67 protein-coding genes and 4 tRNA genes (2 of these 71 only partly in view) are annotated in these 52,661 nt (G+C 61.5%); 10 read left to right on the top strand and 61 right to left on the bottom strand.

All coding sequences use genetic code 11. The annotated features are described in order from the left end of the window. Positions 1-211, bottom strand: partial view of a DoxX family protein gene (locus ACO06J_RS06215; RefSeq protein ID WP_421759837.1) — the beginning only. The gene continues 212 nt to the left of window position 1, outside the view; the window shows 211 of its 423 coding nt (coding positions 1-211); it begins with the start codon at positions 209-211; its stop codon lies beyond the left edge, outside the window. Positions 212-399: 188 nt separating this feature from the next. On the opposite strand from ACO06J_RS06215, the gene rimO reads away from it, so the two are divergent. Next, complete coding sequence (gene rimO, locus ACO06J_RS06210) at positions 400-1,740, top strand: 30S ribosomal protein S12 methylthiotransferase RimO (RefSeq protein WP_421759836.1); 1,341 nt, start codon at positions 400-402, stop codon at positions 1,738-1,740. Positions 1,741-1,786: 46 nt separating this feature from the next. Here the strand turns inward: rimO and ACO06J_RS06205 are convergent, their stop codons facing one another. From ACO06J_RS06205 to ACO06J_RS06175, 7 genes are all read right to left on the bottom strand, one after another. Further along, positions 1,787-2,569 carry an ATP12 family chaperone protein gene (locus ACO06J_RS06205; RefSeq protein WP_421759835.1) on the bottom strand — a complete coding sequence of 261 codons (783 nt, stop codon included), beginning with the start codon at positions 2,567-2,569 and terminating at the stop codon, positions 1,787-1,789. Between the two features lie 3 nt (positions 2,570-2,572). Next, positions 2,573-3,235 (bottom strand): HAD-IA family hydrolase, encoded by a 663-nt coding sequence (locus tag ACO06J_RS06200; RefSeq protein WP_421759834.1) that lies wholly within the window; start codon positions 3,233-3,235, stop codon positions 2,573-2,575. 99 nt (positions 3,236-3,334) lie between these two features. Further along, positions 3,335-3,964, bottom strand: a complete 630-nt coding sequence (locus ACO06J_RS06195) for a hypothetical protein (protein WP_421759833.1) — start codon at positions 3,962-3,964, stop codon at positions 3,335-3,337. A gap of 84 nt (positions 3,965-4,048) precedes the next feature. Beyond that, positions 4,049-5,035 carry an RluA family pseudouridine synthase gene (locus ACO06J_RS06190; RefSeq protein WP_421759832.1) on the bottom strand — a complete coding sequence of 329 codons (987 nt, stop codon included), beginning with the start codon at positions 5,033-5,035 and terminating at the stop codon, positions 4,049-4,051. Beyond that, positions 5,032-5,409 (bottom strand): fluoride efflux transporter CrcB, encoded by a 378-nt coding sequence (gene crcB, locus ACO06J_RS06185; RefSeq protein WP_421759831.1) that lies wholly within the window; start codon positions 5,407-5,409, stop codon positions 5,032-5,034. Before crcB ends, ACO06J_RS06190 begins: the two co-directional genes overlap by 4 nt. 54 nt (positions 5,410-5,463) lie before the next feature. After that, entirely contained in the window at positions 5,464-6,792 is a 1,329-nt protein-coding gene (locus ACO06J_RS06180; protein ID WP_421759830.1) for a replication-associated recombination protein A, read from the bottom strand. Continuing rightward, the gene (locus ACO06J_RS06175) at positions 6,792-8,294 is read right to left on the bottom strand and encodes a DegQ family serine endoprotease (protein ID WP_421759829.1); all 1,503 of its coding nucleotides are present in this window, start codon (positions 8,292-8,294) and stop codon (positions 6,792-6,794) included. The genes ACO06J_RS06180 and ACO06J_RS06175 overlap by 1 nt, the downstream gene beginning before the upstream one ends. Positions 8,295-8,509: 215 nt before the next feature. Between ACO06J_RS06175 and ACO06J_RS06170 the strand changes: the two genes are divergently transcribed. Further along, positions 8,510-9,688, top strand: a complete 1,179-nt coding sequence (locus tag ACO06J_RS06170) for a hypothetical protein (RefSeq protein ID WP_421759828.1) — start codon at positions 8,510-8,512, stop codon at positions 9,686-9,688. Between the two features lie 66 nt (positions 9,689-9,754). Next, a complete protein-coding gene (locus ACO06J_RS06165; protein WP_421759827.1) occupies positions 9,755-10,297 on the top strand; it encodes an AAA family ATPase in 543 nt (180 codons plus the stop codon). 13 nt (positions 10,298-10,310) lie between these two features. Here ACO06J_RS06165 and ACO06J_RS06160 read toward each other — a convergent pair whose 3' ends face one another. From ACO06J_RS06160 to rpsL, 35 genes are all read right to left on the bottom strand, one after another. Beyond that, positions 10,311-10,727: a GFA family protein gene (locus ACO06J_RS06160; RefSeq protein WP_421759826.1), complete on the bottom strand. Its 417-nt coding sequence runs from the start codon at positions 10,725-10,727 to the stop codon at positions 10,311-10,313. A gap of 43 nt (positions 10,728-10,770) precedes the next feature. After that, on the bottom strand, positions 10,771-11,235 hold the full coding sequence (locus ACO06J_RS06155) for an SRPBCC family protein (protein WP_421759825.1): 465 nt from the start codon (positions 11,233-11,235) through the stop codon (positions 10,771-10,773). Positions 11,236-11,237: 2 nt separating this feature from the next. Beyond that, positions 11,238-11,552: an ArsR/SmtB family transcription factor gene (locus tag ACO06J_RS06150; RefSeq protein WP_421759824.1), complete on the bottom strand. Its 315-nt coding sequence runs from the start codon at positions 11,550-11,552 to the stop codon at positions 11,238-11,240. Positions 11,553-11,677: 125 nt separating this feature from the next. Next, positions 11,678-12,718, bottom strand: coding sequence for an NAD-dependent epimerase/dehydratase family protein (locus tag ACO06J_RS06145; protein ID WP_421759823.1), 1,041 nt, complete (start codon positions 12,716-12,718; stop codon positions 11,678-11,680). A 116-nt stretch (positions 12,719-12,834) separates the two neighbouring features. Beyond that, positions 12,835-13,260: a 50S ribosomal protein L17 gene (gene rplQ, locus ACO06J_RS06140; protein WP_421759822.1), complete on the bottom strand. Its 426-nt coding sequence runs from the start codon at positions 13,258-13,260 to the stop codon at positions 12,835-12,837. A gap of 64 nt (positions 13,261-13,324) precedes the next feature. Further along, positions 13,325-14,350, bottom strand: a complete 1,026-nt coding sequence (locus tag ACO06J_RS06135) for a DNA-directed RNA polymerase subunit alpha (protein WP_421759821.1) — start codon at positions 14,348-14,350, stop codon at positions 13,325-13,327. Positions 14,351-14,441: 91 nt separating this feature from the next. Continuing rightward, positions 14,442-14,834 carry a 30S ribosomal protein S11 gene (rpsK, locus tag ACO06J_RS06130; protein ID WP_299637316.1) on the bottom strand — a complete coding sequence of 131 codons (393 nt, stop codon included), beginning with the start codon at positions 14,832-14,834 and terminating at the stop codon, positions 14,442-14,444. A 79-nt stretch (positions 14,835-14,913) separates the two neighbouring features. Further along, positions 14,914-15,282 carry a 30S ribosomal protein S13 gene (rpsM, locus tag ACO06J_RS06125; protein ID WP_421759820.1) on the bottom strand — a complete coding sequence of 123 codons (369 nt, stop codon included), beginning with the start codon at positions 15,280-15,282 and terminating at the stop codon, positions 14,914-14,916. Positions 15,283-15,463: 181 nt separating this feature from the next. After that, positions 15,464-16,033 (bottom strand): adenylate kinase, encoded by a 570-nt coding sequence (locus ACO06J_RS06120; RefSeq protein ID WP_421759819.1) that lies wholly within the window; start codon positions 16,031-16,033, stop codon positions 15,464-15,466. Beyond that, positions 16,030-17,364, bottom strand: coding sequence for a preprotein translocase subunit SecY (secY, locus tag ACO06J_RS06115; protein ID WP_421759818.1), 1,335 nt, complete (start codon positions 17,362-17,364; stop codon positions 16,030-16,032). The genes ACO06J_RS06120 and secY overlap by 4 nt, the downstream gene beginning before the upstream one ends. 32 nt (positions 17,365-17,396) lie before the next feature. Continuing rightward, positions 17,397-17,882 carry a 50S ribosomal protein L15 gene (rplO, locus tag ACO06J_RS06110; protein WP_421759817.1) on the bottom strand — a complete coding sequence of 162 codons (486 nt, stop codon included), beginning with the start codon at positions 17,880-17,882 and terminating at the stop codon, positions 17,397-17,399. A 14-nt stretch (positions 17,883-17,896) separates the two neighbouring features. Beyond that, a complete protein-coding gene (gene rpmD, locus ACO06J_RS06105; protein ID WP_421759816.1) occupies positions 17,897-18,085 on the bottom strand; it encodes a 50S ribosomal protein L30 in 189 nt (62 codons plus the stop codon). Between the two features lie 23 nt (positions 18,086-18,108). After that, positions 18,109-18,639: a 30S ribosomal protein S5 gene (gene rpsE, locus ACO06J_RS06100; protein WP_421759815.1), complete on the bottom strand. Its 531-nt coding sequence runs from the start codon at positions 18,637-18,639 to the stop codon at positions 18,109-18,111. Positions 18,640-18,658: 19 nt separating this feature from the next. Beyond that, on the bottom strand, positions 18,659-19,021 hold the full coding sequence (gene rplR / locus ACO06J_RS06095; RefSeq protein ID WP_421759814.1) for a 50S ribosomal protein L18: 363 nt from the start codon (positions 19,019-19,021) through the stop codon (positions 18,659-18,661). A 12-nt stretch (positions 19,022-19,033) separates the two neighbouring features. After that, complete coding sequence (rplF, locus tag ACO06J_RS06090; RefSeq protein ID WP_421759813.1) at positions 19,034-19,567, bottom strand: 50S ribosomal protein L6; 534 nt, start codon at positions 19,565-19,567, stop codon at positions 19,034-19,036. Between the two features lie 57 nt (positions 19,568-19,624). Further along, complete coding sequence (gene rpsH, locus ACO06J_RS06085; protein WP_421759812.1) at positions 19,625-20,023, bottom strand: 30S ribosomal protein S8; 399 nt, start codon at positions 20,021-20,023, stop codon at positions 19,625-19,627. A gap of 12 nt (positions 20,024-20,035) precedes the next feature. Then, positions 20,036-20,341 carry a 30S ribosomal protein S14 gene (gene rpsN, locus ACO06J_RS06080; RefSeq protein ID WP_421759811.1) on the bottom strand — a complete coding sequence of 102 codons (306 nt, stop codon included), beginning with the start codon at positions 20,339-20,341 and terminating at the stop codon, positions 20,036-20,038. A 21-nt stretch (positions 20,342-20,362) separates the two neighbouring features. Next, entirely contained in the window at positions 20,363-20,920 is a 558-nt protein-coding gene (gene rplE / locus ACO06J_RS06075; protein ID WP_421759810.1) for a 50S ribosomal protein L5, read from the bottom strand. Then, a complete protein-coding gene (gene rplX / locus ACO06J_RS06070; protein ID WP_421759809.1) occupies positions 20,913-21,224 on the bottom strand; it encodes a 50S ribosomal protein L24 in 312 nt (103 codons plus the stop codon). Before rplX ends, rplE begins: the two co-directional genes overlap by 8 nt. Beyond that, entirely contained in the window at positions 21,224-21,592 is a 369-nt protein-coding gene (gene rplN / locus ACO06J_RS06065) for a 50S ribosomal protein L14 (RefSeq protein WP_421759808.1), read from the bottom strand. Before rplN ends, rplX begins: the two co-directional genes overlap by 1 nt. 60 nt (positions 21,593-21,652) lie before the next feature. After that, positions 21,653-21,886: a 30S ribosomal protein S17 gene (gene rpsQ, locus ACO06J_RS06060; protein WP_421759807.1), complete on the bottom strand. Its 234-nt coding sequence runs from the start codon at positions 21,884-21,886 to the stop codon at positions 21,653-21,655. A 10-nt stretch (positions 21,887-21,896) separates the two neighbouring features. Continuing rightward, positions 21,897-22,142 carry a 50S ribosomal protein L29 gene (gene rpmC, locus ACO06J_RS06055; RefSeq protein ID WP_421759806.1) on the bottom strand — a complete coding sequence of 82 codons (246 nt, stop codon included), beginning with the start codon at positions 22,140-22,142 and terminating at the stop codon, positions 21,897-21,899. Between the two features lie 5 nt (positions 22,143-22,147). Further along, complete coding sequence (gene rplP, locus ACO06J_RS06050) at positions 22,148-22,561, bottom strand: 50S ribosomal protein L16 (RefSeq protein ID WP_421759805.1); 414 nt, start codon at positions 22,559-22,561, stop codon at positions 22,148-22,150. A gap of 15 nt (positions 22,562-22,576) precedes the next feature. Continuing rightward, a complete protein-coding gene (rpsC, locus tag ACO06J_RS06045; protein WP_421759804.1) occupies positions 22,577-23,326 on the bottom strand; it encodes a 30S ribosomal protein S3 in 750 nt (249 codons plus the stop codon). Beyond that, a complete protein-coding gene (gene rplV / locus ACO06J_RS06040) occupies positions 23,326-23,706 on the bottom strand; it encodes a 50S ribosomal protein L22 (protein ID WP_421759803.1) in 381 nt (126 codons plus the stop codon). Before rplV ends, rpsC begins: the two co-directional genes overlap by 1 nt. 1 nt (position 23,707) lies before the next feature. Then, positions 23,708-23,986 carry a 30S ribosomal protein S19 gene (gene rpsS, locus ACO06J_RS06035; protein ID WP_421759802.1) on the bottom strand — a complete coding sequence of 93 codons (279 nt, stop codon included), beginning with the start codon at positions 23,984-23,986 and terminating at the stop codon, positions 23,708-23,710. Between the two features lie 3 nt (positions 23,987-23,989). Beyond that, the gene (gene rplB, locus ACO06J_RS06030; protein WP_421759801.1) at positions 23,990-24,829 is read right to left on the bottom strand and encodes a 50S ribosomal protein L2; all 840 of its coding nucleotides are present in this window, start codon (positions 24,827-24,829) and stop codon (positions 23,990-23,992) included. Between the two features lie 14 nt (positions 24,830-24,843). After that, positions 24,844-25,137 carry a 50S ribosomal protein L23 gene (locus tag ACO06J_RS06025; protein ID WP_421759800.1) on the bottom strand — a complete coding sequence of 98 codons (294 nt, stop codon included), beginning with the start codon at positions 25,135-25,137 and terminating at the stop codon, positions 24,844-24,846. Further along, positions 25,134-25,754: a 50S ribosomal protein L4 gene (rplD, locus tag ACO06J_RS06020; RefSeq protein ID WP_421759799.1), complete on the bottom strand. Its 621-nt coding sequence runs from the start codon at positions 25,752-25,754 to the stop codon at positions 25,134-25,136. Before rplD ends, ACO06J_RS06025 begins: the two co-directional genes overlap by 4 nt. Then, on the bottom strand, positions 25,754-26,455 hold the full coding sequence (gene rplC, locus ACO06J_RS06015) for a 50S ribosomal protein L3 (protein ID WP_421759798.1): 702 nt from the start codon (positions 26,453-26,455) through the stop codon (positions 25,754-25,756). The genes rplD and rplC overlap by 1 nt, the downstream gene beginning before the upstream one ends. Before the next feature lie 84 nt (positions 26,456-26,539). Further along, positions 26,540-26,848 carry a 30S ribosomal protein S10 gene (rpsJ, locus tag ACO06J_RS06010; protein WP_055049780.1) on the bottom strand — a complete coding sequence of 103 codons (309 nt, stop codon included), beginning with the start codon at positions 26,846-26,848 and terminating at the stop codon, positions 26,540-26,542. Positions 26,849-26,918: 70 nt separating this feature from the next. Continuing rightward, entirely contained in the window at positions 26,919-28,109 is a 1,191-nt protein-coding gene (gene tuf / locus ACO06J_RS06005; RefSeq protein WP_421759797.1) for an elongation factor Tu, read from the bottom strand. A gap of 54 nt (positions 28,110-28,163) precedes the next feature. Continuing rightward, on the bottom strand, positions 28,164-30,254 hold the full coding sequence (gene fusA / locus ACO06J_RS06000; protein ID WP_421759796.1) for an elongation factor G: 2,091 nt from the start codon (positions 30,252-30,254) through the stop codon (positions 28,164-28,166). A gap of 12 nt (positions 30,255-30,266) precedes the next feature. Next, entirely contained in the window at positions 30,267-30,737 is a 471-nt protein-coding gene (rpsG, locus tag ACO06J_RS05995) for a 30S ribosomal protein S7 (protein WP_421759795.1), read from the bottom strand. 12 nt (positions 30,738-30,749) lie between these two features. Then, the gene (rpsL, locus tag ACO06J_RS05990; protein WP_421759794.1) at positions 30,750-31,121 is read right to left on the bottom strand and encodes a 30S ribosomal protein S12; all 372 of its coding nucleotides are present in this window, start codon (positions 31,119-31,121) and stop codon (positions 30,750-30,752) included. 510 nt (positions 31,122-31,631) lie between these two features. On the opposite strand from rpsL, the gene ACO06J_RS05985 reads away from it, so the two are divergent. Next, a complete protein-coding gene (locus tag ACO06J_RS05985) occupies positions 31,632-32,105 on the top strand; it encodes a YbjN domain-containing protein (protein WP_421759793.1) in 474 nt (157 codons plus the stop codon). An 11-nt stretch (positions 32,106-32,116) separates the two neighbouring features. Here the strand turns inward: ACO06J_RS05985 and ACO06J_RS05980 are convergent, their stop codons facing one another. The 10 genes from ACO06J_RS05980 to ACO06J_RS05935 form a co-directional block, all read right to left on the bottom strand. Next, positions 32,117-32,779, bottom strand: coding sequence for an O-methyltransferase (locus ACO06J_RS05980; protein WP_421759792.1), 663 nt, complete (start codon positions 32,777-32,779; stop codon positions 32,117-32,119). Between the two features lie 124 nt (positions 32,780-32,903). Beyond that, positions 32,904-37,106: a DNA-directed RNA polymerase subunit beta' gene (rpoC, locus tag ACO06J_RS05975; protein ID WP_421759791.1), complete on the bottom strand. Its 4,203-nt coding sequence runs from the start codon at positions 37,104-37,106 to the stop codon at positions 32,904-32,906. Between the two features lie 82 nt (positions 37,107-37,188). After that, positions 37,189-41,337: a DNA-directed RNA polymerase subunit beta gene (gene rpoB / locus ACO06J_RS05970; RefSeq protein WP_421759790.1), complete on the bottom strand. Its 4,149-nt coding sequence runs from the start codon at positions 41,335-41,337 to the stop codon at positions 37,189-37,191. A 244-nt stretch (positions 41,338-41,581) separates the two neighbouring features. Continuing rightward, positions 41,582-41,953 (bottom strand): 50S ribosomal protein L7/L12, encoded by a 372-nt coding sequence (gene rplL, locus ACO06J_RS05965; RefSeq protein ID WP_421759789.1) that lies wholly within the window; start codon positions 41,951-41,953, stop codon positions 41,582-41,584. A 74-nt stretch (positions 41,954-42,027) separates the two neighbouring features. Then, complete coding sequence (gene rplJ, locus ACO06J_RS05960; RefSeq protein WP_421759788.1) at positions 42,028-42,546, bottom strand: 50S ribosomal protein L10; 519 nt, start codon at positions 42,544-42,546, stop codon at positions 42,028-42,030. Positions 42,547-42,860: 314 nt separating this feature from the next. Beyond that, complete coding sequence (gene rplA / locus ACO06J_RS05955) at positions 42,861-43,562, bottom strand: 50S ribosomal protein L1 (protein WP_421759787.1); 702 nt, start codon at positions 43,560-43,562, stop codon at positions 42,861-42,863. A 2-nt stretch (positions 43,563-43,564) separates the two neighbouring features. After that, positions 43,565-43,993, bottom strand: coding sequence for a 50S ribosomal protein L11 (rplK, locus tag ACO06J_RS05950; protein ID WP_421759786.1), 429 nt, complete (start codon positions 43,991-43,993; stop codon positions 43,565-43,567). A gap of 167 nt (positions 43,994-44,160) precedes the next feature. Then, the gene (nusG, locus tag ACO06J_RS05945) at positions 44,161-44,691 is read right to left on the bottom strand and encodes a transcription termination/antitermination protein NusG (RefSeq protein ID WP_421759785.1); all 531 of its coding nucleotides are present in this window, start codon (positions 44,689-44,691) and stop codon (positions 44,161-44,163) included. A 36-nt stretch (positions 44,692-44,727) separates the two neighbouring features. Beyond that, the gene (secE, locus tag ACO06J_RS05940) at positions 44,728-44,922 is read right to left on the bottom strand and encodes a preprotein translocase subunit SecE (protein WP_421759783.1); all 195 of its coding nucleotides are present in this window, start codon (positions 44,920-44,922) and stop codon (positions 44,728-44,730) included. A 183-nt stretch (positions 44,923-45,105) separates the two neighbouring features. After that, positions 45,106-45,181: transfer RNA gene (locus ACO06J_RS05935), tRNA-Trp, on the bottom strand. A 203-nt stretch (positions 45,182-45,384) separates the two neighbouring features. Here ACO06J_RS05935 and ACO06J_RS05930 point away from each other — a divergent pair. Next, entirely contained in the window at positions 45,385-45,657 is a 273-nt protein-coding gene (locus ACO06J_RS05930) for a hypothetical protein (RefSeq protein WP_421759782.1), read from the top strand. A 53-nt stretch (positions 45,658-45,710) separates the two neighbouring features. On the opposite strand, the gene ACO06J_RS05925 is transcribed toward ACO06J_RS05930, so the two are convergent. The 4 genes from ACO06J_RS05925 to ACO06J_RS05910 form a co-directional block, all read right to left on the bottom strand. Then, positions 45,711-45,784: transfer RNA gene (locus ACO06J_RS05925), tRNA-Gly, on the bottom strand. 77 nt (positions 45,785-45,861) lie between these two features. Then, positions 45,862-46,497, bottom strand: a complete 636-nt coding sequence (locus ACO06J_RS05920; RefSeq protein ID WP_421759780.1) for a DUF4389 domain-containing protein — start codon at positions 46,495-46,497, stop codon at positions 45,862-45,864. Between the two features lie 152 nt (positions 46,498-46,649). Beyond that, positions 46,650-46,734, bottom strand: a tRNA-Tyr gene (locus ACO06J_RS05915). A 226-nt stretch (positions 46,735-46,960) separates the two neighbouring features. Then, positions 46,961-47,359 (bottom strand): hypothetical protein, encoded by a 399-nt coding sequence (locus ACO06J_RS05910; RefSeq protein WP_421759779.1) that lies wholly within the window; start codon positions 47,357-47,359, stop codon positions 46,961-46,963. Between the two features lie 116 nt (positions 47,360-47,475). Between ACO06J_RS05910 and ACO06J_RS05905 the strand changes: the two genes are divergently transcribed. From ACO06J_RS05905 to rlmB, 4 genes are read left to right on the top strand one after another with little or no spacing between them, the layout of a single operon-like run. After that, positions 47,476-47,943 carry a PepSY domain-containing protein gene (locus ACO06J_RS05905; RefSeq protein ID WP_421759778.1) on the top strand — a complete coding sequence of 156 codons (468 nt, stop codon included), beginning with the start codon at positions 47,476-47,478 and terminating at the stop codon, positions 47,941-47,943. A gap of 4 nt (positions 47,944-47,947) precedes the next feature. Further along, positions 47,948-48,613: a response regulator transcription factor gene (locus tag ACO06J_RS05900; protein ID WP_421759777.1), complete on the top strand. Its 666-nt coding sequence runs from the start codon at positions 47,948-47,950 to the stop codon at positions 48,611-48,613. Next, a complete protein-coding gene (locus ACO06J_RS05895) occupies positions 48,610-49,995 on the top strand; it encodes a sensor histidine kinase (protein ID WP_421759776.1) in 1,386 nt (461 codons plus the stop codon). Before ACO06J_RS05900 ends, ACO06J_RS05895 begins: the two co-directional genes overlap by 4 nt. A 23-nt stretch (positions 49,996-50,018) precedes the next feature. Next, complete coding sequence (gene rlmB, locus ACO06J_RS05890) at positions 50,019-50,777, top strand: 23S rRNA (guanosine(2251)-2'-O)-methyltransferase RlmB (protein ID WP_421759775.1); 759 nt, start codon at positions 50,019-50,021, stop codon at positions 50,775-50,777. On the opposite strand, the gene ACO06J_RS05885 is transcribed toward rlmB, so the two are convergent. Beyond that, entirely contained in the window at positions 50,770-51,453 is a 684-nt protein-coding gene (locus ACO06J_RS05885) for a DUF1345 domain-containing protein (protein ID WP_421759774.1), read from the bottom strand. The two genes, rlmB and ACO06J_RS05885, sit on opposite strands and share 8 nt — an antisense overlap. A 64-nt stretch (positions 51,454-51,517) precedes the next feature. Further along, on the bottom strand, positions 51,518-51,865 hold the full coding sequence (locus ACO06J_RS05880; RefSeq protein ID WP_421759773.1) for a hypothetical protein: 348 nt from the start codon (positions 51,863-51,865) through the stop codon (positions 51,518-51,520). A gap of 83 nt (positions 51,866-51,948) precedes the next feature. On the opposite strand from ACO06J_RS05880, the gene ACO06J_RS05875 reads away from it, so the two are divergent. Further along, a tRNA-Thr gene (locus ACO06J_RS05875) sits at positions 51,949-52,024 on the top strand. Positions 52,025-52,041: 17 nt separating this feature from the next. Here the strand turns inward: ACO06J_RS05875 and ACO06J_RS05870 are convergent. Next, positions 52,042-52,527, bottom strand: coding sequence for a peptide deformylase (locus tag ACO06J_RS05870; RefSeq protein ID WP_421759772.1), 486 nt, complete (start codon positions 52,525-52,527; stop codon positions 52,042-52,044). An 8-nt stretch (positions 52,528-52,535) separates the two neighbouring features. Further along, positions 52,536-52,661, bottom strand: partial view of a penicillin-binding protein 1A gene (locus tag ACO06J_RS05865; protein ID WP_421759771.1) — the 3' portion only. 2,298 nt of this gene lie beyond the right edge of the window; the window shows 126 of its 2,424 coding nt (coding positions 2,299-2,424); its start codon lies off the right edge, out of view; its stop codon occupies positions 52,536-52,538.

The raw sequence follows: 52,661 nt of genomic DNA, 5'->3' as shown, positions 1-52,661 counted from the left end.
TGAACAGGCCAAGCAGAATTGCGAGCCCGCCAAACACTTCGAGAATGCCGGCGAGGCCAAACAGCGAAAGCAACTCGACGCCGCCAGGCATCTGCGATGCGGGGAAGCCGAACAGCTTCTGCGTACCGTGCGCCATGAAGGTGAGAGCCGTTGCGATGCGGAGTACGGCCAGCGCCTGGGGCGCATACTTGTTCAAAGTGTCTGAATTCATTGGAGGTTCCTTGCTACTGCGCCTGGGAGGCGGCGCCAGGAACAGCCAATAGAGGAGCATCGGGCTGCGTCAAATGAAGGAACGGTAAGCTAACGCGCTGTTGATCGGCCGTGATCAGGGCAGGCCTGCTTCAATCGCAGGGTGACGATGATTGCTTTTTCCGCCGATTGGCGTAAAGGCATGCGCCCATGAGCCAAGCACCAAAAATCGGCCTTGTCAGCCTCGGCTGCCCCAAGGCACTTGTTGATTCCGAACGCATCATGACGACGCTCCGCGCCCAGGGCTATGCCTTCTCGCGCGACTATGCCGGCGCCGATATCGTTCTGGTCAATACCTGCGGCTTCCTCGACAGTGCCAAGCGCGAGAGCCTCGAAGCCATCGGCGAAGCGCTGAGCGAGAATGGCCGCGTCATCGTCACCGGCTGCCTCGGCGTCGAAGAGGACATGATCCGCGCCACCCATCCGAGCGTGCTCGCCGTTTCTGGCCCGCACCAGTATGAGCAGGTGGTCAACGCGGTGAACCAGCACCTGCCGCCGGTGCCGAACAAGTTCGTCGACCTGGTGCCAGAGGCGGGCCTCAAGCTTACGCCCAAGCACTACGCGTATCTGAAGATTTCCGAGGGCTGCAACAACCGCTGCTCGTTCTGCATCATCCCGCAGATCCGCGGTGACCTCGTGTCGCGCCCGATCGCGAGCGTCCTCTATGAAGCCGAGCGCCTGGTGGCGTCCGGCGTCAAGGAACTGCTCGTGATCAGCCAGGACACCTCGGCCTACGGCGTCGATATCAAGTACTCCAATTCCAAGTATCGCGGCCAGGACGTCTCGGCGAAGTTCCAGACGCTGGCTGAGGAACTGGGCAAGATGGACGTTTGGACCCGGCTCCACTACGTCTACCCTTACCCCCATGTCGACAGCGTCATTCCGCTGATGGCCGAGGGCAAGATCCTCCCTTACCTCGATATCCCCTTCCAGCACGCCTCACCGAGCGTCCTGAAGGCGATGCGGCGCCCGGCCAACCAGGTCAAGACGCTCGACCGCATCCAGTCATGGCGCGCCATGGCGCCCGACCTTGCCATCCGCTCAAACTTCATCGTCGGCTTCCCCGGCGAAACGGATGAGGATTTCGAATTCCTGCTCGATTGGCTGGACGAGGCACAGATCGACCGCATCGGCTGCTTTGAATATGAGCCGGTAACCGGCGCGCCCGCAAACGAACTCGAGGGCATCGTCCCCGACGAAGTGCGCCGCGAGCGCTATGAGCGCCTGATGGAAGCCGCGCAGGACATTTCCGCCGATGTGCTGGGCCGCAAGGTCGGGCGGACCATCGACGTACTGGTCGACGACGTGGAGCCCGACACGGGCCGCGCCATCGGCCGCAGCCAGTGGGACGCACCGGAAATCGACGGCCAGGTCATCATCCACGAAGCCGACGGCATCAAGCCGGGCGACATGGTGTCGGTGACGATCACCGAATCCGACGAGTACGACCTGTTCGGCGTGCCAGCAGCACTTGCGGCCAAGGCGAACTAACCAAGATGCTACCTTCTCCCCTCGGGGAGAAGGTGAGGTGCACCGCTCAAGCGCTCTTCTGTAACATCTCCAGCACCCTGACCGCAGCGTCAAAGTCGCGCCTGCGCTTCGTGCGGCGATCGGTGGCTTCCTCCACCGCGCCCCAGAGGCGGATGTTGTGGTCCTCGTCCACGTGGGCGGCCAGCCATACCGCCTCAGCATCCAGCAGCGCTTCACGGAGCGCGATGGCGAGGAGGCCAGAGCCGGCGATGCCGGTGATCGAATTCAGCACCACCAGCTCGATGAGGCTCGCGTCGGCAAGCGAGGCGGCGAGCTTTTCGAGCGTCGGCGCCGGTTGTGGCTGGTGGATGATGCCGACGGTCGGCTGAAAAGCGATCTCGAAGCGGCGGGCGAGCTTGATGAGCGCATCATCCCAAACACGCTCCTGCTCCATCACCAGCTCGCGCGGGGAATCGGCGCGATAGAGCAGCAGGTCGTTGCCCGCAAACTTGATGATCTCGTCGCGCAGGGCCGGCAGGCGGGCCTCGCCGGCGTCGATGGCAGAATTGACCAGCCGGACGACGGGCATGCCAGCGGGGTCGATGTACGTTCCCTGCGCCGCCCATTCGGTCGCCATGGCGTCGGCCAGCGGCTCTATCGGCACCGCGACCGGCTTGAGGCCCGGTGTGCGCGGCGATTTGCCATCGAGCGTCACGGCATAGCCACCCGGCACGGCCGCGACGCCGACTTCCTTGTAAAACCGCTTCGGCAGTTCCACCTTGTTGAGGTGCTGCGCGCGCCCGTAGCCATCGGTGCGATGCTGGTCGGCTTCTTCGAGAAATTCGCGCATGACTTACCCCAAGATCGTGGTGACGGCGTCGTCGAGCTCGTCATAGTTGTTGATGAGAATCCTGGCACCCGCCTGGCGCAGCGTCTCGGCCTCGTGATAGCCCCAGGTGACCCCGATCGCGGCCACGCCGGCGGCAACCGCCAGCTCCATGTCGAACGTCGTGTCGCCGATCATCACTGTCTCGGAGGGCGTCGCGCCGGTTTCGGCCATGGCGCGGAGCAGCATGCCCGGATGCGGCTTGGACGGATTGTGGTCGGGGGTCTGGAGCGTGACGAAATGGTCGGCAATGCCGTGCTTGCCGAGAATACGGACGACGCCGTTCAGGCCCTTGCCGGTTGCTACGCCGAGCTGCGTGTCAGGCATCATGCCAAGCCGCTCCAGTGCCTCGCGCGCACCGGGATAAAGCGGCTCGCGGTCGAAATTCTCGGTAAGCGACGCGGCGTATAGGCTGCGGTATTGACCAACGAGCCCCTCGATCAGGTCAACATCGTCGGTCCTTGCCAGCTGCCCGATGGCGATTGGCAATGAGAGGCCGATGATGGTGCGGGATTCCGCAGGTGTAGGCGGCACCAGTCCCAGGGAGTTGAACGCCGACGCCATGTGTTCGGCAATCAGCGCCTGCGTATCGATCAGGGTGCCGTCCATGTCGAACATGACCAAGCGCATCGGTAGCTCCTAGTGAGGCGCAACGGGCGCCGTCCCGCTGGCTGAAAACCACAAATCGCGGAGCAAGTCACGCTCCGCGATTGTGGGAGGCGTGAGACCTCAGTTCGGAGCGAAGCAGTAGAAGAGCCCGGAGCCGCCCGTGCTGACGAGATTGTCCTGGCTGCACCCGCGCGAGGGATGCGCGGCATTCCAAGAGGTAGCGGTGGCCAGTGTATCCGGGCCGAGACGATCAGCATGGCCGAGCATGGCTGAACCCTCACCATTGAGCGTCCAGTCACCGCAGGTCATCCCGGCAGCGAACGTGCCGTCCTCGTTGGAGCCGGTCAGCATGTCGTGCGTGTTGGGCGTGTCACCGCGACCTGGGACGATCGCGCCAGTCTCGGTCAAAGCCGTCTGCTTGGTGATGTTATTGGACGTACTGTGCAGGCTGGCAACGTCGGTCGCGATCACGTCGCCCTTGAAGTTCTGCCACGGCCCCTTCCCGATCCTGTCCTTGGCGTTGATGCCGTCGGCGCTGAGATAGGCTTTCCAGTCAGTGATGGTCGATCCCGCTGCTGCGGCCAATTGGCTGCAGTGCGCGTCAGCGCCGGCGATCCCGCCGAGGTTTGCCCCATCGCCGGACCCGACGCTGGTGACAAAGAACGTCATCTTCGAGACATCCTGCGCCATGGCAGGTGCGGCAATGGCAAGCGAGACCGCGGCAATTGCGGTCAGAACGATCGTCTTCATTGTCATCTCCCTTAAAGACCCGGAATGGGGCATAAAGGAAACGCTGGAGGTGGCCGTTTAGTCCTCCCGCTCGCGCAGACTTGATCAGAAGTCTTCGGGATCCTGATCCTGTGCATCATAGCGATCAGCGTCGAAGCCGAGCACATCGAAGGTCGCCGCCATGTGCGGCGGGAGCGGGGCTGAGATATCGAGCATCTGACCGCTCCTGAGCGGCAGTGTGATGCGGCGGGCATGAAGGTGGAGGCCCTTCGAGATCTGCTCGGGCGCTTCCCAGTTCTGTATGTTGAAATAGCGCGGGTCGCCCATAATCGGGTTGTGGAGCTGCGCCATGTGCACGCGCAACTGGTGCGTTCGGCCGGTAACCGGCTTCAGCGTAACCCAGGCAAAGCGGCGAGCCGCCGTGTCCGTGGTGGAATAATAGGTCATCGAGTGCTGGGCGCCGGGCGTGCCCTGGCTCACCACCACCATCTGCTCGCCACCAGTGGTCGCCTGCTTGGCGAGGAAGCACGAAATGTTCCCCTGCTTGGGATGCGGGTTGCCCCAGACCACGGCCCAATAGATCTTCCGCGCCTGCCGCGACGAGAAAACCGTGCCAAAATGTGTCGCTGCGGCCTTGGTCTTGGCGACGACGAGGCAACCAGATGTGTCCCGGTCAAGCCGGTGCACAAGGCGCGGGGCCTCGCCCTTCTTGTTGGGCAGGCTCTTCAGCAGCCCATCCATATGCCGCTTGGTGCCACTACCGCCCTGCGAGGCGAGCCCGTGCGGCTTGTTGAAGACGTAGAGATCATCATCCTCATAGAGGATCAGGTCACGCAGGAAGTCCGCGTCCTTGTTGTTGATCTCGCCTTCCGGCCGCTCGGGAGCCGCTTCGATGGGTGGTACGCGCACCACCTGCCCCGCGATGAGCCGGGTGTTGGTTTTGACCCGGCCGCTATCGACCCGGATCTGGCCCGAACGCATGAGCTTTTGCAGATGCCCGAAGGTTACCTGCGGGAAATGCGTGGCAAACCAGCGATCGAGCCGCATACCGTCTTCGTCGCGGGCGACGACCTGTTGACGGACCCCGCTCATAGCGCAACCCGCATGGCGTAAAGGCCCATCATCAGTCCGATCAACGAGAGAATTACCGAGGCAAGGATATAGGTGACCGCCTGGACGATATCCCCGCGCTCGATCAGCGTGATGGCATCGAGCGAGAAGGCAGAAAACGTCGTGAAACCGCCGAAGATGCCGACGGCAACAAACAGCCGGATTTCGCTCTGGTATTGCGGCGTGGTCTTGGCGAGAAAACCGACCAGCACGCCCATCGCGATCGAGCCGAGGATATTGATGAGCAGCGTTGCGAGCGGAAAGCCATTGGCGGTGGTGCCCACAGCTGTCGAGAAGCCGTAGCGCGCCATGGCGCCAAGCGCGCCGCCGATGCCAACAAGGAGGTAAGGGGTCATGACCTGTCTTTAAGGTCGAACCCCCAAGAAAACCAGCCCCCTGTTACCAGGGGACTAGCGCTGGTCCGTTTCGCCCTTTTGAACCCGCAGCCGGGAGAAGTAGTCGAGACGTTTCTTGATCTCGCGTTCAAAGCCGCGTTCGACCGGGCGGTAGAATTCCTGGCGGCCCAGTTGCTCGGGGAAATATTGCTGGCCCGAAAAGCCTTCCGGGGTGTCGTGGTCGTATATGTACCCCTCGCCGTACCCCTGCCCCTTCATCATCTTGGTCGGGGCATTGAGGATCACCATGGGTGGCGTTGGTGAGCCCGACGAGCGGGCGAGCGCCATGGCTTCGTTGAACGCCACCTCAACGGAATTCGATTTGGGTGCCGTGGCGAGATAGACGGTAAGCTGCGCCAGGGCCAGTTCACCCTCCGGCGAACCCAGCATCTCATAGGCGTCGCGTGCGGCGATGGCGAGCGGCAGCGCCTGCGGATCGGCCATACCGATATCCTCGCTGGCCATACGGATGAGCCGGCGGGCTAGAAACAGCGGGTTTTCGCCGGCAACCAGCATACGCGCCAGATAGTAGAGCGCCGCATCCGGATCGGACCCGCGCACGGTCTTGTGCAGCGCCGAGATCAGGTTGTAGTGGCCGTCCTGCTTCTTGTCGTAGATCGGCGCCCGGCGCTGCACGACCTGCAACAGCTTTGCCTTGTCGAGGATTTCGTCCGGCTTGGTGGCAGCAAACACCTCCTCCACCAGCCCCAGCATGGCGCGGCCGTCGCCATCGGCGAGTTCGTAGAGCGCGGCACGCGCATCTTCGTCCAGTGGCAGCTTCTGACCGAGCGTTGCCTCGGCACGCGCCGCCATCTGCTCGAGCTCGTCGGGCGTGAAGGATTTTAGCCGCAGCACCTGGGCACGCGACAGCAGCGCGGCGTTGAGCTCGAAACTCGGGTTCTCGGTGGTTGCGCCGACGAGAACCACCGTCCCGTCTTCCATCACCGGGAGGAAGCCATCCTGCTGGGCGCGGTTGAAGCGATGGATTTCATCGACGAACAGCAGCGTCTTGTGACCGGCCATGCGCTCGAAGCGCGCTTCTTCGAACACCTTCTTGAGATCGGCAACGCCCGAGAACACCGCAGAGATCTGCTTGAAGCGGTAGCCGACCTGATCGGCAAGGAGGCGGGCGATCGTGGTCTTGCCGGTGCCCGGCGGCCCCCAGAGGATAAGCGAGCCCAGCCGGCCCGAGGCAATCATCCGGCGCAGCGTGCCATCGGGACCGAGCAGGTGTTGCTGGCCGATCACTTCATCGAGGGTCTGTGGGCGCAGCCGGTCGGCGAGCGGGCGGCTTTCGGCCGCCTCTGCTTCGATCTCCGGGGTTGCGCCAAACAGATCCGTCATCAGCCGCTAACCTCGGCGCGCATGGTGCGGCCGCCGCGCTGCAGCGTCACGCGCCAGCTTTGCGGGCGGGCATCGGCGATCGATTTGAAGCTGTCAGCGTCCACAGTGTCCTTGCCGTTGAGATTGAGGATCAGGTCCCCTGCCCTTAGCCCCATGTCGTCAGCGGGGGAACCACTTTCCACCGAACGGACCAGTACTCCCCGCGTTTCAAACGGCAGGCCCAGCTCCTGCGCCACGGCAGGAGTGACGGTTTCCACCGTGGTACCAGAGAACCGCGTATTGCCCGAGACGGTGACCGACTTGCCGGCCTCGGGTGGCGCAGCGAGCGTAATCTTCAGGTTTTCGGTTTTGCCGTTGCGGAAGTACTGGATGTCGGCACTGTCGCCGACCTGCTTCGTCGCGAGGCGGAAATCAAAGGCGCTGGGCTGCTCGATCGCGAAGCCATCCACTGACAGGATGACGTCGCCATCCTTGAACCCGGCTGTTTCGGCCGGGCCTTTGGGCGCCAGTTCACTGATGAGCGCCCCACGGGCATGGCCGAGCCCCAGGCTGTCGGCAAGATCGCTGGTGACGGACTGCAGCCGCGCCCCGAACCAGGGCCGCACCAACGCACCGCCCGAAATGCCGGTCTCGGCGACCAGCTTGGCCATATTGGCCGGGATGGCAAAGCCGATGCCCACCGAGCCGCCCGAGCGCGACACGATCGCAGTATTCACCCCGACCAACCGGCCGTTGAGGTCGACAAGCGCGCCACCGGAATTGCCCGGGTTGATGGCCGCGTCGGTCTGGATAAAGAACTCGTAGTTCGAGCTCTCAACCCCGGTGCGGGCCAGTGCCGAAACAATGCCGCTGGTGACAGTCTGGCCGACACCAAAGGGATTACCGATGGCCAGCACCAGGTCGCCCACCTGGAGTGCATCGGAATCAGCGAATTCAAGCGCTGGGAATGTCGCGCCCTTGGCATCGCGTACCTTGAGGACGGCGAGATCAGTCTTGGGGTCATCGAGTACGAGATCGACTGCATACTCATCACCACTGGTGGTGGCGATGCGGATGTCAGTGGCGCCCTCGATGACGTGATGGTTGGTCAGGATCACGCCAGCCCCATCGACGATCACACCTGAACCCAGCGACTGCGACTTCTGTGGGCGGCTGTCGCTGAACGGACTGTCGCCGCCAAAAAACTGCTGGAAGAACGGATCGTTGAGGAATGGCGAACTGCTGCCCTGGCTGATGGTGGTGGCGTAGACATTGACCACCGAAGGCGTAACCGCCTTCACCACCGGCGCAAAGCTCATCTGCACTTCGCCGCGCGACTGCGGGACAGCTGTCACCGTCGCGGCCGCGGGCTTGGCTTCAGCGGCATTTGCTTCGATGCTGAGCGGAGCGGCTACTGGCAGGCCTTGTGGGGGCGCAGGATTGATCATCGGCCCGACGATCACCGTCAGCGCAACACCGGCCAGAAGCGCCGCTGCAATTGCCAAAATTCCCCTCGTAGTCATGATCGAATCCTCAGCCCGTTCCGTAACAGAAGCCTTGCGGCACACGCGCCGCGAGACCCCGTTGAGCCCTGTGAATCTGTCGCCTTTAAGGTGCCGCGATTACAGATTTGTAATCGGTGAAATATGACGTTGCCCACCAGGTCAATCGACCCTATATGCAGCGCTCGCTTTTTATTCCCCTGCCACCTCCCGGACCCCTGAAAGGTTAGCCGCCCATGACTGAGCCAACCACGGTCTTTGCCAACACTTCGCAGCTTATTGCGAGCGAAGAACCGGATTTTCCGAGCTTCCTCTATTCCAAAAAGGAGCTGCACCGGGCGACGAAGGTGTTCAGGAAGGGCTTTGATGGGCTCTTGACCTATGCGGTTAAGTGCAACCCGTCGCCGCACGTCATCAAGCAGTTGCACGAAGAGGGGCTCAAGGCATTCGACGTCGCCTCGAACACCGAGATGGAACTGGTGCGCGACCACGCCCCGGGTTCGGTGATGCACTACAACAACCCCATCAAGAACAAGCGCGAGATCGAGCGCGCCTACGAAGAGTTCGGCGTGCGCTCGTTCACCATCGACCATCCGCAGCAGCTCGACCAGCTGGCAGCCGTGGTGTCGCCGTCGCGCGACATCGAGGTCACCACCCGCTTCAAGGCCGGCAAGGCGCTGAAGTCCTATGACTTTGGTATCAAGTTCGGCGTCATGCAGGACGGCGCGGCCGAAATCGTCAGCCTCGTCGACCAGATGGGCTACACGCCCTCGCTCTGCTTCCACGTCGGCAGCCAGTGCGAAGACGCCTATGCCTATGAGCGGCACATCGCGGCGGCCGCCAAGATCGCCGAGGAGAGCGGTATCACGCTCAAGCGCCTCAATATCGGCGGTGGCTATCCGGCCCCCTACCCGACCAGTGAAGCGCCGCCGATGGACCATTATTTCGATACCATCTCCGCCGCAGTGAAGGACAACTTTGGCAACAGCCCACCCGAGCTGATCATCGAGCCCGGCCGCGCGCTGGTGACTTCCTCCACCTCCCTGCTGTTGCGCGTCAAGCATCAGCGCGGCGGCCAGTCGGTCTACCTCAACGATGGCGCCTATGGCGCGCTGATGGAAGTGAAGTTCATGCACTTCACCCCGCCCGTGCGCGTCTGGCGTGGCCCCCGCCTCCACGACAACGACGGCGAGTTCTCGGAGTTCACCGTCTGGGGCCCGACCTGCGACAGCTACGACGTGCTGCCGCAGGTGTTCACGCTCCCCGCCGACATCGACGAGGACGACTGGATCGAGTTCGGCCTGATGGGCGCCTACACCCAGGCTTCGCTGACCCCGTTCAACGGCTTCGACCGCCGCGACCAGTATTGGGTTGATGACGTCTACACCGGCAAGGACATGCAGCCGGCCGAGTAGGCTAGTAGGTATCGTGTTTCTGAAGGCCATCCGAAAGGGTGGCCTTCTTCGTCTCGGGAGGTTGGAATGGGTGAATTTCCGCCGCTTGCGGCACTGGGACCGCGGGTCATGATCTGCGGTCCATCGAACTCGGGCAAATCGACGCTGGCCGTGGCGCTGGCCGCCAAGCTTGGCTGCGAGGCGTTCCATGTCGATTTGTTCCGGCATCTGCCGGACACCGACTGGGTGCAGCGCCCTGACGCGGAATTCGCGGCGCTGCACGATGCGGCGATCCAGGAGGAGCGCTGGGTAATGGATGGGAACTACTCCACCCTGATGCCGCAGCGTTTCGCCCGGGCCACCGGCATCATCCTCCTCGGTGACAGCCGATGGGCTAACTTCGCGCGCTACGTACGGCGCACGCTGTTCCAGAAGCGGTCACGCCCCGGCTCTCTTGCCGGCGACAAGGACAGCATCAAGTGGGAGATGATCCGCTGGATCCTCCTCGTCCAGCCCCCGATGCGCGAGCAGAACCGGCAGCGGCTGAAGGCAGCAGGCCTGCCGATGCTGGAGCTCAATTCGATGCACGAACTGGCGCGGCTCTATGAGGCGTGGGGGCTAAAGCTGTGAGCCTCGCGTTCCTCTAGCCGGGTGGCATCCTGTCGAACTTGGGCAGCGCCGCGTCCAGCTGGTCCCAGGCATGCCCGCCTTTCGTGTATGTGACGGCTTGCGGGACAAACTGACCAGGATCGTCGAGACTGGCAGCGGTCACCGCAATCAGTTCCGGCATCGCCTCGAACGTGAGGAACACAGGCGTTCCGCATGTCGGGCAGAAGGCATGAATTTTCTCGTTCCCGCTATCGCCCTCTACCCGCCATGTGCTCGCGTGGCCAGTCACCTGCAATGCAGCCCGCTGGCCAAACGTCACGTATGAGCTGTGCCCCGTGCCGCTGACCTTCTGGCAGTCGCGACACTGACAGTGGTTTTGGAATATTGGCACACCGCTAGTTTCATAGCGAATGGCGCCGCAGGCGCAGCCACCGGCATAGGTCTTGGACATACAAACGTTACTCTGCGAGGTGGGCGGGTGGTGCGGCTAAGGATCAGGCCGCTTTTGGTTTCGCCCACAGGTCGATACCCCGACCTGTTTCGAGGAAGGACTTGAGGCTGGACAGCACTGCCGGCCATCCCTTCCGGATGCCCCTGTCCATGCCGCTTTCGGCCGTCAGTTCGTCATGCGTGACAGTCAGTTTGACCATCTCGTCGTATTCCTCGATCGCGAAGGTCACTCGGCTGTGGCTTGCGGGATCAGCGGCCTGCGAAGCATTCGCCCAACTGATGACCAGCCGCGTTGGCGGCGTGCTCTCGATCACATTGCCAATCAGCTCGATCGTCCGCTCGTCATTGGCGCGAACATGCTGCCAGGTCGATCCCGGCTGCCAGTCGGAGACATTTTCGTGACCCCAATAGCGCCTGGCGATCTCTGGCCTGACTATGGCCTCAAACACCTTCTCCGGGGTTGAGAGGATGTAGGTCACGTACACAAAGCTCGTCTTCTCGTTCGCCATCATCACTCTCCCTCGAGTTCCTTTTTCAGATCGTGCAGCAGGCCGAGCCGCTGACGTTCGAATTTCCGCACCCACCGCTCGTATACCTCGTGCAGCGGCACGGGGTTGATGAAGTGCAGCTTCTCCCGGCCACGCCGGGCGGTGCTGATCAGATTGGCAGCCTCCAGGGTTTCCAGATGCTGAGTGGCAGACTGCCGCGCCATCTCCAGATTCTCGCAAAGCTCGCCCAGCGTCTGACCGTTCTTCTCATACAGAAGGTCCAGCAAACGCCGGCGCGTCGGGTCGGCCAACGCTTTGAAAACCTTGTCGGCGTCCATGGACTCTCTCAATCACGCAAACATTATATGCAGGCTTTTACCTGCATATCAAGCCAAAAGGCGGCGACAACCGCCCTACCCCACAATTTCAGATCGGGTGACCTGTTGCCGCGCTGAAAAGGCGGCTACTTCGGCTTGTCGACAACCAGCCCAAGCCGCAGCGCGCTTTCGGCGGTGGCGAGGATCGACTCCTTGGCGCCTATGAACTTGCGGCCCAGCAGCGCCTCGCCTTTGCTGCCATCAAAGATCTTCTCGTTGCCGATGTCATTGATGATCTGTCGGGCGGGCCCGCCGAGGCTGGCGATGATCCTGATCAGCCAGTCCGGCACCTGCTTGGTGGTGATGTTCCGGTCCGGATAGGCCTCGCGGAGAACATCCGCGACCTTGGAGAACGGCGTGTAGTCGGACGTCGCGAGATAGCGCTGGCCGATGGCCTCCGGCTTTTTCAGCGCAGCGACATGGAGCGCTGCGACGTCGCGCACATCGATGATCGAAAAGCCGTTGCTGGGCATTGCGGGCACGGCACCCGCAAGCAGCCCTGAGACCATCCCGATCGAAATGCTGGCGTCCTGATCAACTGCGGGCCCGATAATGGCGCCTGGATGGATTGTGGTGAGGTCCATGCCATTGGTCTTCGCAAACGCCCAGGCAAACTGCTCGGCCTTGGTCTTGCCGATGCAGTAGGCCCATTTCCAACGCATACCGTCGAGGTTGGTGAAGTCTTTCTCGGTGTAGACACGACGTCCCGACGTGTGCCCGAGGCCATAGCCAACCGTAGCAATCGATGAGGTCAGGATGAAGCGCCTGATGCCAGCGGCCTGGGCGAAGCGAAGCACCCGCTCCGTACCCTCGAGCGCCGGGCGAATGACAAGGCTCTGGTCCTTGGGCTCATCGGCACGAATGGCCGTCGCAATGTGCATAACAGCGGCCACGCCCTTCATGGCAGCAGCCCAGCCCGCATCGTCGAGAAGATCCGCCTGCTCCAATTCGAGGCGCGACAGAACCTCCGGACCAGTCTGTGTGGCGACGCCGGCCCGCACTTCGGCATCCTTGGCTAAGGAGCGGACGGTGCCGCGAACGCGATAGCCCGCCTGCAGCAACTGGATGACGGTCCACTTGCCAACAAAGCCGGTGGCGCCGGTAACCAGGATCAGATCTTCAGCCATGTTCGCTCCCCAAACCCTCGCCCTTCCGAATTGGCCGGAATTGGTTCGGAGGTCAAACGAAAAGGCGGCCCAGTGTCCCGGACCGCCTTTTCAATTTCTAACGGGACGTCGCGCTATTACGCGGCGACGGACTCGTCGTCCGAGCGATCCATCACCGGACCAGAATCGAGGCCCTTTGCATCGATGTCGCGATCGACCAGCTCAATGACAGCCAGCGGGGCGTTGTCGCCGTAGCGGAAGCCAGCCTTGAGGATGCGGATATAGCCGCCGTTACGGTCCTTGTAGCGCGGACCGATGGTCGCAAAGAGCTTGCGAACCTGGTCCTCATCACGCATCTGCGCGATGGCCTGCCGGCGAGCGTGCAAGTCGCCCCGCTTGCCCAGTGTGATCAGCTTTTCGACGATCGGACGCAGCTCCTTGGCCTTGGGCAAGGTCGTCACGATCTGCTCGTGCTTGATCAGCGAGGCAGACATGTTTGCGAACATGGCCTTGCGATGTGCCGAGGTCCGATTGAGCTTACGGTTGGTGTTACCGTGGCGCATTTTAGTACTCCCTAAGGCCCGGGCGTCTCACGACGGGCGGTTGGTCAGTTGGGTCTGGGCGCGATCAATAATGATCTTCGTAGCGCTTGGCCAGATCGTCGATGTTTTCTGGCGGCCAGTTCGGCACGTCCATCCCGAGGTGCAGACCCATCTGAGCCAGCACTTCCTTGATTTCGTTGAGCGACTTGCGGCCGAAGTTCGGCGTCCGCAGCATCTCCGCTTCGGTCTTCTGGATCAAATCGCCGATATAGACGATGTTGTCGTTCTTCAGGCAGTTCGCCGAACGGACCGACAGTTCCAGTTCGTCGACCTTCTTGAGCAGCGCCGGGTTGAAAGCAAGCTCCGGAACGGATTCCTGGCTCTTTTCCTTCGTCGGCTCTTCGAAGTTGACGAACACCGACAGCTGATCCTGCAGGATACGCGCAGCATAGGCCACGGCGTCTTCCGGCGAGATCGCACCGTTGGTCTCGACTGTCAGCGTCAGCTTGTCCTTGTCGAGGCTTTCACCAGCACGGGTCGCGTCGACCTTGTAGGAAACGCGGCGCACCGGGGAGAACAGAGCATCGACCGGGATATAACCGATCGGAGCGTCGTCGGGGCGGTTCTTGTCCGCCGGGACGTAGCCCTTGCCCGTATTCACGGTGAATTCGATGTTGATTTCGGCACCGTCATCGAGGTGGCAGATGACGAGGTCGGGGTTCAGAACCTCGATGTCGCCAGTCACCTTGATGTCGCCTGCAACCACAGCACCGGGACCCTGCTTGGTCAGCGTCAGGCGCTTGGGGCCTTCCGCATTCATCTTGAGGGCGATTTCCTTGACGTTGAGGACAAGGTCGGTGATGTCTTCCCGCACGCCCGGAAGCGACGAGAATTCGTGCAAGATGCCGTCGATCTGGATTGCCGTCACCGCCGCGCCCTGAAGCGAGGAGAGCAGCACGCGACGAAGCGCATTGCCCAGGGTGAGGCCATAGCCGCGCTCGAGCGGCTCTGCGACGACCGAAGCCGTGCGCACGCTGTCGCTACCCGAAACGATGTCCAGTTTGGTCGGCTTGATGAGTTCCTGCCAGTTCCTCTGGATGGTCACGGTCACGTCCTTTCATTTGAGCGGTCCGCCGACCGCCTATCCGCCAATGCAATGTCTCCCCCGGCGCGGAAGCGCGCCGGGCGATCTACCGATAGAACTAGACGCGACGGCGCTTGCGCGGCCGGCAGCCGTTGTGCGGGATCGAGGTGACATCGCGAATGCTGGTGACATTGAAGCCAGCAGCCTGCAGCGCGCGCAGCGCCGATTCACGACCCGAGCCAGGACCGCGGACTTCGACCTCAAGGGTCTTCATGCCGTGTTCCTGGGCCTTCTTGGCCGCGTCTTCTGCCGCGACCTGGGCAGCATACGGAGTCGACTTACGCGACCCCTTGAACCCCATCACGCCCGAGGACGACCACGAAATCGTGTTGCCCTGCACGTCGGTGATGGTGACCATGGTGTTGTTGAACGACGCATTCACATGCGCCACGCCATTGGTGATATTCTTGCGTTCTTTACGCTTAACGCGAGCGACTTCAGGCTTAGCCATTTAGTTCCTCTGTTCGATATCGTCGCCGCCAGAAGCGATATTGCTCCAGCAGCTCCACCGAAGGGCGAATGCCCTGTAATTACTTCTTCTTGCCGGCGATCGGCTTAGCCGGACCCTTGCGGGTGCGCGCATTGGTATGCGTGCGCTGGCCACGAACCGGCAGACCCTTGCGGTGACGCAGGCCACGGTAGTTGCCCAGGTCCATCAGACGCTTGATGTTCATCGCCACGTTACGGCGAAGGTCACCTTCCACGACGTAATCGCGGTCGATCGTCTCACGGATCTGGATCACTTCGGCGTCCGTCAGTTCATTGACGCGACGGTCGGCAGGGATGCCAACCTTCTCAGTGATATCCTTGGCGAACTTGTCGCCGATCCCGTGAATGTACTGCAGCGCGATAACAACGCGCTTATTGGTCGGGATATTGACGCCAGCAATACGAGCCACGTCCGCTCTCCTTTGGTCAGCCGGGGCATTTCCCCGTGCCGTTTGATAACAACAAGGGACCGGACTCCGCCCCCTCACTCTTCTGAGGAACCGAATCCAGTCCATTTATCCATGAGACTGGCGCGGTTCTTAAGGGCCGTCATCCGCAATGTCAACTGCGGTTTCCGGCCCTTACGCAATACTAGTTATGCACTGCCCGGCGGATTGCTGCCGTCACGTCCTCGACGGGCTGCATGCCATCGACAGACTTCAGCAAACCCTTGCCGCGGTAGAATTCCACCAGTGGCGCGGTCTGCTCGCGATAGACGTTGAGCCGGTTGCGCAGAACCTCCTCATTGTCGTCCCCACGGGCAACACCGGACTCCTTCGCGCGCTTGGCGATACGCTCGACCAGCACGTCAGGATCGGCAGTGATCTCGATAACCGCGTCGAGCCCCATGTTCTTTTCGGCCAGCATGCTCTCAAGCGAGATGGCCTGGGGAATGGTGCGCGGAAAACCGTCGAGGACAAACCCCGGCTTGCAGTCATCCTTGTCGAGGCGCTCAGACACGATGCCGTTGACGATATCGTCAGACACCAGGTCACCGCGGTCCATCACTTCTTTGGCCGCCAGACCCATCGGGGTCTTCGCCGCGATGGCTGAGCGCAGGATGTCGCCGGTAGACAGCTGCGGGATCCCGTAGCTATCGATCAGCACCTTGGCCTGCGTGCCTTTGCCCGCGCCTGGTGGTCCCAGAAGGATCAACCTCATTTACGACGGCTCCCCAACCGTGAACGCTTCACCAGCCCCTCGTACTGCTGGGCAATCAGATGACTTTGCACCTGGCTGACAGTGTCCAGCGTCACCGTCACCATGATCAACAGCGACGTGCCGCCGATGAACTGGCTGACGTTCAGCTGACTGTGGATCATCTCAGGAATGAGCGCCACGACCATCAGGTAGAGACCACCGACAAGCGTAATGCGGGTCAGCACATAGTCGATGTACTGCGCGGTGCGCTCACCCGGACGGATACCGGGGATGAACCCGCCCGACCGCTTGAGGTTATCGGCAGTGTCGACCGGATTGAACACGATCGAGGTGTAGAAGTAGGCAAAGAACAGGATCAGCGCCGCGAACAGGATCAGATAGAGCGGCTGGCCGCGACCGAGCAGCGCCGCAGTCGTGCGAAGCCAGATCGGCGCGTCACCCTGGGCGGCAAACGACGCAATGGTCGCCGGCAGCAGCAGGAGCGATGAGCCAAAGATCACCGGGATAACACCCGACGTATTGAGCTTGAGCGGCAGGTGCGACGTGTCGCCCTGGAACATCTTGTTGCCAACCTGGCGCTTCGGATACTGGATCAGCAGCCGACGCTGGGCGCGTTCGAAGAAGACGATGATCGCGATCACCGCGATAGCGATGACCAGCAGCAGGAACAGCCAGATCGGGGCAAGCGCACCGGTACGGCTAAGTTCGATCGTCTGAACAATCGTGCTCGGCAAGTTCGCCACGATACCGGCGAAAATGATCAGCGAAATACCGTTGCCAACGCCGCGCGACGTGATCTGCTCACCGAGCCACATCAGGAACATGGTGCCGCCGGTCAACGTGATGACCGTCGAAATGCGGAAGAACCAACCCGGATGAATAACGACGCCCTGACTGCCCTCGAGACCGATGGCGATGCCATAGGCCTGAACCGCGCAGAACACGACCGCGAGATAACGGGTGTACTGGTTGAGCTTGCGCCTGCCGGCCTCGCCTTCCTTCTTGATGGCTTCAAGCTTGGGCGTGGCAGTGGTGATCACCTGCACGACGATCGAGGCCGTGATGTACGGGATCAGGTTCAGCGCGAAAATCGCCATACGGTGCACCGCACCACCGGCAAACAGATCGAACATGCCAGCAATGCCTTGCTTGGCCGTCTCGAAGCTCGCCTTGTAGGCGTCCGGATCGATGCCGGGCACCGGGATATATGTACCCAGTCGATAGACCAGAAGCGCACCCAGTGTGAACCAGATGCGCTGCTGCAGGGCCTTCGCCTTGGCGAAGGTTCCGAAATTGAGATTTCTGGCCAGCTGTTCTGCTGCGGACGCCATGTTTGCTCCCTTAAGACTGGGGCCAGGCGCTCTTAGGCGTCAGCCTTCACTTCTGCCACAGGCATATCGACCTTGCCACCGGCGGCTTCAATAGCTGCGAGCGCGCCCTTGGTGGCGTGATCGACCTTGAAGGTCACCTTTTTGGCAGTAAAGCCACTATTGCCGATCAGACGCACGCCATCGAGCTCACGACGGATAACGCCAGCCTTCACGAGTGCAGCGGCATCGACCACACCCTTGATGTCCAGCTTGCCGCTGTCGATGTAGGCCTGGATACGGTCGATACGCAGCTGGTTCCACTTCTTGGGATCCAGCGAGTTGAAACCGCGCTTCGGCATACGCATGTGGAGCGGCATCTGGCCGCCCTCGAAGCCGTTGATGGCAACACCGGTACGAGCCGTCTGGCCCTTGCCGCCACGGCCGCCGGTCTTGCCGACGCCCGAGCCGATACCGCGACCGACACGCACGCGCTTCTTGTTGGCACCCGCGTTGTCGCGGAGTTCGTTCAAACGGGTCATTTCTCGTCCCTATCCTACTTGGCGTCGACGACGCGCACGAGGTGCGGCAGCTTACGGATCATGCCGCGCACTTCGGGTGTGTCCTTAAGCGTCGACTGCTTGCGGATCTTGTTGAGCCCCAGGCCGATCAGCGTGGCACGCTGGTCCTGCGGACGGCGCGTCGGGCTGGCGATCTGCTCGATGGTGATGGTCTTGTCGGCCATTTCGATTACTCCAGGGGCTCTTATCAGCCTTCGACGACAGTCTCGCCACGGCGAGCCTGCAGTTCGGAGACCTTGAGGCCGCGGCGAGCGGCGACGGAACGCGGGCTATCTACGCGCTTGAGCGCATCGAAGGTAGCACGCACCATGTTGTACGGGTTCGCGGTGCCCTGCGACTTGGCGACGATGTCGTTGACGCCAAGCGTCTCAAACACGGCGCGCATCGGGCCACCGGCGATGATGCCGGTACCAGGAACGGCAGCGCGGAGGATAACGCGCCCTGCCCCGTGATGGCCGACCACATCGTGGTGAAGCGTACGGGCATCTCGCAGCGGCACGCGGATCATCTGGCGCTTGGCCTGCTCGGTGGCCTTGCGGATGGCTTCCGGCACTTCGCGCGCCTTGCCATGACCGAAGCCAACGCGGCCCTTCTGGTCACCGACCACGACGAGGGCGGCGAAACCGAAGCGGCGACCACCCTTCACGACCTTGGCAACGCGGTTGATGTGGACCAGGCGGTCAACAAACTCGCTATCGCGCTCTTGAACGTCTCTCATTGTCTTTTCCTTTGCGCGATCAGAACTGCAGGCCGGCTTCACGAGCCGCGTCGGCCAGGGCCTTGACGCGACCATGATAGATATAGGCGCCGCGGTCGAAAACCACAGTGCTCACGTTCGCTGCAAGACCGCGCTCGGCGACCAGCTTGCCAACCACTGCTGCTGCTTCCGAAGTCGCGCCGCTCTTGATCGAGGCCTTCACGTCCTTATCGATGGACGACGCAGCCGCAAGAGTGCGACCCGACGTATCGTCGATGATCTGGGCGTAGATATTCTTGTCCGAGCGGAACACGCTGAGACGCGGGCGGCCGGCGTTGTTCGCCTTGAGCGCCTTGCGAACTCGGGCCTTGCGGCGATCCGCACCTTTGAGGCTGATGGGCATCTCGTGCGCTCCTTACTTCTTCTTGCCTTCTTTGCGGGCGATATACTCACCCACATAACGCACACCCTTGCCCTTGTAGGGCTCCGGCGAACGCCAGGAACGGATGTCTGCGGCCACCTGGCCAACCTGCTGCTTGTCGTTGCCGGTGACCACAATTTCGGTCTGGGTCGGCGTGGCAATCGTGATGCCCTTTGGCGTCTCGAAAACCACTTCATGGCTGAAACCGAGGCTCAGCTTGACATCCTTGCCCTGCATCGCGGCGCGGTAACCGACGCCGAGGATCGAAAGGCGACGCTCGAAGCCGGCGGTCACGCCGATCACCAGGTTGTTGATCAGGGCACGTGTCGTCCCCCAGGCAGCGCGGGCTTCCTTGGTATCATTGGCGGGCTCGACAACGATGCCAGCATCGGTCTGCTTGGCATTGACGATATCCATGAGAGTCATGGAGAGCTCGCCCTTGGGGCCCTTCGCCGTGACCTTGCGATCGTTGATCGTGACGGTAACGCCACTGACCGGAGCGACCGGCTTTTTGCCTGTACGGGACATTCTTTCAACTTCCTTCGGAGTAATCGTCACACCGACGACTTCTAGAGCCTTTAAGCCTTAGAAGACGCGGCAGAGTACCTCGCCACCCAGGTTCTGGGCTTTTGCTTCATGATCGGCCATCACGCCCTTGGGGGTCGAAAGGATCGACACACCGAGGCCATTGGCGACCGAGGGAATATTCTTGACCGAGGCGTAGACGCGGCGACCAGGGCGCGAAACGCGCTCGATGGTCCGGATCACCGGCACAGCATCGGAATACTTCAGTTCGATATCGAACTGGGCAACGCCGTTGTCCATCTTGGACTCGGCATAACCACGGATGAAGCCTTCCGACTTCAGCACGTCGAGAACGCGGCCACGCAGAGTGGAGGCCGGAGTGGACACAACATCCTTGCGACGCATCTGGGCGTTGCGGATGCGGGTCAGCATATCACCGATCGGATCAGTAAGGCTCATAGTTCTGTCTCCTTACCAGCTCGACTTGACCATGCCGGGGATCAACCCGAGGTTGCCCAGCTGGCGCAGGGCAATACGGCTCAGCTTCAGCTTGCGATAGTAACCGCGCGGACGGCCGGTCAGCTCGCAGCGATTGTGCACGCGGGTCGGCGCCGAATTGCGCGGCAGCTCAGCGAGCTTGAGCTGCGCGGCAAAGCGCTGCTCCATCGGGACCGACTGGTCCTTGGTGATGGCCTTGAGCTTGGCGCGCTTGCCGGCAAACTGCTTGGACAGCTTCTTGCGGCGGTTATTCTTTTCGATAGAGCTGGTCTTTGCCATGTCTCGTCCTTCTCTCTTCCGTTACTGCCGGAAGGGGAAATTGAAAGCCTTGAGCAACGCCCGGGCTTCGTCGTCGGTCTGCGCCGTGGTGCACACGATGATATCCATGCCCCACACCTGATCGATCTGGTCGTAGATGATCTCGGGGAAGATGATGTGCTCTTTGATGCCCATGGCGTAGTTGCCACGGCCGTCAAAGGAATTGGGGTTCAGGCCGCGGAAGTCACGAACACGCGGGAGAGCGATGTTCACCAGGCGGTCGAGGAACTCATACATGCGTGCTGCACGAAGGGTCACCTTCACGCCGAGCGGCATCTGCTCACGCACCTTGAAGCCTGCGATCGACTTGCGGGCGTGCGTGATGACCGGCTTCTGACCCGCGATCTTTTCGAGATCTGCGGCAGCGGTCTTCACCTTCTTGGTGTCGTTCACAGCTTCGCCAACACCCATGTTCAGCACGATCTTGTCGAGCTTGGGCGCCATCATGACGTTCTTGTAGCCGAATTCCTTGATCAGGCCCGGCTTGATCGTCTCGTCATACTGGGTGCGAAGACGCGGTACGTAAGCGGTCTCAGCCATCGATCACATCTCCGGTCGTCTTGGCGACGCGCACCTTGGTGCCGTCTTTAATCTGGAAGCCGACCCGGGTTGCTTTCCCATTGGCATCGGCGATAGCGAGGTTGGACAAGTGGATCGGAGCTTCCTTGGTGAGGATGCCCGCGTCCTGGCTCGCGGTCTGCTTGGTGTGCCGACGCACGAGGTTCAGGCCCCCGACGACAGCGCGCGTCTCGGACGGGATGACCTGGAGCACCTGCCCCGTCTTGCCCTTGTCCTTGCCGGCGAGAACGACGACCTTGTCGCCCTTCTTGATCTTAGCCGCCATCACAACACCTCCGGCGCAAGCGAAATGATCTTCATGTGGTTCTTGGAACGCAGTTCGCGCGGCACTGGCCCGAAGATACGGGTCCCGATCGGCTCGGACTGGTTGTTGATCAGAACTGCGGCGTTCCGGTCAAAGCGAATAACGGTACCGTCGGTGCGACGAACCGGGAATGCGGTGCGCACGACAACGGCCTTCATCACCTGGCCCTTCTTGACGCGACCACGCGGGATCGCATCCTTGACGGACACAACGATGATATCGCCCACCGAAGCGTACTTGCGGTGTGAACCGCCGAGCACCTTGATGCACATGACGCGACGCGCGCCGGAATTATCGGCAACGTCGAGATTGGACTGCATCTGGATCATGGCTTGATGCCTTCTTCAATTTCCAAGGGGTCTGCCTACAAGGCGAGCCCTAACTTCTGGTTACGCGTTGGCTTTTAGGACCCAGCGCTTGTTCTTGCTGATCGGCGCCGATTCCTCGATCCAGACGATGTCCCCGACCTTGGCGGCATTGAGCTCGTCATGGGCGTGGTACTTCTTGGACCGGCGCACGGTCTTCTTCATCACCGGGTGGGTGAAGGCGCGATCGACCCGCACCACCACGGTCTTCTCATTAGTGTCGGAGACCACGGTCCCCTGCAAAACGCGCTTGGGCATCTCGTTCTCCTTACTTCGCCGCGGCCTTTTCGCCCAGGATCGTCTTGACCCGCGCGATTTCGCGGCGGACCTCACGAACCCGAGCGGGCTTCTCCAGCTGCTGTGTCGCACGCTGGAACCGCAGGTTGAACTGCTCTTTCTTCAGCCCGAGGAGCTGATCCTTCAGCTCATCAGGAGTCTTGCCACGAATGTCGGCATGCTTGACGGCTTTGGCGTCAGCGGCCTTGCCCGAGGCTTTCTTGGTCTTGGTTGCCATGGCTCTCAATCCGCAATGCGGGTGACAACCCGCGTCATGATCGGAAGCTTCATGGCGCCGAGACGCAGAGCTTCCTTGGCAACGTCCTCAGGGACGCCGTCGATTTCGAACAGGATACGACCGGGCTTGACCCGAGCCGCCCAGAATTCCACCGAACCCTTGCCCTTACCCATACGCACTTCAGTCGGCTTCTTGGAAACCGGAAGGTCGGGGAAAACGCGGATCCAGACACGGCCGGCGCGCTTCATCTCACGGGTGATCGCACGGCGAGCCGCCTCGATCTGCCGCGCGGTGACACGCTCCGGCTCCTGGGACTTCAGGCCGAACTGGCCGAAAGCCAGATCCGTGCCGCCCTTGGCATTGCCATGGATACGACCCTTGTGCGCCTTGCGGAACTTGGTCTTTTTTGGTTGCAGCATTTTGCGATGCCTTCTTTAGTTCTGCGGCGCGCGGTCGCGACGATCTTCACGATCACCACGTTCGCGACGCTGACCCTGGTTCTGCTCGCCCGAACCACCGCCTTCGGTGGCGCGACGCTCATGCGCAGACGGATCGTGCTCGAGGACTTCACCCTTGAAGACCCAGACCTTGATGCCGATGATGCCATAGGTGGTCTTGGCTTCAGCCGTACCGTAGTCGATGTCGGCACGCAGCGTGTGCAGCGGAACGCGACCCTCGCGGTACCATTCGGTACGAGCGATGTCGGCACCACCGAGACGGCCACCAACGTTGACGCGGATACCACCAGCACCCATGCGGATCGCAGTTTGCACGGCGCGCTTCATGGCACGGCGGAACGCCACGCGGCGCTCGAGCTGCTGGGCAATGCCCTGCGCCACGAGGGTCGCATCGGTTTCCGGCTTGCGCACTTCAACGATGTTGATGTGCACTTCGCTGTCGGTGAACTGCTTCACCTTGGCGCGGATCTTGTCGATGTCAGCGCCCTTCTTGCCGATCACGATGCCCGGACGGGCAGTGTGGATCGACACGCGGCACTTGCGGTGCGGGCGCTCGATGACGATCTTGGAGACGGCGGCCTGCTTGAGATCCTCAAGCAAGGTCGTGCGGATCTTCAGATCTTCCTGCAGCAGGGAACCATACTCACCCTTGTTCGCGTACCAGCGCGAATCCCAGGTGCGGTTGATCCCAAGGCGCAGACCGATCGGGTTGATCTTCTGACCCATTATGCGGTCTCCTCGACTTGGCGAACCACGATCGTGAGGTTCGAAAACGTATGTTCCAGGCGGGCAGCGTGACCACGACCGCGAGCCATGAAGCGCTTCATCACCAGCGAGTCACCGACATAGCACTCGGCAACGACGAGCGAGTCAGGGTCGAGACCGTGGTTGTTTTCAGCGTTCGCGACGGCGCTCTCGAGCGTCTTCTTGACCGAACCGGCAATCCGCTTGCGGGAGAACGTGAGCTCGGCCAGGGCCTTGTCCACCTTCTTGCCGCGGATCATGGCGGCGACGAGGTTGAGCTTCTGGCCCGAGGTACGGAGCATGCGGAGAACCGCCTTGGCTTCGTTGTCCTTGAGCGCGCGCTGAGTTTTCGGCTTGCCCATGTTACTTCCTCTTGGCCTTCTTGTCGGCCGAGTGACCGTAGTAGGTACGGGTCGGAGCGAACTCGCCGAACTTGTGGCCGATCATTTCTTCATGAACGGCAACCGGAATGTGCTTGTGGCCGTTGTGGACGCCAAACGTCAGGCCCACGAACTGCGGCAGGATCGTGGAGCGACGGCTCCAGATCTTGATGACTTCGTTGCGGCCGCTGGCCCGGCTGGTCTCTGCCTTCTTGAGCAGATAGCCGTCGACGAACGGACCCTTCCAGAGTGAACGCGCCATGGCTTAACGGCCCTTCTTCACGTGACGCGAGCGGACGATAAACTTGTCCGTCGACTTGTTGCTGCGGGTTTTCTTACCCTTGGTCGGCTTGCCCCACGGAGTAACCGGGTGACGGCCACCAGAGGTACGGCCTTCACCACCACCATGCGGGTGGTCGACCGGGTTCATGGTCACGCCGCGGTTGACGGGCTTGCGGCCCAGCCAGCGGCTGCGACCGGCCTTGCCGATCGAAGTGTTCGAGTGGTCCTGGTTGGACACGGCACCGATCGTGGCAAGGCAGGTACCGTGCACACGGCGCTGTTCGCCAGAGTTGAGACGCAGGATCGCCCAACCGCTGTCGCGGCCAACGTACTGCGCATAAGCACCAGCCGAACGCGCGATCTGGCCACCCTTGCGGGGCTTCATCTCGACGTTGTGCACGATGGTGCCAACCGGCATGCGCTCGAGCGGCATGGCATTGCCAGGCTTCACGTCGGCAACGCCGAGCGTGGAGATCACCTTGTCGCCGGCAGCAAGACGCTGGGGCGCAATGATGTAGGCAAGCTCGCCGTCCTCGTACTTGATCAGCGCGATCCAGGCCGTACGGTTAGGATCGTACTCAAGGCGCTCGACGGTCGCCACGTCGTCCCAACGGGTACGGCGGAAGTCGACCATGCGATAGCTGCGCTTATGACCGCCGCCACGATGATAGGACGTGATGCGACCAGCGTTGTTACGACCGCCAGACTGGTTGAGACCAACCGTCAGCGTCTTGACCGGCTTGCCCTTCCACAGCTCCGACCGATCGGTCGTGATGAGCTGGCGACGGCCAGGAGAGGTCGGATTGTAAGTTTTTAGACCCATTTTTCTCTCTCCCCTCAGATGCCGGTCGAAATATCGATCGACTGACCGTCGACGAGGGTGACGATTGCCTTCTTGACATCCTTACGGGTGCCAAGCTGCTGCCGGAAACGCTTCACCTTGCCCTTGCGGACCAGGGTGTTGACTGCCTTGACCTTCACCGAAAACAGCGCCTCGACGGCGGCCTTGATGTCAGCCTTGGTGGCGTCGATGGCGACGTCGAACACGACCTGGCCGTGCTCGGATGCCATCGTCGACTTTTCAGTGACGACCGGGTTACGGATCACATCATAGTTGCTGTGCTTGCTCATGCGAACCGTGCCTCCAGCGCTTCGAGCGCTGCTTTGGTCAGAACGAGCTTATGGCGGCGGAGAATGTCGGCGACATTGATCCCCTGCACCGGCAGCACGTCGATCTGCGGGATGTTGCGAGCGGCGAGCGCGAAGTTCACGTCAACCACTGCGCCGTCGATGATCAGCGCATTCGCCCACTCGAGCTTGCCGAAGGTCTCACGCAGGGAAGCCGTCTTGGCTTCCTTGGTGGCGACCGAGCTGACAACGATCAGCTCGCCGGACTTTGCCTTGGACGAGAGCGCATGCTTGAGAGCCAGTGCACGAACCTTCTTTGGAAGATCAATGGCGTGGCTGCGCACTTCGGGACCGAACGCACGACCACCGCCGCGGAACTGCGGAGCGTGCTTGGCGCCGTGACGTGCACCGCCCGAGCCCTTCTGCTTGACGGACTTCTTGGACGTGTAAGCGATCTCAGCACGATGCTTTACCTTGTGGGTACCGCGCATTGCCTTGAGCTGCTGGTAACGAACCATGCGGTGCAGGATGTCCTGGCGGACTTCCAGACCGAAAATGTCGTCCTTCAGCGTGACCGAACCGTCGGCCTTGCCGTCCAGAGTTGTGACCTGGAGTTCCATTACTTCGTCTCCCCGGTCGCTGCCACAGCAGCCTTGAACGAACCCGGCAGAGCCACACCCTTGGGGGCAGGCTTCTTGACCGCGTCCTTGATCATGATCCAGCCACCCTTGGAGCCGGGAACGGCGCCCTCAACCATGATCAGACCGCGCTCGACATCGGTGCGGACGACCTTGAGGTTCTGAGTGGTAACGCGACGGTCGCCCATATGGCCGGCCATCTTCTTGCCCTTGAACACCTTGCCCGGATCCTGGCGCTGGCCAGTCGAGCCGTGCGAGCGGTGAGAAACCGACACACCGTGCGAAGCGCGCAGGCCACCGAAGTTCCAGCGCTTCATCGCGCCGGCAAAGCCCTTACCGATCGAGGTGCCGGTGACATCCACCAGCTGCCCTTCGGCAAAGTGATCGGCCTGCATCGTCGCGCCAACTTCAATGAGGTTCGCAGGATCGACACGAAACTCTGTTAGCTGACGCTTCGGTTCAACCTTGGCAACAGCGAACTGGCCGCGGTCTGCCTTGGTGATGTTCTTCGCCTTGACTGTACCGGCGCCAAGCTGCAGCGCGGTATAGCCATCTCTGTCTTGCGTCCGCTGGCCTACCACCTGGCAGTTCTGCAGACCAAGCACTGTCACGGGGACGTGCGTGCCGTCGTCCATGAAAATGCGGGTCATGCCCAGCTTCTGTGCGATCAAACCAGAACGCATCGGTTGTTACCTTTTCTCTTTGGCGACGGACCGGGTCATTATTCCAAGAGGACCCTTTAGGCGGTCGGCGCGAAGTTCAGTCAGTTAGAGCTTGATTTCGACGTCTACGCCGGCGGCGAGATCGAGCTTCATAAGGGCGTCTACGGTCTGCGGCGTCGGATCGACGATGTCGAGGAGACGCTTGTGAGTCCGGATTTCGAACTGCTCGCGGCTCTTCTTGTCGATGTGAGGCGACCGATTGACCGTAAACTTTTCAATCTGTGTGGGCAGCGGGATCGGCCCGCGCACCTGCGCACCCGTGCGCTTGGCCGTGTTCACAATCTCCCGAGTGGAGGTGTCGAGCACACGGTGGTCAAAGGCTTTGAGCCGGATGCGTATATTTTGACCGTTCATCTTGCTTTCCCAGCGAAAATTGGACCGCGGCGCACTTTTGACGGCGCGCCGCGCCCTGGATTACCAGGTCTTACTTGAGGATCTTTGCGACGACGCCCGAACCAACGGTGCGGCCACCCTCACGGATAGCGAAGCGGAGCTTCTCTTCCATGGCGATCGGCACGATCAGCGCGACAGAGATATTCACGTTGTCGCCGGGCATGACCATTTCGGTGCCTTCCGGCAGCGTCACCACACCCGTCACGTCGGTCGTGCGGAAGTAGAACTGCGGACGGTAGTTGGCAAAGAACGGCGTGTGACGGCCACCCTCTTCCTTGGTCAGGATGTAGGCTTCGGCAACGAAGTCGGTGTGCGGGGTAACCGAACCGGGCTTGCACAGCACCTGGCCGCGCTCGACCTGAGTACGGTCGATACCACGGATCAGTGCGCCGATGTTGTCGCCAGCCTGGCCCTGATCGAGCAGCTTGCGGAACATTTCAACGCCGGTAACGGTGGTCGTCTGGGTCGCCTTGATACCGACGATCTCGACGGTCTCACCAACCTTGACGATGCCGCGTTCGACACGGCCGGTCACCACGGTGCCACGGCCAGAGATCGAGAACACATCTTCGATCGGGAGCAGGAACGGCTGGTCGATCGGACGAGCCGGCTGCGGGATGTAGGAGTCAACAGCGGCCATCAGCTCGAGGATGGCGTCGTGGCCAAGCTTCTTGTCGCCGTTGTTCAGGGCTTCGGTAGCCGAACCCTTGATCATCGGGATGTCGTCGCCCGGGAATTCGTAGTTCGAGAGCAATTCGCGAACTTCGAGCTCGACGAGTTCCAGCAGTTCCGGATCGTCGACCATGTCGCACTTGTTCAGGAACACCACCAGAGCCGGCACGCCAACCTGACGGGCAAGCAGAATGTGCTCGCGGGTCTGGGGCATCGGGCCGTCGGCAGCCGACACGACCAGGATCGCGCCGTCCATCTGGGCAGCACCGGTGATCATGTTCTTCACATAGTCGGCGTGGCCCGGGCAATCGACGTGAGCATAGTGACGGTTGGCCGTCTCATACTCGACGTGAGCGGTATTGATCGTGATCCCGCGTGCCTTCTCTTCCGGCGCCGCATCGATCTGGTCGTATGCCTTGAACACGGCACCGCCAGTTTCGGCGAGGACCTTGGTGATCGCAGCCGTCAGCGAGGTCTTGCCGTGATCGACGTGACCAATGGTGCCGATGTTGCAGTGCGGCTTATTGCGGGAAAACTTTTCCTTACCCATCGCTTCTCTCCGTATGCGTCGACCCGAAAGCCGACGTTGAACTTTAGTTTGTGGTTAGGCGTATTTCGCCTGGACTTCGGTGGCGACCGCTGTCGGCACTTGCTCGTAGTGGTCGAAGGTCATCGTGTACTGCGCACGTCCCTGGCTCATCGAACGGAGCGAGTTGACGTAGCCGAACATGTTGGCAAGCGGCACCATCGCGTCGATTACCTGGGCAATGCCCCTGCCCTCAGTGCCGCGGATCTGGCCGCGACGTGAGTTCAGATCGCCGATGACGTCACCGACGTAGTCTTCCGGGGTGAGAACCTCAACCCGCATGATCGGCTCGAGGATCTTCGGAGCAGCCTTCTGGATGGCTTCGCGGAAACCCGCACGGCCAGCGATTTCGAAGGCGAGGACCGAGGAGTCGACGTCGTGATAGGCGCCGTCAGTCAGCGTGAACTTCACGTCGACAATCGGGAACCCGATCAGCGGGCCGGAGCCCATGACCGAAGCAACACCCTTCTGCACGCCCGGGACGTATTCCTTGGGGACGTTGCCGCCCACGATCGCGGACACGAACTCAAAGCCCTTACCGGCTTCGTTCGGCTCGATCGTGAACTTGATGCGGGCGAACTGGCCCGAACCACCGGACTGCTTCTTATGCGTATAGTCGTGCTCGACCAGACGCGTGATCGCTTCACGGTAAGCCACCTGCGGCGCACCGATATTGGCTTCCACCTTGAACTCACGGCGCATGCGGTCGACGATGATGTCGAGGTGCAATTCGCCCATGCCCGAGATGATCGTCTGGCCGGATTCTTCGTCGGTCTTGACGCGGAAGGACGGATCCTCGGCAGCAAGACGCGCCAGTGCCAGACCCATCTTTTCCTGGTCGGCCTTCGACTTCGGCTCAACCGCGATGTCGATAACCGGCTCGGGGAACTCCATCCGCTCAAGAATAACGCGGTTATTCGGATCCGAGAGCGTATCGCCCGTCGTCGTGTCCTTGAGGCCAACGATCGCGACGATGTCGCCAGCAAAAGCCTCGTTGATCTGCTCGCGTGAGTTGGCGTGCATCTGGAACATGCGGCCGATACGTTCGCGCTTTTCCTTGACCGTATTCTCCAGCATCGCGCCGCCTTCGACGTGACCCGAATAGATACGGCAGAAGGTCAACTGGCCCATATGCGGGTCGTTGGCGATCTTGAAAGCCAGCATCGACAGCGGCTCGCTATCGTCAGCATGGCGCTGGATCGGCTTCTCGGTCTTGACGTCGATGCCTTCGATGGCCGGAATGTCAGTCGGCGAGGGCAGGAAGTCGATAACGCCGTCGAGCAAGGGCTGAACGCCCTTGTTCTTGAACGCCGAACCGCAGAACACCGGGTACAGCTTGACGTCGATCGTACCCTTGCGGATCAGCTGACGCAGCGTGTCGTTGTTCGGCATGATGCCATTGAGATAGGCCTCGGTCGCCGCATCGTCCATTTCGACGGCGGTTTCGATCAGCTTCTCGCGGTACTGGACGGCCTTGGCCTTCAGGTCCTCGGGAATCTCGACGACGTCCCACTGGGCGCCCAGCTCTTCATTGCGCCAGACCAGAGCGTTCATCTCGATCAGATCGATGACGCCCTTGAACTCGGTCTCAGCACCGATCGGCAGCTGCATCACGACCGGCTTGATGCCGAGGCGCTTTTCCAGCGTGTCGAGGCAGAAGTAGAAATCGGCGCCGGTCTTGTCCATCTTGTTGACGAAGATGAGACGCGGAACGTTGTACTTGTCAGCCTGGCGCCAGACAGTTTCTGTCTGGGGCTCGACGCCCTGGTTGCCGTCGAGCAGCGCGATGGCGCCGTCGAGAACGCGCAGCGAACGCTCGACTTCAATCGTGAAGTCCACGTGGCCGGGGGTGTCGATGATGTTGAAGCGGTACTGGGTGCCGTCACGGCCCTTCCAGAACGTGGTGGTCGCGGCCGACGTGATCGTGATGCCGCGTTCCTGCTCCTGCTCCATCCAGTCCATGGTCGCGGCGCCGTCGTGGACTTCGCCGATCTTGTGGGACTTGCCGGTGTAGTAAAGCACACGCTCGGTGGTCGTGGTCTTGCCAGCATCGATGTGAGCCATGATGCCGAAGTTACGGTAGTGATTAATCGGGTACTCGCGAGCCATCGTTAGTCTCCGTTACCAGCGATAATGCGAGAAGGCACGGTTGGCGTCAGCCATACGGTGCGTATCTTCGCGCTTCTTGACGGCCTGGCCGCGACCGTTGACGGCATCCATGAGCTCGCCCGACAGGCGCTCCTTCATGGTGTGCTCGCCGCGCTTGCGGGCAGAGTCGATGAGCCAGCGAATGGCGAGAGCCTGCTGACGTTCCGTACGCACTTCGACCGGCACCTGGTAGGTGGCACCACCGACGCGGCGCGAACGCACTTCGACGGACGGGCGGATGTTATCGAGGGCGGTGTGGAACACGCCGATCGGATCCTGCTTCAGCTTGGTCTGCACGATATCGAACGCACCGTAGACGATGCCTTCAGCAGCCGACTTCTTGCCGTCCAGCATGAGCGAGTTCATGAACTTGGAAACGACGAGATCGCCGAACTTGGGATCGGGATTGACTTCACGCTTTTCTGCGCTGTGACGACGGGACATCTGTAATGCTCCTTACTTCGGCCGCTTCGCGCCGTACTTCGAACGGCGCTGCTTGCGATCCTTGACGCTCTGTGTGTCGAGGACGCCGCGCAGCACATGGTACCGAACGCCGGGGAGGTCGCGAACGCGGCCGCCACGGATCAGGACCACGGAGTGTTCCTGAAGGTTGTGGCCTTCGCCGGGAATGTAGGAAATGACTTCGCGCTGCGTGGTCAGACGGACCTTGGCCACCTTGCGCAGGGCCGAATTCGGCTTCTTTGGGGTCGTCGTATAGACGCGAGAGCACACGCCGCGCTTCTGCGGGTTGGCTTCCATCGCCGGGACTTTGTTCCGCTTGGGTTTGGATACCCGTGGCTTGCGGATCAACTGATTAATGGTCGGCATTGCGCTCTTTCCATCCGTCGGAAATTCGTTTGCGGAAGACTAAAACAAACCAAAGGGGCGCTTGACCCGCCCCTAACGGGACAGAAGCGCCTCTTATTGCAGCGGACCGCTTACCTGTTAAGGCGAGCGTTCATGCGCACAAAGATTTGTCGTCGTCTTTACCTTTGGCAGTGTGTTTGAGGTTCCTGGATGCCCGCACAAGGTGGCAGATACCCGTCTGAACTTCACGACCGACCGCTAAGGTTGCGCCTCTATATGGGCGCCGAGTCTCCCCGTCAAGGATTCTTTCACGTGAGAAATCCTTGCGCACGTCCGGCAACCCTGGGGAATATCCATCCCGGGGCTGATCAGTCAGCTCAGATGGCTAATCTGTCCCAGACGCATGGCTGCGCATAGGTTGTGGCAGAGGTTTTCCACGGATCAGCACATCCCTGCCGGTTTCGCATTCCATGTGTTTGTGAGAAATGGAGATGCGGGCAGAACTGCTCACGCCCTTAGAGGAGCCCGGTGATGACCAAGCAAAAGGCAGCGATTGTGCTGAGTCTCTACCTCGCGCTTGTCAGCGCGGCTTCAGCACAGAGCATTCTCGACGCCAGCAACGTCAATGAGATCGTCACGATCGCCAAGTCCTATGGTCCGGCAGACCTGGTCACGCGAGACAGTGGCGATCCGCGCATCTCCGGCACTATTGGCGGCCTGCCCTATCAGCTGTTCTTCATGAACTGCACAGACGGCAAGGCCTGCGAAGACATCAACTTCTATGCCGGCTTCACCGATACAAAGCCCACCCTCGATGCCATCAACGACTGGAATCGCAGCAAGCGCTTCGGCAAGGCCTATCTCGACTCAGAACTCGACGCGGTCATCGAGTATGACGTGAACCTCGAGCACGGCGTCACGCGTGACAACCTGGACGCCGCCTTCTCGCTGTGGTCGCAACTGGTCCCCGAGTATGCCGCCTTCGTCGGCTACAGATCACAGTAGAGCCCCTGCCCTCAGTCGACGATCATGATGGCAAAGCCATCCCAGCCCTTGGCCCCAACCGTCTGCAATGCGGATGCGCTGAGGCGTGGATGGGTCGAGATCATGTCAAAGGCCGCCCGCGTCCCGAGAACGCTCGGGTCGGTGTTCGCCTCATCGATCACCCGACCGTCGCGCACAACATTGTCGAGAACGATCACGGTACCCGGCCGAGACAGCTTGATCGCCCAGTCGAGGTAGATCGTGTTGCTCGGCTTGTCGGCGTCGATGAATACCAGATCGAACGGCTCGGGTGAGGCTGCCACAATCACCGGCAGCGTCTCCGCAGCGGCACCGATGTGGATCGTCACCCTGTCAGATAGCCCCGCTGCAGCGATATTGCGGGCAGCCACCTCTGCATGGTGCGGCTCATACTCGAGCGTCACCAGTTCGCCATCCTTGGGCAATGCCCGCGCCATCCAGATCGTCGAATACCCACCGAGCGTTCCAACCTCAAGCACCCGCCGCGCCCCAGTCATCCGCACCAGCAGGCTGAGGAACTTGCCCTGCGCCGGCGACACATCCATCGGGCGGAGCCCTGCAGCAGCGTTCGCGGCAAGGGCGGCGGCTGGGTCGTCGGCACCGATCAGCTTGTCCGCGATATAGGCATCCACCTGCGACCAGATCTCGGCGTCCATCACACTCTCCTCTTGCCCCAGGCCTTCTAGCGGCCAGCATGTGTCGCTTCGATGACGGACACGATAGGCAAAAAGAAGGGGCCCACGAGGGGCCCCTTCAAACTTCAGCTTGGCTACGATCCGCTTACTCGGCCGGCTCGACCGGCACAGGCTGCGGAGCCGGTGCCGCGATGGCTGCGGTCTCGGCCTGCCGGCGGCGTTCCTCGAGGATCATCTCGTCACGCTTGGTGGCGATGAGCTTCGCCTTGGTAATGCCCGCGCCGGTACCGGCGGGGATCAGGCGGCCCACGATGACGTTTTCCTTGAGGCCTTCGAGCAAATCGGCCTTGCCGGAAACGGCCGCCTCGGTGAGGACGCGGGTGGTTTCCTGGAACGACGCGGCGGACACGAACGAACGAGTCTGCAGCGACGCCTTGGTGATGCCCAGCAGGACCGGATTGGCCAGCGCCGGCTTCTTGCCATCGGCAACCAGCTGGTCGTTGAGCTCATCGAGATCGAGCTTGTCGAGCTGCTCGTCCTTGAGCATGCCCGAGTCACCCGGATCGGTGATTTCGACCTTCTGCAGCATCTGGCGAACGATCACTTCGATGTGCTTGTCGTTAATCAACACGCCCTGAAGCCGGTAAACTTCCTGGATCTCGTTGACGAGGTAGCGTGCAAGCTCCTCGATCCCCTTGATCGCCAGGATGTCGTGCGGTGCCGGGTTGCCGTCGAGAATGTACTCGCCGCGCTCGATCGAGTCGCCTTCCTGAAGGTGGAATGGCTTCCCCTTCGGGATCAGATACTCGACGGGCTCGGCGCCATCCGCTGGCTCGATGATGATGCGGCGCTTGTTCTTGTAGTCGCGACCGAATTTGATCGTGCCATCGATCTCGGCGATGATGGCGTGATCCTTCGGACGACGCGCTTCGAACAGCTCGGCCACACGCGGCAGACCGCCGGTGATGTCCTTGGTCTTGGCGCTTTCCAGCGGGATACGAGCCAGCACGTCGCCGGGCGCAACCTTCTCGCCGGGCTCAACGGCGATAACCGCGTCCACCGACAGCAGGTAACGGGCTTCGCCACCACGATCGAGCTTAACGACGGCGTCGCCGCGCTTGATCGTGATTGCCGGCTTCAGGCTGTCGCTGCGCTGGCTGGTCCGCCAGTCAGAGACAACGCGCTTGGTGAAGCCGGTGGTCTCGTCGGTGTTTTCCGTCACCGATGCACCATCGACCAGATCTTCGAAGCCGACTTCGCCGTCAACTTCAGCCAGCACCGGACGGGTGTAGGGATCCCATTCGGCGATACGCTGGCCGCGCTTGACCTCGGCACCATCATCAACCCGCAGCTTGGCGCCGTAGGCAACGCGGTGCGTTGCACGGTCCTTGCCCTCGGGATCGAGGATGGCGATGGTGACGTTACGGCCCATGGCGACGATGCCGCCCGTGACCTTGGCAACGTTACGGTTACGGATCTCGATCTTGCCCTCAGCACCTGCCTCAAGGAAGGAGCTGTCGACCACCTGTGCCGTGCCACCGATGTGGAACGTACGCATGGTGAGCTGGGTACCGGGTTCACCGATCGACTGGGCGGCAATAACGCCAACCGCTTCGCCGATATTGACCGGAGTACCGCGAGCCAGGTCACGGCCGTAGCAAGCCGCGCAGCAGCCCTGGCGGAGATCGCAGGTCAGCGGCGAACGGATGCGGACGGACTGGACCTTGTAGCCCTCGATGAACTCGATGTCCTTCTCGGTCAGCAGCGTGCCCTTGGCGACCAACAGATCGCCGTTCTCGGGGTTGACGATGTCGTCGGCAGTGGTGCGGCCGAGGATGCGCTGGCCCAGAGGAGCCACGACCTGCCCGCTGTCGACAACCGGCTCCATGGTGAGACCGCGTTCGGTACCGCAATCGAGCTCGGTGATGATCGAGTCCTGTGCCACGTCAACGAGACGACGCGTCAGGTAGCCCGAGTTCGCGGTCTTCAGCGCCGTATCCGCGAGACCCTTACGGGCACCGTGGGTGGAGTTGAAGTACTCGAGAACGTTCAGGCCTTCCTTGAAGTTGGCCGTGATCGGGGTCTCGATGATCGAGCCGTCCGGACGCGCCATCAGGCCGCGCATGCCGGCGAGCTGCTTCATCTGGGCCGGCGAACCGCGGGCGCCAGAATGGCTCATCATGTAGACCGAGTTGATCGGCTTCTGACGACCGGTCTCCGGGTCGAACTTGACCGCGGCAATACCCTTCATCATTTCCTCGGCGACCTTGTCACCGCACTTGGCCCAGGCGTCGACCACCTTGTTGTACTTCTCGCCCTGAGTGATCAGGCCGTCGTTGTACTGCTGCTCGAACTCCTCGACCTGCTTACGGGTCGATTCGACGATCGTGTACTTCGACGCCGGGATCACCATGTCGTCCTTGCCGAACGAGATACCGGCGCGGGCGGCGTGCTTGAAGCCCATGTCCATGATGCGGTCACAGAAGATCACGGTCTCCTTCTGACCGCAGCCACGGTAAACCGTGTCGATCATCTTGGAGATCATCTTCTTGGTCATCAGCTGGTTCGCCGTCGCATACGGCACCGCCGGATGCTTGGGCAGCAGCTTGCCGAGCAGCATGCGTCCGGGTGTCGTCTCGACGATCTCGGTCGTACGGTTGCCGGCAGCGTCATAGACGTCGACGCGACCCTTGATCTTGGTGTGCATGGTGACGATGCCACGCGACAGGGCGTGCTCAAGCTCGCCCATGTCGGAGAACGCCATGCCCTGCCCCGGCTCGCCTTCGTTCATCAAGGAGAGGTGGTAGAGCCCAAGCACGATGTCCTGGCTCGGCACGATGATCGGCTGGCCGTTGGCCGGGTGCAGGATGTTGTTGGTCGACATCATCAGCACGCGGGCTTCGAGCTGTGCCTCAAGCGAGAGCGGCACGTGCACGGCCATCTGGTCGCCGTCGAAGTCAGCGTTGAACGCCGCGCAAACCAGCGGATGGAGCTGGATCGCCTTGCCTTCGATCAGGTGCGGTTCGAACGCCTGGATGCCCAGACGGTGAAGCGTGGGCGCACGGTTCAGCAGAACCGGGTGCTCGCGGATCACTTCGTCAAGGATATCCCAGACCTCGGGCTTTTCCTTCTCGACCAGCTTCTTGGCCTGCTTGACCGTCGACGACAGACCCTTGGCTTCGAGTCGGCTGTAGATGAACGGCTTGAACAGCTCGAGCGCCATCTTCTTGGGCAGGCCGCACTGGTGCAGCTTGAGCTCGGGACCCACGGTGATAACCGAACGGCCCGAATAGTCGACGCGCTTGCCGAGGAGGTTCTGACGGAACCGGCCCTGCTTGCCCTTGAGCATGTCGGACAGCGACTTCAGCGGACGCTTGTTGGCACCAGTGATGGTGCGGCCACGGCGGCCGTTGTCGAACAGCGCGTCCACAGCTTCCTGCAGCATGCGCTTTTCGTTGCGGATGATGATGTCCGGTGCCCTGAGCTCGATCAGGCGCTTCAACCGGTTGTTGCGGTTGATGACGCGGCGATAGAGATCGTTCAGGTCGGACGTGGCAAAGCGGCCGCCGTCCAGCGGGACGAGCGGGCGGAGTTCGGGCGGAATGACCGGAATGACGGTCATGATCATCCACTCGGGCTTGTTGCCCGAAACGATGAACTGCTCGACGATCTTGAGGCGCTTGGCCAGCTTCTTGGGCTTGAGCTCAGTGGTCGACTCGGCAATCTCGACGCGGAGGTCAGCGGCGATCTTTTCGAGGTCGAGCGAGATCAAGAGGTCACGAATGGCCTCGGCGCCGATCTTGGCGGTGAAGCTGTCGGCACCATACTGGTCCTGCGCATCAAGGAACTGCTCTTCGGTCAGCAACTCGTTCTGGCTGAACGCGGTCAGACCCGGATCGAGAACGACGTACTGCTCGAAATAGAGGATGCGCTCGATGTCCTTGAGGGTCATGTCGAGCAGCAGCGCGATACGGGACGGCAGCGACTTCAGGAACCAGATATGGGCAACCGGAGCGGCGAGCTCGATGTGACCCATGCGCTCGCGGCGAACGCGGCTCAGCGTAACTTCAACGCCGCACTTCTCGCAGATCACGCCCTTGAACTTCATGCGCTTGTACTTGCCGCACAGGCACTCGTAGTCCTTCACGGGCCCAAAGATGCGGGCGCAGAACAGGCCGTCGCGCTCGGGCTTGAACGTACGATAATTGATGGTCTCCGGCTTCTTGATCTCGCCGTACGACCAGGAGAGAATCTTCTCCGGGCTGGCGATCGAGATCTTCATCTGGTCGAACATCTGGACGGGGACCTGCGGATTGAACGGGTCCATGACGTGGTGATGAGAATTCATCAGGTAGCTCCTCGTTTCGGAGGCTCCGGGCGGATCAGGCCCGGAGCATCACGAATGAATGGGGGGTAGAACTCGGCAGGGATTATTCCGCCGCGTTCTGAGGAGGTGCGAGCTGGTCGGAAGGCGACCCGCCGGCTGCAAGTTCAATCGCGTCAAGCGTATCAAGTTCGACGTTGAGACCCAGCGACCGGATTTCCTTGACGAGAACGTTGAAGCTCTCGGGGATGCCCGCTTCGAAGGTATCGTCACCACGGACGATTGCCTCGTAGACCTTGGTACGGCCGGCCACGTCGTCGGACTTGATGGTCAGCATTTCCTGGAGCGTGTACGCGGCGCCATAAGCTTCAAGCGCCCACACTTCCATTTCGCCGAAGCGCTGGCCACCGAACTGCGCCTTGCCACCCAGCGGCTGCTGCGTGACGAGCGAGTACGGACCGATCGAACGGGCGTGGATCTTGTCGTCGACCAGGTGGTGGAGCTTGAGCATATAGATATAGCCCACAGTCACCTGGCGATCGAACTGCTCACCCGTACGGCCGTCATACACACTGGACTGGCCAGTGGTCTTGAGGCCTGCGCGTTCCAGAAGCTCGACAATGTCGCTTTCCTTGGCGCCGTCGAACACCGGAGTCGCGATCGGCACACCCTTGGAAAGGTGCTCGCCGAGGCGCGCGATGCTGTCGTCGTCGAGGTTCGAGACGTAGTCGTCACCCTTGTAGAGGGCCGCGATCTCAGCCTTGAGCGGCTTCATGTCGCCCTTCTGCTGGTAGATCTTGACCATCTCGTCGATCTTCTTACCAAGGCCACGGCAGGCCCAGCCAAGGTGCGTCTCGAGGATCTGGCCGACGTTCATGCGCGAAGGCACGCCCAGCGGATTGAGCACGATGTCCACATGCGTACCGTCTTCGAGGTACGGCATGTCTTCGATCGGGGTAATCCGCGAAACCACACCCTTGTTGCCGTGACGGCCAGCCATCTTGTCGCCCGGCTGGATCTTGCGCTTGGTCGCGACGAAGACCTTGACCATCTTCATGACGCCCGGCGGCAGTTCGTCACCGCGCTGCAGCTTGTCCACCTTGTCGATGAAACGCTGCTCCAGAAGCTTGCGGCTCTCCTCGTACTGGGCGTGGAGCGCCTCCATCTCGGCCATCACCTTGTCGTCCTCGATGGCAAACTGCCACCACTTGGAACGGGGCTGGGCTTCGAAGATCTGGTCGTTCAGCTTTGTGCCGTTGACATAGCCCTTGGGGCCGGTCGTGGCAGTCTTGCCGAACAGCATTTCTTTCAGGCGGGCGTAGACGTTACGGTCGAGGATCGACTGTTCGTCGTCACGGTCCTTGGCGAGGCGTTCGATTTCCTCGCGTTCGATGGCCATGGCACGCTCGTCCTTGTCGATGCCGTGGCGGTTGAACACGCGCACTTCAACGACAGTACCTGCGTCGCCCGGGGGCACGCGCAGCGAGGTGTCACGAACGTCGGAGGCCTTCTCACCGAAGATGGCGCGGAGGAGCTTTTCTTCCGGCGTCATCGGGCTTTCGCCCTTGGGGGTGATCTTGCCAACGAGGATATCGCCAGGGCCGACTTCGGCACCGATATGCACGATACCGGCTTCGTCGAGGTTCTTCAGCGCTTCTTCCGAAACGTTCGGAATGTCGCGGGTGATTTCCTCAGGACCAAGCTTGGTGTCGCGGGCCATCACTTCGTATTCCTCGATGTGGATCGAGGTGAACACGTCCTGCATCGCGATCTTTTCGCTCAGAAGGATCGAATCTTCGAAGTTGTAGCCATTCCACGGCATGAACGCGACGAGCACGTTCCGGCCGAGTGCCAGATCGCCGAGTTCCGTCGACGGGCCGTCAGCGATGATGTCGCCGGCGTCGATGTGGTCGCCCACCACGACCAGCGGACGCTGGTTGATGCAGGTTGACTGGTTCGAACGCTGGAACTTCATCAGGTTGTAGATGTCGACGCCAGACTTGGACGCGTCCGTCTCTTCGGTCGCCCGAATAACGATACGGGTGGCGTCCACCTGGTCGACGATACCCTTGCGCTTGGAAACGATGGCGGCGCCGGAGTCTCGGGCCACAACAGATTCCATGCCAGTGCCGACAAACGGCGCCTCGGCCCGCAGGAGCGGAACCGCCTGACGCTGCATGTTCGAGCCCATCAGAGCACGGTTGGCGTCGTCGTTCTCAAGGAACGGGATGAGCGCCGCAGCCACAGAGACGATCTGCTTGGGGCTGACGTCCATCAGGTCGATGGTTTCCTTCGGGGTCAGGCCGTTGTCGCCAGCGTGGCGTGCAACGATCAGATCCTCGACAAAGTGACCCTTTGCATCGAGCTTGGCGTTGGCCTGCGCAACGTAGTGCTTGGCCTCTTCCATCGCCGACAGATAGACGACGTCGTCCGTGACCTTGCCCTCGACGATCTTGCGGTACGGGGTCTCGATGAACCCATACTTGTTGACGCGAGCGAAGGTGGCGAGCGAGTTGATGAGGCCGATGTTCGGGCCTTCCGGCGTCTCGATCGGGCAGATACGGCCATAGTGGGTCGGATGCACGTCACGGACTTCAAAGCCCGCACGCTCGCGGGTCAGGCCGCCTGGCCCGAGCGCCGAGAGACGACGCTTGTGCGTGATCTCGGAGAGCGGGTTGGTCTGATCCATGAACTGCGACAGCTGGCTCGAGCCAAAGAACTCGCGCACCGCAGCAGCAGCCGGCTTGGCGTTGATCAGGTCCTGCGGCATGACGGTGTCGATTTCGACCGACGACATGCGCTCCTTGATCGCCCGCTCCATGCGGAGCAGACCGAGCCGGTAGTGGTTTTCCATCAGTTCGCCGACCGAACGCACCCGGCGGTTGCCGAGGTTGTCGATGTCGTCGATTTCGCCACGGCCATCACGCAGGTCGACGAGCGTGCGAACCACCTCGACGATATCTTCCTTGCGCAGGATGCGGACCGTGTCCTCGGCCTTGATGTCGAGGCGCATGTTCATCTTGACGCGGCCAACGGCGCTGAGGTCGTAGCGCTCGCTGTCAAAGAACAGCGACTTGAACATGGCTTCGGCGGTCTCAACCGTCGGCGGCTCACCCGGACGCATGACGCGGTAGATGTCGAACAGCGCGTCTTCGCGGCTCTCGTTCTTGTCGACGGCGAGCGTGTTGCGCAGGTACGCGCCCACGGTCACGTGGTCTATGTCGAGGATCGGCAGCTCGTCAAAGCCCTTGTCCTTGAGCTTGGTGAGGAGCTTTTCATCCAGCTCGTCGCCTGCTTCGACAAAGATTTCGCCGGTCTTGAGGTCGATCAGGTCTTCAGCGATGAACGTGCCGTAGAGATCTTCGTCGACTGCGGCCAGATGCGTCAGGCCATCCTCAGCCAGCTTCTTGGCCTGGCGCGGCGTCAGCTTCTTGCCGGCCTCGTGCACCACATCGCCGGTCTTGGCGTCGATGAGGTCGAACGTCGGCTTGGCATTGCGCATCTTGTCAGAATCGAACGGCTTCTTCCAGCCGGTCTTGGTCTTTTCGAACGTCACCGTATTGTAGTACGTGCGCAGGATTTCCTCGGCATCCATGCCGAGTGCCTTCAGCAGCGACGTCACCGGAATCTTGCGGCGGCGGTCGATACGCGCAAACACGATATCCTTGGCGTCGAATTCGATATCGAGCCAAGAACCACGGTACGGAATGATGCGGGCAGCGAACAACAGCTTGCCCGACGAGTGCGTCTTGCCCTTGTCGTGGTCAAAGAACACGCCAGGCGAACGGTGCATCTGCGAGACGATAACGCGCTCGGTGCCGTTGACGATAAAGGTACCGTTCATGGTCATGAACGGCATGTCGCCCATATAGACGTCCTGCTCCTTGATGTCCTTGACGGACCGGGCGCCGGTTTCCTCATCCACTTCGAACACGATCAGGCGCAGCGTCACCTTGAGCGGCGCTGCGAACGTCATGTCGCGCTGCCGGCACTCGTCGACGTCGTACTTGGGCTGCTCGAACTCGTACTTGACGAACTCCAGCGATGCCGTGTTCGAAAAGTCGGTGATCGGGAAAACCGAACGGAAAACGGATTGAAGCCCTTCATCGGGACGCCCGCCCTTGGGCTCGGCCACGAGGAGGAACTGATCATAGGAGGCCTTCTGGACCTCGATCAGATTGGGCATCTCCGTGACTTCTCGAATTGACCCGAAGGACTTGCGTACCTTGCGACGGCCGTTGAACGTGGTAGCCATACCAGCTCCTTAATGTTCTCGATGTCTCGGAGGCAGATGTCCAAAGACCCGACTATCAGCCGTCGGGTATCAGGACATCAGCCTTGTGAATTTTGGTAATCCGGGGGCCAACAGGCGCCCCTTATGCCGCAACTAAACGCCCTGCCCGCCTCATAAAACTCGCCGGGTGGCGGCCGTCCCTATAGCCAACACTGGGACGGGAATGAGGCGGCGCACCAGGCGCCGCCCCAAAACGACTTCAAACTTACTTGAGCTCGACCTTGGCGCCGGCAGCTTCAAGCTTCTTCTTGATGTCTTCGGCTTCTGCCTTGTTGGCGCCTTCCTTGACAGCCTTGGGAGCTGCTTCGACCAGTGCCTTGGCTTCGCCGAGGCCCAGACCGGTGATGGCGCGGACTTCCTTGATGACGTTGATCTTGTTCTCGCCGAACGAGGCGAGGATCACGTCGAATTCAGTCTTTTCTTCCACTGCGGCAGCAGCAGCGACCGGAGCCGCAGCAGCGGCGGCCGGAGCAGCAGCCGAAACGCCCCACTTTTCTTCGAGCAGCTTCGAAAGTTCCGAAGCCTCGAGAACGGTGAGAGCCGAGAGGTCGTCTACGAGTTTGGCGAGATCAGCCATTTGAGTTCACTTTCCGTTTTACTGTGTCAGTTCGAACCGTGGAGGGCCCCCGAAAGGACCCGATGGTTTGGTGCCTATGCGGCATTGCTCTTGTCGGCGTGCGCCGCGATAACTCGCGCCACTGCACCACCAGGAGCCTGCAGGACCGATGCGATCCGCGTGCCGGGCTGCTTGAGCATGCCGGCGAGCGTAGCGCGCAGTTGGTCCAGCGAAGGCATCGTGGCCAGCGCCTTGACGTTGTTCGCGTCGAGCCCGGTCTTCCCCATTGCGCCACCGAGAACCACAAACTTTTGGTTCTTGTCGGCGAAAGCGGCTGCGACTTTCGGCGCAACCATAGGATCCTTGGCGAAGGCAACGACGGTCGGCCCGGTGAACAGGGCCGAAATGTCCGCGTTGTTGGTTTCCTTCAGAGCAAGCTTGGCAAGGCGGTTCTTGGCGACCTTGATCGTGCCACCGGCCTGCTTCATCTGCTTGCGCAGCGATTCCAGGTCGGCAACGGTCAGGCCGGCGTTCTGAGCAACCACGATCGAACCGGCCGTCGCAAACGACGACTGGAGCGAGGTGATAAGCTCAGCCTTTTCCGCTCTTTCCACTGCTAGTCTCCACATTTAGCCCGGCATAGTCCCGGGCTCTTGCCAATTGCTGCCCTCCTTCACGGAGTGCAGCGGTTGATGCCTGTCAACCGGCTGACCGTCGGAGGGCAAAATGCCCCTTGGCGGCAACTGGCCTGGTTCGAACCGGAGAGAATTCCGGTCGTCACCCCATCTATGCGGGCCCCACTACGTTCGACGCGCGATGCACGTCTCTGGTCGGGATTAGGCGCCTTGCGGCGGACCCGCAGTCTCGGACAGGACTTATGCCGGCCCGAAGGCCGGCATTTCGGGCGGCCGAAGCCGCCCAAAACTGCTTAGGCGTCGGCCTTGACCGACGAAGGATCGACGTGAACGCCGGGGCCCATGGTCGAGGACACGGCTACGCGCTTGACGTAGGTGCCCTTGGCGCCGGCCGGCTTCGCCTTGTTGATCGCATCAGCGAAGGCGCGGATGTTCTGGAGCAGGGCTTCCTCGGAGAACGAGGCCTTGCCAACACCAGCGTGCAGAATGCCGGCCTTTTCGACGCGGAACTCCACCGAACCACCCTTGGCCGCCTTGATGGCGGTGGTGACGTCTGCCGTCACCGTGCCGACCTTGGGGTTCGGCATCAGGTTGCGCGGCCCGAGGATCTTACCGAGACGGCCAACCAGCGGCATCATGTCCGGGGTCGCGATAACGCGATCGAACTCGATCTTGCCCGACTGGACGATCTCGACGAGGTCTTCGGCACCAACGATATCGGCACCAGCCTTGCGGGCCTCTTCAGCCTTGGCGTCCTTGGCGAACACCGCGACGCGAACGGTCTTGCCGGTGCCGTTAGGGAGGCTGACGACGCCGCGAACCATCTGGTCAGCGTGGCGGGGATCAACGCCCAGGTTGAACGCCACTTCGACGGTCTCGTCGAACTTGGCCTTGGCCCGGTCGCGAACCATCTTAACGGCCGACTTCAGGTCGTAGAGCTTCTTGCGGTCGATGCCTTCGCGGATGGCGTCAGTGCGCTTGCCATGCTTGCTCATTATCAGCCCTCTACCTGCAGGCCCATCGAACGGGCGGAGCCAGCGATCATCGTCATCGCCTGCTCGACGTCGTAGGCATTCAGATCCTTCATCTTCTTCTCGGCGATCTCGCGAATCTGCTTCTGCGTGATCGTGCCAGCCGATTCCTTGCCGGGCAGCTTGGAGCCGGCCTTCAGGTTCATCGACTTCTTGAGGAAGTAGGTCACCGGCGGGAGCTTTGTCTCAAAAGTGAAGCTCTTGTCGGCGTAGATGGTGATGACGACGGGAGTCGGAGCGCCCTTTTCCTGGTCTGCAGTCTTGGCGTTGAACGCCTTGCAGAATTCCATGATGTTGAGGCCGCGCTGACCGAGTGCCGGTCCGATCGGGGGCGACGGGGTCGCCGAGCCGGCTGCAACCTGAAGCTTCAGGTAGCCGGTGATTTTCTTTGCCATGTTCTATCTCCATGTGTGCCCACGATTGGGCTGGTGATCCGCGTCACCGGATCGTCGAGACGCCGTGGTGCGAAGGTTGTACCGGTGGCTGGCTGCCACCGCCCTCTCCCACGATTTTGCGTAACGTTTCCGTTGCGCATTCCAGCCGGGGCCGGAATTCAGTTAGCTCAGATCTTTTCGACCTGGCCGTATTCAAGCTCCACGGGAGTAGGACGCCCGAAGATCGAAACTTCCACCTTGAGGCGCGAACGCTCCTCGTCGACTTCCTCGACAACGCCGTTGAAGCTGGCGAAAGGACCATCTGCCACGCGCACCTGCTCGCCCACTTCGAACGATACGGAGGGCTTGGGATGCTCGACGCCTTCCTGCACCTGTTGCAGGATCGCCTGTGCTTCCTTCTCGGAGATCGGCATGGGCTTGTCGCCCGAACCGAGGAAACCGGTAACCTTGGGCGTGTTCTTGATCAGATGGAACGCCTGGTCGGTCATTTCCATCTTCACCAGCACGTAGCCAGGGAAAAACTTGCGCTCGGCATCGACCTTGCGGCCGCGGCGCATCTCGACGACCTTCTCGGTCGGCACGATGACGTCGTCGAACAGCTCCTCGAGCTTCTTCTGCGCAACCTTCTGCCGAATGTCTTCAGCGACCTTGCGCTCGAAGTTGGAGTAAGCCTGTACGATGTACCAGCGTTTGGCCATGCCGCGTCGTCGCTCCCAAATAGTCCGTTAGCCGCTTCAGCGGATCGACAGCAGGAGCTGTACGCCCCATGCAATGATCTGGTCCGCCGCGAGGAAGAAAATACTCGCGATGGTGACCATGACCAGCACCATCACCGTCGAAATCATCGTCTCGTTGCGGGAGGGCCAGGTAACCTTGCCGACTTCGGTGCGAACCTCTTGCAAGAATTTGATCGGGTTCAACGCAGCCATCAGCGAATCTTTCCTTTAAGCCTTTCGGCCAAAAACTATCAACCGCGCGAGTCACCCCGGGCGGCTGGTTCGGCGTATCTAGTCGCTCACCGGACCAAATGCAAGCCCCTCATGGGCTCTGTCGAGCAGCGAACTGCCACCGTTTTGAAGCTTGCGGATGCAGGTGAGCGCCATTTGAGGCGCTGGCAGGGGCAGAAGGACTTGAACCCTCGACCCTCGGTTTTGGAGACCGATGCTCTACCAACTGAGCTATACCCCTAAACCTGCGAGCCATCGTCTAATCGCAAAGCCGAAAACGCGCAAGAGCGATATCGCGACAGGCGGGCCGGCCGATGTGGTGGGGCAACACCCCCGCCCCTAAATGACTGCGCGGTCCATCCTCCCCGATTGCTCTGGGCTCCCTGCCGGGCGTACCGTCCTCCCTGCGCGTCAAAGAGCGCGCTGAAGCCAGAGGAGACGATCGTGACCAAGCTCGTAGTCGTTGCTGCTCTCTTAGGAAGCCTATTCGTCGTACCGGTGCTGCCCGCATCGGCCGCACCCCTGACCGCCGCCCAGAAGGATTGCCTCGTCTTCCCAATGTTCAAAAAGCAGTGCTGGGAAATGGGCGTCAAAACCGTATCTGCTGCGCCCAAAGCTGTGGCAATGGCCGCCGAAGACGTTGCCGCTGAAGTGAAAATCCCGATGTGGGGCTGCACCCCTGCCCCCAAGGGCTCCGGCCATCTCCTGAACTGCTGATCAGCAGGGTCCGGGCGTTAGTCCGGACCTACTTGTTCAGCGCGGAAGAAGGCTGGAGCGGGTGAAGGGAATCGAACCCTCGTCATAAGCTTGGAAGGCTTCTGCTCTACCATTGAGCTACACCCGCGAGATCGCGGTGCAAGGCGCCAGCGCGAGCCCTTGTAGCCATCTCCCTACGCCGCTTCAAGATTCGATTTGGGCCCCTCAGTTGAGGCTGAACGGCGGGTACTCGTCGGTCACCAGCAGGAACGCATACGCCCACACCCGCGTCGACCACCGCCCCACGCCAACGACGAAGTCGAACAGCGAGCGCGGGTAGGTGCCGGTGAACAGGATCGCGAACCACGCCACGATCGTCGCGAGAAGCGCCAGCACGGTGAGCACGAAGAGCGCTATGTAGTGTGGAATGGCAAGCAACCACTTCACCAGCGGCAACCACCGGTTCAACGCCGCCGCATCAGGATAGTCGACCTCGAGGTGCACAGACTGCGTGTCGGTCGTCGAGGGATAGACGTCGGTCAAGAGAAACAGATATGTGCCCACCCGCCCACTGAACCGGCCGAGTTCCAGCGCAAAGTCGAACCACCAGCGCGGATAGCGTTGCCGGAAGACAATCATCAGCAGCGTCGCCGCGAACAGCCCCGCCGCAACGCCACCCCCCGCCGAACTCACCACCTTGCCCGCCTGGTCGACATGCTGGCTGCCACTCGGACCGCTGAGCAATCCCAAAACGATCAGGATCGGAACAGCCCAGAGCACCCGAAAGAACGAGGTGAGCCGATCGAGTTGTCCGGGATAGTCAATCTCAAGACGCGCCGCATAGATAATTGGATCAGCCATGGTCGCTTCGCTCCGGTTACGTGAGCTCAGAAGCGTAGCACGTGGACTATGCGCAGGTTGGACCTAGATCAAACGATCCGACGACGTCGGCCAATTCGCAAACGACAGGCTTGGCAATCGCGGACCTGACCGCGCAGTTCGCCACAGGCAGGTGGTGGAGGGGACTGGATTCGAACCAGTGTACGCTAAGCGAGCAGATTTACAGTCTGCCGGATTTAACCACTCTCCCACCCCTCCACGGAGCCGGGAAAACGAAGTGCGCCAATCACCTGACGCATCGTCGGGGCGGGTTATGCTGGTGAGGCGATGGCCTGTCAACACCCAATCGCCACCCAACGGCCGCTGCACATGATGGTTCGCGCCACATGTCACAATCCGGCACAAAAAACTGCCGGCTGCCATTGGGAAGCAGCCGGCAGCAGAACCTGACCAATCGGCGGGTTGGGGCGGTCAGGTATTTCGATCAGTCGTCGGAGCCTTCGCCGCTGTCATCGCCGCCATCGCCGCCGCCTGAATTGTCATCACCTACGTCGTCGGAGCTATCCTGGCCGTTGTCGTCGGCAGTTTCGTCCTCGGTCTCAGGCGCATCGACCGAGTCGTCGCTGGAGTCGGGCGTGTCGACCGAGTTATCGGAACCAGCAGTCCCTGAGACAGAGTCCTCCTGCTCACACTCCACGGTCCCGATAACCTCCTGGGTGCCGATGGTCAGGCTCGCCTTATGTTCACCGAGGCCCGCGGTTGCGCAGAAGTCGGCGATCTGCTGATCAGACAGTTGATCGTTCAAGTCTGATGCACTTGCTGGCATGGCGAGCAGCGCAAGAACGAGTGCGGAAGCGGCGGTGGTGGTCAGAGCACGGATCATGAATAAATCCTCCCGAGTGGCTGGTTTCGATGAGACTCAACTTACCAGAAGCTCGCTTACGCCCGCCCCGCAGGGCCGGTCAGCCAATTGTCAGCTTCATGTGCTAGTGTGAAAGAATGAAGCGCCGCGCTGCTCTCGTCGTATTTGCTGTCCTCGCGGCCTCTCTGGTCGCGGGCACGCCCGCCATGGCGGAAGACTCGGAAGACAGCGGATCAGACGACGGCGGAGAGTCGGAAGGTGGTGACGATGGCACCAGCGGGGGCGGAGACGACGGAGGCTCAGGCGGGGACGACGGCGGATCAGGTGGCAGCACCGGTGGAGGGATGTCCGGGGGCGGTGGATCTGGCTCAGAGGCCTCCAGCAGCGACGACCACGAGGACGCGCTAAAGGCAGTAAAGAACGGCCGCGCGGTGCCGCTGAAGCAGGTGCTGGCCAGCTTCAAGACAGATTTCGGCGCCACTGTTCTCGACGTCGCCCTCATGCAGATGGAGGACGCGCTGCGCTATCGCATCACGTTCGTCGATGCCGACGGCAGGGTTCGTCGCGTCTACTACTTTGCTGAAACCGGCGAGTTGATCAGGTAGGGGCATGCGGATTCTGGTCATAGAAGACGATGCGGGGATTGCCGATACCATCCGCTCCGGGCTGGAGCGCGCTGGATTTCTCGTTGAAGCCGAGCGAGATGGCGAGAGCGGCTGGTTCCGCGGTGATACCGAAGAGTTTGATGCCGCCGTGCTCGATCTTGGTCTGCCGGTTCTCGACGGGCTGACCGTCCTCAAGCGCTGGCGGAAAGCCGGTCGGCGCATGCCGGTGCTGGTCCTGACCGCGCGTGGCAATTGGGATGAGCGCGTCGAGGGCATCGATTCTGGCGCTGACGACTACATGTCCAAGCCCTTCCGCGTGGAAGAACTCCTGGCGCGCGTCCGGGCTCTAGTGCGTCGCTCAGTCGGGCACCCTGCCCCCACCATCGAGATCGGCGACCTCGCTCTCGACACCCGCCAGATGCGCGTCGTCCGCGCCGGTCTCCCTGTTGCGCTCACACCTCAGGAATACCGGTTGGTGAGCTACCTCATGCACCATCAGGATCGCGTCGTCGGCCAGCTCGAGCTGACCGAGCATCTCTACCTGCAGGACACAGAACTCGAGTCCAACGCCATCGAAGTACTGATCCGCCGGGTGCGCCAGAAGCTTGGGACCGACACCATCGAGACCCGGCGCGGCTTTGGCTACGCCATCAAGGGCCCCAGCGCTTGAAGGCGCCGTCGCTCCGCTTCCGGCTGCTGCTGCTATCGAGCGTATCGATCGCCGTGGCGCTGCTCGTCGCCGGCTTTGCCATTGCACTGCTGTTCTCTAGCCACATCGAGCGGAGCCAGCGGGCGCAGCTTGAACACCAGCTCCTGCGACTCGCAGCACTTGTGGAGCCGGGCCCTCAAATGCCGGAATTGCGGCAAGCCATGCCCGACCCACGCTACGAGTCGCCGGCTGGCGGCCTCTACTGGCAGGTCACCGATCCCGATACGCACGCCACCAGCCGCTCCCGATCGCTGTGGGACACGGTGCTGCCCTACCCCGCAGCCGCCCTCGTCGACCACACCCCAATCACGGCCCCGCTCATTGATCCTGCGGGGTTACCCTTGGTAGCGCTGGTACAGCGGCTGTCGTTCGAGCGCGATGGCGGTGTCGGCGACCGCGTTCTCGATCTCGTCGTCGCCGAAACAACCTCGGGCGTTGATGCAGCCAATGCAGCCTTCCGCTCCGATCTCGTCCGCGCCCTAGCCGTTCTGGCCCTGGTTCTGATCAGCGCCGCCTGGGTTCAGGTCATGCTGGGCCTCGCCCCGCTCGACGTGATCAAGCGCGGTATCGCCGCCATCCGCTCTGGCCACTCGCATCATCTTGAGGGGGCTTTTCCCAAGGAAGTCATGCCCCTGGTCGCCGAGGTGAACGAACTGCTCGACCTCCAGGAGCGCTCCATCACCTTTGCGCGCGAGCGCGCCGCCGATCTGGCTCACGGTCTCAAGACCTCGCTCACCCTGCTCAATGGCCATGCCTATAGCCTTCGCCAGCAGGGTTCTGACGGCCCGGCAGCCGCCATCGAGTCACTCGTCGACGACATGAGCGCCACCATCGATCACCAGTTGCGCCTCTCCCGCCTGCGCCACCGTTCCCGGTCCGATCGGCAGTCGACGGCGTTGGCACCGGTCGTCGAAAAGGTTGTCGCCGCACTGCGCCTGACAGCGGCCGGCCGGGAGATCCAGTGGAACATCGCCATCCCTCCCGACTGCCACATTGCGCTCGACACCATGGACCTCACCGAACTTCTGGGCGTGCTGGTGGAAAACGCCACCAAGTGGGCGAAAGCTACCGTCTCGCTCGCTGCGGAGCCGCAGGCTGATCGGCTGGTGCTGCGCGTCGAGGACGACGGCCCCGGTCTCGACGAAACTCAGATGCAATCCCTTGGCAAGCGCGGCCAGCGATTTGACAACTCGCAGCCGGGCTATGGCCTTGGCCTCGCCATTGCCCGCGAGATCGTTTCGCTCAATGGCGCGGAGCTGCAGTTTGCCCGTTCCGGGCTTGGCGGGCTCAGCATCAGCGTAGTTCTGCCGCAAGGAGCCGGGAACAGAGCCTTGCCGCGCTGACCCAAACCGGCTACCGCATCAGCATGAGCCGCAACAAATTTCCGCCAAAACCCCGCTACGACCCCGATACCGGGCCGGTCTATCTCTATGGCCTGCACACGGTGCGCGCCGCGCTGGACAATCCCCTGCGCGAAAAGCGTAACCTCCTGGTTACGCCGAACGCCCTGATCCGCCTCAGCGAGGACGGCACGGTCGTCAAGATGAAGTACACTGAGACGACGCCCAAGGAGCTCGACCGGCTCCTCGGCGCAGATGCGGTGCATCAGGGCGTGGCTCTGGAAGTTGAACCGGTCAGTCGCTTCGGCCTCAACGATCTGCATGAGCCCAAGCTCATTGTGATCCTCGACCAGCTGACCGACCCGCACAATGTCGGAGCAATCCTCCGCACCGCCTGTGCCTTTGGTGCCGACGCGGTCATAACAACCGCCCGCCACTCGCCGAGGGAAACCGGCGTCATGGCCAAAGCCGCCTCCGGCGCGCTTGACCTCGTCCCCATGATCGAAGTCCGCAACCTCGGCGACGCGATCGAAAAGCTGAAGGAACGCGGCCTCACCGTTGTCGGCTTCGATTCCGAAGCGCCAGGCCCCCTGCGCCCCCGCACCGACAACGTACCCATGGCCATCGTGCTGGGTGCAGAAGGCAAGGGCCTGCGCCAGCGCACCCGCGAGCTTTGCGATGAAATGGTCCGGCTCGATATGCCAGGCCCGATCAAGTCGCTCAACGTCTCGAACGCGGCCGCCATCGCGCTCTTCGCAGCAACGGCGGGCCGGCCAGCTATTTAGCGCCCGCCACCGCCACGACCACATTGATGGTGGCCGCGACGATCATGGTGTTGAACAGGAACGAGAAAATACCGTGCACCAGCACCAGCTTGCGCATGGCGTTTGAGGATACCTCAACGTCCGAAACCTGCGCCGTCATGCCGATGACGAACGAGAAATAAAGAAACGCCCAGCCATCCGGCTTGTCGCCTTTCGGAAACTCCAGCCCACCGACGATCTCGCCCTTCTTTCCCGGCCCCGGACTGGACTCGGGTATTTCGTAGTACTCGTAGGCATAGTGCAGCCCCGCCATCGTGTTGACGGTGAACCAGCCCAGCAGCACGGAAACGAGGCTTACGACGATCTTGGGAATGTCCGGCTCACCGCCGTTCAGCGCCAGGAACAGGAACGTGACGCAGAGGATCACCAGACCGACCGCAACCGTAAAGAACGCAACAATCGGAGAGTCGGTGTCAGCCGCGCGTCTCTGCAGGAACTCCGGCGTCAGGCAAGGCATCTCATACAGCGTGAGCCCGAGATACGTGGCGAACATAGCGTTGGCGCCGATCGCCACCGCATAGACCGGGGCGAGAAACAGGCAGATCACCAGCGCTACGCCGCCGATGGCGATGGCTCCATAGAACGCCCCATGCCTTGGCAGCAGGCCATTGCTTTCGACTTTGCGTTTGGTGGGCATTGCGGGCCTTCTGCTCGGGGACGCCCTTGTCGCTCATGGGCTGGTTTCTAGTAGACCTAGCACATCACCCGTACACAACCGGCAGGCCATCCCCTGGAAACGACTTCCAGGTGTGGGTTTCGAAACTGAGGATTCCCGCCTTGATCGCCGGATCCGCCTCCATCAATATCCGCGTCTCGTCCTGCCCCACGGTGAATACGCAGATCCCGACAAAAGTTCCGCCGTCAGTCAACGGCCCCACCAGGGCCAGTTCGCCGCTCGCCCGCAACTGGAAATTCCGCCGCCCGTGTTCCCAGATCACCGGCTGCGATTCAGGCGTGCCGTAGGCCGGTCCGCGCCCCACCAGCACCAGCGTGTAAAGCTGCGAACTGGCCAGCATGGTCTGCATATAGGCATCGGTGATTTCCGCCATGTTCTCTCTCCTGCTGACAAGTTCGGCGCCATCCTTGCGCCCGCGTGCCGTCGCCGCTATAGAGCCGCCCAGACTATGGAATAGCCGGCATAGCTCAGTTGGTAGAGCAGCTGATTTGTAATCAGAAGGTCGCGGGTTCAAATCCTGCTGCCGGCACCATAGCTCCTCCCCAAGCCTCAGTCGGCCGCCCGCTTGCGCCACTTCTTGATCACCATGTCGCGCTTCAATCGCGACAGCCGGTCGAGGAAGAACACTCCGTTCACCTGCTCGATCTCGTGGAGCGCAATGCGCGCCGGTAGACCTTCGAAGCGCTGCGTTTGCCGCTGCCCCGCTTCGTCATCGTAGGCGACGTCTGCCCATACCGGCCGCACGATCTGCGCCTCGGCCCCCGGCATCGACACCGAACCTTCGGGTCCTGCGGCAGTCTCTTCTGCAACAGTCAGGGTTTCCGGATTGTAGAGCACGACATACTCGCGCTTAGCTGGATCGGATGCCGCACTGATCACCACCACAGGCGCCACCGCGCCCATATGCACCGCTGCCAAGCCATAGGCGTTGGCCGCCTTGGCTGCCTCCAGCAGGCGCCGGCCGATGGTAAGCAGCCCGTCGTCAACCGCGCGCGGCTGAGCGCGCTGGCCAAGCCGTTCGTCGGGATAGAGCACCAGAGGCACTAGAACAAGCCGCCGCGCCCAAGGGTCACGTCGTCGCTCGGATTCTGGCCCGACTCGATGTTCTGGAAGGCGTTCGAATCGACCCCGATCACCGAGGTCACGAGGTTGGGGCCAGTGCCGGGCTT

Source organism: Devosia sp. (genome assembly GCF_965229025.1).
Classification (GTDB): domain Bacteria; phylum Pseudomonadota; class Alphaproteobacteria; order Rhizobiales; family Devosiaceae; genus Devosia_A.
The sequence above is the reverse complement of the archived record's forward strand: the minus strand, read 5'-3'. Positions and strand labels throughout refer to the sequence as shown.

Excerpts from the sequence above, each read along its gene's own strand:
- rimO (WP_421759836.1), top strand. The coding sequence starts at position 400 with ATGAGCCAAGCACCAAAAATCGGCCTTGTCAGCCTCGGCTGCCCCAAG.
- ACO06J_RS06205 (WP_421759835.1), bottom strand. The coding sequence starts at position 2,569 with ATGCGCGAATTTCTCGAAGAAGCCGACCAGCATCGCACCGATGGCTAC.
- ACO06J_RS06200 (WP_421759834.1), bottom strand. The coding sequence starts at position 3,235 with ATGCGCTTGGTCATGTTCGACATGGACGGCACCCTGATCGATACGCAG.
- ACO06J_RS06195 (WP_421759833.1), bottom strand. The coding sequence starts at position 3,964 with ATGAAGACGATCGTTCTGACCGCAATTGCCGCGGTCTCGCTTGCCATT.
- ACO06J_RS06190 (WP_421759832.1), bottom strand. The coding sequence starts at position 5,035 with ATGAGCGGGGTCCGTCAACAGGTCGTCGCCCGCGACGAAGACGGTATG.
- crcB (WP_421759831.1), bottom strand. The coding sequence starts at position 5,409 with ATGACCCCTTACCTCCTTGTTGGCATCGGCGGCGCGCTTGGCGCCATG.
- ACO06J_RS06180 (WP_421759830.1), bottom strand. The coding sequence starts at position 6,792 with ATGACGGATCTGTTTGGCGCAACCCCGGAGATCGAAGCAGAGGCGGCC.
- ACO06J_RS06175 (WP_421759829.1), bottom strand. The coding sequence starts at position 8,294 with ATGACTACGAGGGGAATTTTGGCAATTGCAGCGGCGCTTCTGGCCGGT.
- ACO06J_RS06170 (WP_421759828.1), top strand. The coding sequence starts at position 8,510 with ATGACTGAGCCAACCACGGTCTTTGCCAACACTTCGCAGCTTATTGCG.
- ACO06J_RS06165 (WP_421759827.1), top strand. The coding sequence starts at position 9,755 with ATGGGTGAATTTCCGCCGCTTGCGGCACTGGGACCGCGGGTCATGATC.
- ACO06J_RS06160 (WP_421759826.1), bottom strand. The coding sequence starts at position 10,727 with ATGTCCAAGACCTATGCCGGTGGCTGCGCCTGCGGCGCCATTCGCTAT.
- ACO06J_RS06155 (WP_421759825.1), bottom strand. The coding sequence starts at position 11,235 with ATGGCGAACGAGAAGACGAGCTTTGTGTACGTGACCTACATCCTCTCA.
- ACO06J_RS06150 (WP_421759824.1), bottom strand. The coding sequence starts at position 11,552 with ATGGACGCCGACAAGGTTTTCAAAGCGTTGGCCGACCCGACGCGCCGG.
- ACO06J_RS06145 (WP_421759823.1), bottom strand. The coding sequence starts at position 12,718 with ATGGCTGAAGATCTGATCCTGGTTACCGGCGCCACCGGCTTTGTTGGC.
- rplQ (WP_421759822.1), bottom strand. The coding sequence starts at position 13,260 with ATGCGCCACGGTAACACCAACCGTAAGCTCAATCGGACCTCGGCACAT.
- rpsK (WP_299637316.1), bottom strand. The coding sequence starts at position 14,834 with ATGGCTAAGCCTGAAGTCGCTCGCGTTAAGCGTAAAGAACGCAAGAAT.
- ACO06J_RS06120 (WP_421759819.1), bottom strand. The coding sequence starts at position 16,033 with ATGAGGTTGATCCTTCTGGGACCACCAGGCGCGGGCAAAGGCACGCAG.
- secY (WP_421759818.1), bottom strand. The coding sequence starts at position 17,364 with ATGGCGTCCGCAGCAGAACAGCTGGCCAGAAATCTCAATTTCGGAACC.
- rplO (WP_421759817.1), bottom strand. The coding sequence starts at position 17,882 with ATGACCCGTTTGAACGAACTCCGCGACAACGCGGGTGCCAACAAGAAG.
- rpmD (WP_421759816.1), bottom strand. The coding sequence starts at position 18,085 with ATGGCCGACAAGACCATCACCATCGAGCAGATCGCCAGCCCGACGCGC.
- rpsE (WP_421759815.1), bottom strand. The coding sequence starts at position 18,639 with ATGAGAGACGTTCAAGAGCGCGATAGCGAGTTTGTTGACCGCCTGGTC.
- rplR (WP_421759814.1), bottom strand. The coding sequence starts at position 19,021 with ATGCCCATCAGCCTCAAAGGTGCGGATCGCCGCAAGGCCCGAGTTCGC.
- rplF (WP_421759813.1), bottom strand. The coding sequence starts at position 19,567 with ATGTCCCGTACAGGCAAAAAGCCGGTCGCTCCGGTCAGTGGCGTTACC.
- rpsH (WP_421759812.1), bottom strand. The coding sequence starts at position 20,023 with ATGAGCCTTACTGATCCGATCGGTGATATGCTGACCCGCATCCGCAAC.
- rpsN (WP_421759811.1), bottom strand. The coding sequence starts at position 20,341 with ATGGCAAAGACCAGCTCTATCGAAAAGAATAACCGCCGCAAGAAGCTG.
- rplE (WP_421759810.1), bottom strand. The coding sequence starts at position 20,920 with ATGGCTGAGACCGCTTACGTACCGCGTCTTCGCACCCAGTATGACGAG.
- rplX (WP_421759809.1), bottom strand. The coding sequence starts at position 21,224 with ATGGCGGCTAAGATCAAGAAGGGCGACAAGGTCGTCGTTCTCGCCGGC.
- rplN (WP_421759808.1), bottom strand. The coding sequence starts at position 21,592 with ATGATCCAGATGCAGTCCAATCTCGACGTTGCCGATAATTCCGGCGCG.
- rpsQ (WP_421759807.1), bottom strand. The coding sequence starts at position 21,886 with ATGCCCAAGCGCGTTTTGCAGGGGACCGTGGTCTCCGACACTAATGAG.
- rpmC (WP_421759806.1), bottom strand. The coding sequence starts at position 22,142 with ATGGCAACCAAGACCAAGAAAGCCTCGGGCAAGGCCGCTGACGCCAAA.
- rplP (WP_421759805.1), bottom strand. The coding sequence starts at position 22,561 with ATGCTGCAACCAAAAAAGACCAAGTTCCGCAAGGCGCACAAGGGTCGT.
- rpsC (WP_421759804.1), bottom strand. The coding sequence starts at position 23,326 with ATGGGTCAGAAGATCAACCCGATCGGTCTGCGCCTTGGGATCAACCGC.
- rplV (WP_421759803.1), bottom strand. The coding sequence starts at position 23,706 with ATGGGCAAGCCGAAAACTCAGCGCGCGCTCAAGGACAACGAAGCCAAG.
- rpsS (WP_421759802.1), bottom strand. The coding sequence starts at position 23,986 with ATGGCGCGTTCACTCTGGAAGGGTCCGTTCGTCGACGGCTATCTGCTC.
- rplB (WP_421759801.1), bottom strand. The coding sequence starts at position 24,829 with ATGGGTCTAAAAACTTACAATCCGACCTCTCCTGGCCGTCGCCAGCTC.
- ACO06J_RS06025 (WP_421759800.1), bottom strand. The coding sequence starts at position 25,137 with ATGAGCAAGCACAGCAACTATGATGTGATCCGTAACCCGGTCGTCACT.
- rplD (WP_421759799.1), bottom strand. The coding sequence starts at position 25,754 with ATGGAACTCCAGGTCACAACTCTGGACGGCAAGGCCGACGGTTCGGTC.
- rplC (WP_421759798.1), bottom strand. The coding sequence starts at position 26,455 with ATGCGTTCTGGTTTGATCGCACAGAAGCTGGGCATGACCCGCATTTTC.
- rpsJ (WP_055049780.1), bottom strand. The coding sequence starts at position 26,848 with ATGAACGGTCAAAATATACGCATCCGGCTCAAAGCCTTTGACCACCGT.
- tuf (WP_421759797.1), bottom strand. The coding sequence starts at position 28,109 with ATGGGTAAGGAAAAGTTTTCCCGCAATAAGCCGCACTGCAACATCGGC.
- fusA (WP_421759796.1), bottom strand. The coding sequence starts at position 30,254 with ATGGCTCGCGAGTACCCGATTAATCACTACCGTAACTTCGGCATCATG.
- rpsG (WP_421759795.1), bottom strand. The coding sequence starts at position 30,737 with ATGTCCCGTCGTCACAGCGCAGAAAAGCGTGAAGTCAATCCCGATCCC.
- rpsL (WP_421759794.1), bottom strand. The coding sequence starts at position 31,121 with ATGCCGACCATTAATCAGTTGATCCGCAAGCCACGGGTATCCAAACCC.
- ACO06J_RS05985 (WP_421759793.1), top strand. The coding sequence starts at position 31,632 with ATGACCAAGCAAAAGGCAGCGATTGTGCTGAGTCTCTACCTCGCGCTT.
- ACO06J_RS05980 (WP_421759792.1), bottom strand. The coding sequence starts at position 32,779 with ATGGACGCCGAGATCTGGTCGCAGGTGGATGCCTATATCGCGGACAAG.
- rpoC (WP_421759791.1), bottom strand. The coding sequence starts at position 37,106 with ATGAATTCTCATCACCACGTCATGGACCCGTTCAATCCGCAGGTCCCC.
- rpoB (WP_421759790.1), bottom strand. The coding sequence starts at position 41,337 with ATGGCTACCACGTTCAACGGCCGTCGCAAGGTACGCAAGTCCTTCGGG.
- rplL (WP_421759789.1), bottom strand. The coding sequence starts at position 41,953 with ATGGCTGATCTCGCCAAACTCGTAGACGACCTCTCGGCTCTCACCGTT.
- rplA (WP_421759787.1), bottom strand. The coding sequence starts at position 43,562 with ATGAGCAAGCATGGCAAGCGCACTGACGCCATCCGCGAAGGCATCGAC.
- rplK (WP_421759786.1), bottom strand. The coding sequence starts at position 43,993 with ATGGCAAAGAAAATCACCGGCTACCTGAAGCTTCAGGTTGCAGCCGGC.
- nusG (WP_421759785.1), bottom strand. The coding sequence starts at position 44,691 with ATGGCCAAACGCTGGTACATCGTACAGGCTTACTCCAACTTCGAGCGC.
- secE (WP_421759783.1), bottom strand. The coding sequence starts at position 44,922 with ATGGCTGCGTTGAACCCGATCAAATTCTTGCAAGAGGTTCGCACCGAA.
- ACO06J_RS05920 (WP_421759780.1), bottom strand. The coding sequence starts at position 46,497 with ATGGCTGATCCAATTATCTATGCGGCGCGTCTTGAGATTGACTATCCC.
- ACO06J_RS05910 (WP_421759779.1), bottom strand. The coding sequence starts at position 47,359 with ATGATCCGTGCTCTGACCACCACCGCCGCTTCCGCACTCGTTCTTGCG.
- ACO06J_RS05905 (WP_421759778.1), top strand. The coding sequence starts at position 47,476 with ATGAAGCGCCGCGCTGCTCTCGTCGTATTTGCTGTCCTCGCGGCCTCT.
- ACO06J_RS05900 (WP_421759777.1), top strand. The coding sequence starts at position 47,948 with ATGCGGATTCTGGTCATAGAAGACGATGCGGGGATTGCCGATACCATC.
- rlmB (WP_421759775.1), top strand. The coding sequence starts at position 50,019 with ATGAGCCGCAACAAATTTCCGCCAAAACCCCGCTACGACCCCGATACC.
- ACO06J_RS05885 (WP_421759774.1), bottom strand. The coding sequence starts at position 51,453 with ATGCCCACCAAACGCAAAGTCGAAAGCAATGGCCTGCTGCCAAGGCAT.
- ACO06J_RS05880 (WP_421759773.1), bottom strand. The coding sequence starts at position 51,865 with ATGGCGGAAATCACCGATGCCTATATGCAGACCATGCTGGCCAGTTCG.